Below are 57671 nucleotides of genomic sequence, written 5' to 3'. Positions count from 1 at the left end.
CATGTCACTGATTATATACTTTTTCATATTGATGATATTTTTTATTTTGCTATTTTCAACCTTGCAGATAGTTTTATCACTCTCGGTGTTATTGCCATCCTTATTGAAGAATTGCGTACTTGGATGAAAGCAAGGCGTCATTCCAATAGTACATCTTCTCACTGATATGTTCAGTGCCTTAGAAAACAGAGATTATTGACCATCACAAGTCTGATTACGCATTGATTTCTCTTAATCAATTCTTGTTGCTCGTCATTTCACGTGTTTCTCTTCATGGGACTATAAGATCTTACTTTCTTTTCAACTTTACATTTCTACACTTAGTTAGTGCAAAAGAAATGAACTCAAATAGAATCAATATTTTTTATCCATGTGTCCTACATCACAATTTTTGAGGAGACATTTCACAGCATTCGAAGTTCTGTTTATTTGATTAGAACAATTGCTTTTCGTATGTTTTTTAGTTTTTACAGATATCGATTTTACAGAGCCTTTCTTAAGTGCTTCGTTTAAAAACTCTCCTTTTTTATTTTATATATTGTTTAATAAAAAACATTTTTTCAACTATTTTCAATGGTGTCTTGTTAAAGCAACATATTGATTATAAATATAAATTACCGTTTTTCATATTGAATAAAAGCCCTTACTATTCTAAATCTCTTTTATTTGGAATCTGTTCATGTTGAATCCATTAAAACCATGTCTCTTGCAAGACACAAGCAAGTCAATAATCTTGATTGATTTAATATGAACAGATTTTCAACCAGAGAATCTTGCGATATTCGGAGTATCATTTAGCATTCAAAAAGACAATTTATCATTATACATCAATATATTATAAAAAATCCAATTCAATAGCTCTTATAACCGTGCAAAACAGATGCAATATTGGAGGTTGAAATAGTGTGATGATACTTGCCGCTCTTCTCATAAACGCAAAAATAGTGAATATTTTATAAGGGATTGTATTACATAGTTTTTGTGAAAATAGAAAAAATTTTGAGTGTAGTCTTTTTATCTTGCAAAAATATGGCAAAAAATGGGAATATTTTTTATTAAAATGAACTATTTCCTTACCAATTTGTAAGGTTCCTTCTTCATATAAATCTCTTGTAATTTTTAAATAAATCTCCATAATAAGAGCATATATGCTGGAATTCTGTCAGTGATTCTTAAGGGTTTTTGTATTTGCCCAATTAAGGCTTATACCAAGCTTATCTGTGTAATGACAGAGACACCTTTAAAGCCCTATACCTGACAGAACATATGCTAAAGGATTTTATATTATGGCTAATTTTAAAGATTTACGTTCGGCACCTGCTTCTCATGCCGATGCATCAATTGATCAGGGATTACGCGACTATATGTTGGGTGTCTACAATGCAATGGCCATTGGTTTGCTTATTACAGCTGCTGCCGCTTATGCAATTGTATCATTAGCAACGACAACAGATATGAGCCAAGCAGCAGCTCAAATCAATAGCAGTGTTTATCTAACACCATTTGGAGTAACATTTTATACATCGCCATTCTCTTATATTGTTATGTTTGCACCACTCATAGCAGTCTTATTTCTCAGTTTTAAAATTAATACATTGAGCACAAATGCTGCTCGTAGTCTCTTTTTTGGTTATGCTGCTCTGGTTGGTCTTTCACTGTCTTCAATCGTTTTGCGCTATACGACAGAAAGTGTTGTGCAAACCTTTGTCATTTCCGCCGCAACTTTTGGAGCTCTTTCACTTTATGGATACACAACAAAGCGTGATCTCACAGCAATCGGTTCATTCTTATTCATTGGATTGATCGGCTTGTTGCTTTCCATGATTGTGAACATTTTTCTTGGATCAAGCGCTTTGCAGTTTGCTATCTCTGTGATTGGTGTTTTTATCTTTGCTGGTTTAACAGCCTACGATACCCAGAGCATTAAGTTGATGTATTATGAAGGAGATGAAAGCGATACCAGAGGACGTAAAGTTATTATGGGCGCGCTGAATCTTTATCTTGATTTCATCAATATGTTTGTCTTCTTGCTACAGTTTCTTGGCTCAAACCGTGATTGATTGCAAAAATCATTACTTAATTAAAGAACCTTGTTTCTAAAAGAAACAAGGTTCTTTTGTTTTTAGTGTAAATCTTTACCCTCTGCTTCTTAGAAACTATTCTTTTCGCAAAATGACAAAAATCCCTTATAAGCAAAAATTCCCTTGGTTTACCGGTTTTATCCAACAAAAACTCCATAGCTCCTTTTTAAATACAATTCATAGCCGCTCTCATCATCAATCAAACATTGTCAATCAAAATAGTAATTATGATCTGACCGTTGCTTCCTATAATGTGCATAAATGTGTAGGTGTTGATAAAGTTTTTAATCCTACAAGAATTGTCCGTGTTATTACTGAATTACAAGTTGATATCCTTGCTCTTCAAGAAGCAGATAAACGTTTTGGGGAACGCATCGGTTTGATTAATCTTCAGCTATTAAAAGCTGAAACCGGTTTGATTCCTGTACCTCTTAATACTATGTCACCTCATGGCCATGGTTGGCATGGGAATGCTCTTTTTTTGCGAAAGGGATATGTACGTAATACTTTACAAGTCACTCTTCCTAGTATTGAACCACGTGGGGCTGTAATTGTAGAGTTGGAAATGGCAGCAGGACCTATTCGTATTATTGCGGCTCATTTTGGATTATTACGTTACTCTCGTAAACAACAAACAAAAATGCTCCTTGAAATTTTCCAAAAACGCCCCCTTATGCCTACACTCCTCATAGGAGATTTTAATGAATGGCGAATGGGAAAAGGCTCATCTTTAAATCATTTTTTTCCCTATTTTGATAGCACTTTTGAAGTTGTACCAAGCTTTCCCTCTCGTTTTCCTTTGTTAGCCCTTGATAGAGTTTTTTCTTTTCCCCACCAATTGGTAACAAGTATTGAAAATCATTATTCACCACTTGCACGCATTGCTTCAGATCATTTGCCTATCAAAGCCTATCTTAATCTTTCCAACGCAATCAATATTCTTAAAAATAAATAAAAAAATTAATGTGCCTCATCCCAATTTTGAGCCGTCATAACTTTTACTTCAAGCGGTACAGATAAAGATAGAACCGGTATTGTAGCATTTTCCATAACATTTTTAACAACAGTCATGGTTTTTTTACTTTCTTCTTCTGGTACTTCAAAAATCAGTTCATCATGAACTTGCAGCAACATTTTTGCTGATAGTTTTTCTGCTTTTAAAGCATCTTCCATATGTATCATAGCGCGGCGAATAATATCGGCCGCAGAACCTTGAATTGGAGCATTGATAGCTGCCCGCTCATTAAGAGAACGAATTTTTACATTCTTTGCTTTTATTTCTGGATAATGGATACGACGTCCAAAAATTGTTTCTACATAACCATTTTCACGTGCAAAGATTTTGGTCTTCTCCATATAATCTTTAATTCCTGGAAATCTTTCAAAATACAGTTGAATATAACGACCCGCTTCTTGGCGTGAAATTCCCAATTGATTGGCTAATCCAAAAGCTGAAATACCATAAATAATACCAAAATTAATCGCTTTTGCACGCCGTCGTATATCTGAATGCATTCCTTCTATCGCAACACCAAACATTTGTGATGCCGTTATAGCGTGAATATCATGCCCTTTAGCAAAAGCTTCTTTTAATGCTTTTATATCCGCAATATGTGCAAGAATGCGCAACTCAATCTGACTATAATCAGCAGAAAGTAACACATGTCCTTTGGGAGCAATAAAAGCTGTTCGAATTTTACGTCCTTCAGCAGTTCGCACTGGAATATTTTGCAAATTTGGCTCTGATGATGATAACCGACCAGTTGATGTTATTGCCAAAGAATAATTCGTGTGAACTCGCCCTGTTTTTGAAAAAATATAAGAAGGCAAGGCATCTGTATAGGTAGATTTTAGCTTTGAAAGTTGACGCCACTCAATAATTTTACGCGGTAAAATATGACCTTCAGCAGCCAACTCTTCTAAGGTCTGTGCAGAAGTTGACCATTGTCCACCCTTTGTTTTAGCGCCTCCAGGCAATCCCATTTTGCCAAAAAGGATATCCCCTAATTGCTTTGGCGAAGCAAGATTAAACTTTTCATCAGCTTGTTTGTAAATTTCCTCTTCTAGAATCAAAGCAGCTTGTGCCAACTCTCCTGAAAGACGCAATAAAATCTGCCGATCAATAAGAATCCCCCGTTCTTCCATTCTTGCAAGAACTTCTACAAGAGGTCTATCAAGACGCTCATAAATTTTTGTCATTCCACGAGCAACAAGTTGCGGTTTCAATACTTGCCAAAGACGTAGCTTTATATCAGCATCTTCCGCCGCATAAAGGGTTGCTTGTTTTAAATCTACTTGTGCAAAAGAAGTAATTTTTTTCCCGTTATGCGTTAAATCTTTATAGGCAATTGGTTTATGCTCAAGCCAACGTTCAGACAAATCATCCATATTATGGGTTAACATTCCAGCATCAAAAGCATATGATAAAAGCATGGTGTCGTCAAAAGAGCTTATCATAATGTCGTATTGCTTCATCACCAACCAATCATATTTTATATTATGACCAATTTTTAACACCGCTGAATCTTCTAATATCGGTTTTAAAAGTGCTAAAGCTTTTCGAGCCCCAATCTGTGAAGCAATGCGCCCGCCCCTCAAAAGGTCCTCTTCTCCTTCATCAAAATGTTCAAGAGGTATATAAGCTGCTTTTTCCGGCTGTAATGCGAGTGAAAAACCAACAAGCTTTGCTTGCATCGGATCAAGAGATGTTGTTTTAGTATCAAAAGCGAAAAAACCCTGCTCTTGTGCTTGTGATAACCAGTCTTTTAAAATTTCCTCATCAAGAATTGTTGTATAAGCATCTCTTGTAATTTTTTGAGTCAGCGCTTGATCTTTACGTTCTTGTGCAAAAACTTGTGGAGAATTTTCAGAAAAATTATGAAGGGATGCGCGCTCAGTATTCTTGATATCAGAATCATGCCTGATATCAGAATCATTCCTGGGGCTTAGTTTTTCCCATTCAACATTTATATCAAGTGCGTCAATAACAGCTGCATCGCATGTTGTTGCCTCTGCCACGCGACGCGTTAATGTTGAAAACTCCATCGCTTTCAAAAAAGCAATTAAACGTGGACCATCTTGTGGCTCCAAAATAAAATCATCTAAATCATTATCTATAGGAACATCTGTTTTAAGCCTGACAAGTTCACGAGATATTTTAACTTGTTCTCTATAAGCTTGAATGTTTTCACGTCGTTTTGTTTGTTTAATTTCTGTTACGTTTTGCAATAGAAGATCAAGAGAACCAAATTCATTTAACAACTGAGCTGCAGTTTTTGGACCAATGCCTGGAATACCCGGTACATTATCCGTTGAATCTCCAATTAATGCTTGTAAATCAATCATTTTTTCAGGCGCAACACCCCATTTTTCTATAACTTCTGAGATACCTATATGCTTATCTTTCATTCCATCATACAAAGATACATGCGTATTTACGAGTTGCATAAGATCCTTATCGGAAGAAATAATGGTTGTTTTTGCCCCAACCTTTGTTGCCAACTTTGCATAGGTAGCAATTAAATCATCCGCTTCAAAGCCTTCCTTTTCAATACAAGGCAAATTAAAAGCCTTCGTTGCTTGGCGTATTAGCGCGAATTGAGGAATTAGATCTTCAGGAGGTTCAACGCGATTCGCTTTATATTCAGGATAAATTTGTTTCCGAAAAGTATCAGATGAATAATCAAAAATAACAGCAAAATGTGTTGGAACAACACCCGTAGCTGTATTACGAGCATCACAAAGTAATTTCCATAACATATTGCAAAAACCAGCTACTGCTCCTACAGGAAGTCCATCCTTTTTACGTTTTAAAGGCGGCAAAGCATAATAAGCACGAAAAATATAGCCTGATCCGTCAACCAAAAAAAGATGATCTGTTGCTTTCATGACATTTTTTCTCCATTTCAGCTAAAAAAACAAATTACCCTTATATATTTTTTCACTTTGCCTCTAAAAAGCCATTTTTTCTCTTCATAAGACGTGAAGTCGTTGCACTTTATATTAAGTACCTAGAGCTTTTCTTTGCTGTTACAGGATTAATAGCTTTCATTTTGCTCCTCCTATGATAGCTGAGGTACGATGTAGCGACAGGGTCGTTGTGGTGTTCCCCTCCCCACAACGACCGTTTTTTTTGACATCGATATTCTTTAATTTCAATCGTGACTCTTTTAGATAAAAGATGATGTTATTCATGAATTTTGAAGTTATTCCACAGAGCTTTTTCACCCATTTTGTAGATAAAATCAGCGTGTAACTTTTTTTCTTGCATACTCAATCTTGAAGGTAAAGCCTGCGGGCGAATTTTAACGGCATAAGATGTATCTTTATCGTTCTGGATATGTTCATCAATACCCCTTCTGTTATCAAAACCCAATACACCTTGCTTTCCACCGATGAGCTCAATATAAACATCGGCTAGAATCTCTGCATCAAGCAAAGCACCATGAAGAACACGATGGCTGTTATCAATTCCAAAACGTTTGCATAAAATATCAAGAGAATTAGGACCCATAGGAAATTTACGCCGCGCCATAGCCAATGTATCAAGAATATTATCAACACTGATAAGCGGTTTGTTGACGCGTTTTAATTCTGCATTAATAAAACCAATATCAAAACTCGCATTATGCGCAATCATTGTCGCGTCTTTGATAAATTCCAAAAATTCATCAACAATATCACTAAAACTTTTCTCGTTTTTCAAGCGTTCATTGGTTAATCCGTGAATTGCTACAACTTCATCAGGAATAATAACGCCTTCAGGGTTTAAATAAACATGAAATTGGCGTCCTGTGAGATAACGATCAACCATTTCTACACAACCAATTTCGATTATGCGATCTTTCTCTTTATCTAAACCTGTTGTTTCTGTATCAAAAATAATTTCACGCATAATTTTAATTCTTTAGCAATTTTTTTATCACATCAAAAACCTGTTGACGTGTATTCTCTAAATCTTTCCCTGTATCAATAATAAAATCAGCGCGTTCTCGTTTTTTTTCATCTGGCATTTGTTGAGCGTTGATAAAGGCAAATTTTTTCTCATTCATACCTTGGCGAATCATTACACGTTCTTTTTGTATTTCTGGTGGAGCAGAAACAACAATAACGCTATCCACACGACTTTCACCATTTTTTTCAAACAGAAGTGGAATATCAAGAATAACTAATTTTTTCCCTTGTTCACGCGCTATATCAATAAATTCCCTTTCTTTTTCTTGCACCAAAGGATGAATTATTTTTTCTAATGTTTGTAATTTTTCTTTATCATCAATCAAAATTTCAGAAAGTTTCAAACGGTTAACTTCTCCGTTTTCAACCACACCAGGAAAAATACGCTCTATGAATGACAAAGCTGGCTCACTTTTATAAAGCTGTTGTACTGCTTCATCAGCACTAAAAACAGAAATACCCGCTTGCTTGAAAAAATCAGCAACTGTTGATTTTCCCATAGCAATTGATCCCGTTAATCCTATGATCTTCATTCTCTTTTTTCACTCATATCCTCTAAAATAGCTGTCCGTAACGCTTTTGTTACCTGTGGTCTTATTCCGAACCACTGTTCAAACCCTATAACAGCCTGATGTAGAAGCATCCCAAGTCCATCAACCGTCTTGAGATCACAAGCCTTTGCCTGTTGTAAAAAAGGAGTTATCAATGGTGTATAAATAATATCTGTTACTAATGCCGTTTTTTTTGCTTTATGAAAATCGCAAAAAAAAGAATCACTTTTTTCTTCTGGACTTTTTATGCCAATAGAGGTTGTATTAACAATCAAATCAGCTTGATGAAGTATTTCATGGATTTTATGCCAATCGTAAACTTTAATGATTTTTCCAAAATGCTGAGCTAAATTATCAGCACGTTGTTTTGTACGGTTAATTAAATAAATCTGTTCAAATCCGCGTCTTTTTAAGGCATATATGATAGCGCGTGCGGCACCACCTGCTCCAAAAACAAGAGCTGTTTCCCCTCCCCAATCAGATACAAAATCATCAAGATTAGCGCTAAAACCATAGGCATCACTATTCGTGGCACAAAGCTTATCTCCTTCATACCAAAGTGTATTAACAGCACCAATCATTGTTGCTCTCTCATCTTTATAATCTGCTAAACGAAAAGCTTCCTGTTTATAAGGCAAAGTAACATTTCCTCCACAAAAGCCTATTTTTTGTAAAGACGCAATAAAATGACTGAACTCTTCAGATGTTACTTCTTGTGCAAGATATTCTCCTTGTAAACCATATTGTTTAAGCCAAAAATTGTGAATTCTTGGCGATTTTGAATGATGAATTGGAGAACCAACAACAAAAGCACGCGGATAATTTGTTTTTTTTATTGTTAAGTCAACCATCAATAATTCCTAAGTGGCGCAGTTTTATGAGTAGAGGCAGCAAAGGTAAACCAACAATGGTAAAAAAATCTCCTTCAATTTTTTCAAAGAGATGAATTCCTTCTCCTTCAATTTGATATACTCCCACGCTGTTTAAAACATCTTTTCCTACGCGTGCTAAATAACGTTCAATAAATTCTGATGAGAGTAAACGGACGGACATATGTGCACTAAAAGCTTCAACCCAAATTTTTTGACCATTTTTAAATAAAGCTACCGCACTATGAAGAGAATGGGTTTTTCCTGATAATTCACATAAACGTTGATGTGCTTCTTTAATATTTGTTGCTTTGTGAAAAACTTGACCTTCAAAATCAAGAACTTGATCACAACCAATAACGAAAGCATCAGGAAAACGGTCTGAAACATTTTTTGCTTTTGCGCTCGCAAGAAAACAGCTGAGTTCTTTAGGTGTTTTTTCTTTTGCTTTTTTTTCTACTTCTCTTTCATCAAAAGAAGCTCCTTCAATGGAAAAATTTAAGCCTGCTTTTTTTAATAATTTTGCACGATAAAAACTAAGAGATGCTAATATTAAAGTATCTGCGTTCATGAGAATTTTCTCTCATTTCCTTCACGAAATCGTGATAACAGTTCAAATATTGCAGCAGCAGTTTCTTCAATAGAACGTCTTGTGACATCAATAATAGGCCAACCAAAACGTTCGCAAATGCGTTTTGCATGGATTAATTCTTCAGCTATGTTGATACGATTAGTATAATTATCAAGAGCAAAACCTTCTCCTAAATCTCTATTTTGACGAATATGTGAGATTCTTTCAGCTGAAGCAATTAAACCAATAATTAAAGAATTTTTTACCTCTAAAAGAGATTCTGGCAAATCAATTCCTGGAATAAGAGGAACATTAGCCGTTTTGATTCCGCGATTTGCTAAATAGATGCTTGTTGGTGTTTTAGAGGTTCTTGAAATTCCCACAAGGATCACATCTGCTTCGGATAAGCTACTGGAAGACTGTCCATCATCATGCTCTATTGTAAAATCCAGTGCCTCAATACGGCGAAAATAATCTGCATTAAGATCATGTTGTGCGCTCGCACGTAAATGTGTTGGCATTCCAAGGTAAGACTGAAAAGCATTTAAAACAGGATGCAATATATCAATACAGGGAACTTCTATTTTTTTGCATTTTTTTTGAAGGAGTAGTTTAAGTTCTTCATCAATCATTGTGTAAAGAACAATACCTGGCTCTTGTTGTATTTCATCAAGAGCTTTCTGTAACTGTATTCTATTACGAATCATAGGATAGATATGCTCTGTTGCCTGAATCATTGCATATTGCGATGCTACAGCTCTTCCAACAGAAATTAATGTTTCTCCTGTTGCATCAGAAAGCATGTGTAAATGAAAGAATTTTTTTTCTTTTGTCACAAAAATTTTAACTCCTTGTTAAGACATGTGTATATATCCTCACCGTTTTTTATAAAACTAAAATTTATGAAAAATTCTCCTTTTTTATGCACAAATTAAATGCTTGTGATAATTTAATCCCTCTTATAAAAAAAGAGGGGATAATATCTTTAAGATAGTGATATTTTTATTCTTTTTTCAGTTCCTTTTGTGGATAAAATTGAGGATAAATAATAATCCACACTAAACACAGTTATAAATAAGAATAATCCTTTCTTTAATATAAATTTATTAATATAAATTTCTGTAAAAAATACTTTTGAATAGCATTTCATTAATGCTATAATCCTAACTCACATTTTTGTTATTAAAATAATTAAATACTATTTGGATTTTATATTTTTTCAAGTTTTTCATATAATTACTTAATATTACAGGAACAAATTTCATATAAATGGTACTTGCAGATTAAAAAAATTGAGTGTAGGATATTTTTTCTTAATAATATTTCACTCATAAATTTCCATAAATTATTTAGAACAATCTTCTCCTTAATTACAAAGAGCATATTTCATGCAAAAAATGAAACTACAAGAACTTAAAAGCAAAAATCCCGTTGAGCTTGTTTCTTTTGCTGAAACATTAGAAGTTGAAAATGCCTCCCTTATGCGCAAACAAGAATTAATGTTTGCTATCTTGAAAAAACTTGCTCTACAAGACGTTGAAATTATAGGAGAAGGTGTTGTTGAAGTTTTACAAGACGGATTTGGATTTTTGAGATCTGCTGATGCTAATTATCTTCCTGGTCCTGATGATATTTATCTTTCACCTGCACAAATACAGTCGTTTTCTTTAAAAACAGGCGATACAATTGAAGGTCCCATACGCAGTCCAAAAGAGGGAGAACGTTATTTTGCTCTCCTTAAAATTAATACAATTAATTTCGAAAAACCTGAAAAGATTCGTTATAAAATCCACTTTGATAATCTTACTCCTCTTTATTCAAATGAACGTTTCCAAATGGAAATACAAGATCCTACAGAGAAAGATATGTCATCACGCGTGATTGATTTGATATCTCCATTGGGAAAAGGACAAAGAGGGTTAATTGTAGCTCCTCCTCGGACGGGAAAAACAGTTTTACTTCAAAATATTGCTCATTCTATTACCACTAATCATCCTGAATGTTATCTCATTGTTCTTTTAATTGATGAACGACCAGAAGAAGTTACTGATATGCAGCGTTCAGTAAAAGGAGAAGTGGTTTCTTCTACTTTTGATGAACCTGCAATACGTCACGTACAAGTGGCAGAAATGGTTATTGAAAAAGCCAAACGTCTTGTTGAATATGGGCGTGATGTTGTTATTCTTCTCGATTCTATTACACGTCTTGGGCGTGCATATAATACAGTTGTTCCTTCTTCAGGTAAAGTTTTAACAGGTGGTGTGGATGCAAATGCCCTCCAGCGTCCAAAGCGTTTTTTTGGTGCAGCACGTAATATTGAAGAAGGCGGATCTTTAACCATTATTGCAACGGCTTTGATTGATACAGGAAGTCGTATGGATGAGGTTATTTTTGAAGAATTTAAAGGAACAGGTAATTCGGAAATTGTTCTTGATCGAAAAGTTGCTGATAAACGTATTTTCCCTGCTATGGATATTTTAAAGTCAGGAACGCGTAAGGAAGAACTTCTGGTAGAACGACAAGATTTACACAAAATTTTTGTTCTTCGTCGTATTTTAGCATCTATGAATGTAACAGATGCAATTGAATTTTTGATTGATAAATTAAAGCAAACAAAAAACAATAGTGAATTTTTTGATTCAATGAATACGTAGAGTCATTAAAGTTTTTATTAGGATAAAACCTGTGGATACAATCTTTGCTGTTTCGAGTGGATTGTTACCTTCAGGGGTTGCAGTCATTCGGCTTTCTGGTCCTCATGTTGTGGATATAGTTAAAACGCTTTGTGGTCGTTTACCTAAAGCACGTTTTATGCATTATGGAAATCTTACTGCTCGTGATGGTAGTTTTTTAGATTCTGGTTTAACTGTTTTTTTTCCTGCTCCTCATAGTTTTACGGGGGAAGATTGTGCAGAATTCCATTTACATGGAGGAAAAGCAGTCGTTAATCGTTTTCTCGATGAATTGTCGACATTTTCTGGATGCCGTATTGCAGAAGCAGGTGAATTTTCACGTCGTGCTTTTATGGAAGGAAAATTAGATCTTGTTCAAGCAGAAGGTCTTGCTGATTTAATAGAAGCAGAAACGGAAAGCCAACGGCGTTTAGCTGTTATGGGTACAAGTGGACATTTAACGACGCTTTATCGTGATTGGCGTCATAAGCTTATGAAGGCGCGTGCTTTTATTGAGGCAGAACTTGATTTTGTTGATGAAGCAGATATTCCCAACGCAATATCTGATAAAGTTTGGAAAGATGTTCAGGATCTTTGTACTTCTATTCGGGAATATATTACTGAAGGAGAACGTGCGAGTATTTTACGTGATGGATTAAAAATTGTTATTGCTGGTGCTCCAAATTCTGGAAAATCAAGCATTATGAATCGTCTTTCAGGAAGATCTGTTGCTATTGTAACGGAAGAAGCAGGAACAACCCGTGATGCTTTAGAAATGAGAATTATTCTTGGTGGTTTACCTGTTTTTTTAACCGATACTGCTGGTTTTAGAAAAACAGAAAATAAAATAGAACAGATGGGAATAGAAATTGCTAAACAGCATGTTAGGGAAGCTGATTTGGTTATTTTGGTTTATGATATAAGAAATCCTAAGCAAGTTGATTTACCAGAAACATCGGCTGAAATATGGTGTGTTGGCAATAAGCTTGATCTTTATGAAAAAAATGATCAGCGTTGGTCTATACAATTTTCCGCATTAACTGGTTTAAATTTTGATTATTTTATAAAAGAACTTGAATCATTTTGTCATTATCGTGCTTCTAAAATTGGAAATATTGTTCCAGCACGTAAAAGGCAACTTCAATTATTAAAGCAGGCTGTTAAAGAGATTGAATTTTCTCTTAATTATCATTCTCTTGATCTCAGTTTACGTGCAGAACATCTCCGTTGTGCAAGTGATTTTCTTGGGAAAATTACAGGAGATATTGATGTTGAAGATTTGCTTGATATTATTTTTTCAGAATTTTGTGTTGGTAAATAATGATTCACGTGAAACATTGATTATTTCATAGACAGATTATAAAGATTATGTAATTTATATCCTGTTTCACGTGAAACCTTAGAATATTTTCTACGGAATGAATTAAATGCAATCATATGATGTTGTTATTGTTGGTGGTGGTCATGCTGGCTGTGAAGCGGCTTCAGCTTCAGCACGTGTAGGAGCCAAAACAGCGCTTGTTACACATAAAATATCAGCACTGGGAACAATGTCGTGTAATCCTGCTATTGGTGGACTTGGAAAAGGGCATCTAGTTCGTGAAATAGATGCGTTAGATGGTCTTATGGGAAGAGCAGCAGATGCTGCTGGAATTCAGTTTAGACTACTTAATAGACGTAAAGGACCGGCAGTAAGAGGACCACGAACACAGGCAGATAGACAACTTTATAAAAAAGCAATTCAAAAATTATTAAAAGAACAAGAAAATCTTACTCTTATTGAGGATGAAGTTATTGATCTGGTTGTTAAAGATAATTGTGTATCAGGTGTTATTTTAAAAAAACAAGGAACAATTTTTTCTGGTGCTGTTGTTTTAACAACAGGTACGTTTTTAAATGGCTTTATTCATATTGGTAATAAAACATGGGCTGCTGGTCGTATGGGAGATCAGTCAAGTGTAAAACTTGCTGAACATTTGAAAAAATATCATATAAAACTTGGACGATTAAAAACAGGAACCCCTGCTCGTTTGAGTAAAAAAACAATTGCTTGGGAAGCTCTCCAAAAACAACAAGCAGATGAAAATCCCATACCCTTTTCTCTTTTAACAGAGAAAATTGAACAACCACAAATTGAATGTGCAATAACACGTACAAATGAGAAAACACATCAAATTATTCGCGAGAATATTTATCGCTCTGCTTTATATTCTGGAAATATTGAAGGGTTAGGACCACGTTATTGTCCTTCTGTTGAAGATAAAATTGTTAAATTTGGAGAACGTGATGGACATCAGATCTTTCTGGAACCAGAAGGATTAAATGATGATACTGTTTATCCAAATGGTCTTTCTACTTCTCTTCCTGAAGATGTACAAATTTCTCTATTGAAAACCATTGAAGGATTGGAAAATGCTATAGTTTTGCAACCTGGTTATGCTATTGAATATGATTTTGTTAATCCACAACAATTAACGAGAAACTTAGAATTACGTTCTTTACCGGGTTTGTTCTTAGCAGGCCAAATTAATGGTACAACAGGATATGAAGAAGCAGCAGCACAAGGACTTTTAGCTGGATTAAATGCTGCACGTAAAGTAGGTAAATTAGATGAAATACTTATAAGTCGTTCTACTGCTTATATTGGTGTTATGATTGATGATTTGGTTTCACGTGGTGTTTATGAACCTTATAGGATGTTTACATCACGTGCTGAATTTCGTTTATCTTTACGATCTGATAATGCTGATACGCGTTTAACACCTTTGGCACAAAAATGGGGTATTGTGAGTAAAATACGTTGGGAATGTTATCAGAAAAAACAACAACGGCTTGATCAAGCACGATCAATATGTCAAAATCTTTTTTTAACACCCAATGAAGCTTCTGCTCATGGATTACATGTTAATCATGATGGAATTCGGCGTTCGGCTTATGATTTTCTTGCTTATCCTCATATGACCTTAGAGCGTCTTTCAGATTTTTGGCCACAATTAAAAACAATTGATTCTAAAACAGCAGAATCTTTAGAAATTGAAGCACAATATGCGGTTTATTTAGATAAACAAGCACAAGATATTGCCTCTCTTCAGAGAGATGAGCGTTTAGAAATTCCTTCTTCTCTCGATGTTCAGGCAATTTCAGGTCTTTCAAATGAACTTAAATCAAAAATTCAAGAAGTGTCGCCGCGTTCAATTGCTGATGCACAAAAAATTGATGGCATGACACCCGCCGCGTTATCGCTTATTATTACACATATTCAACGTCAACGACGTGAAAAGGCTAAAACAGCTTAATGAATTTTTCTACAGAAAAAAAATATCAACAATTATTAAATATTGTTCCTTCTGTTTCACGTGAAATGATGGAAAATTTAATTCAGTTTGAGTCTTTAATACTTCAGTGGAATGCACATATTAATTTGATATCTGCTACAACTATACCAGATCTATGGACACGACATATTCTAGATTCAGCACAAATTTTTCCTTTGTATGCTCATTCTTTACATTGGTGTGATTTAGGATCAGGAGGAGGTTTTCCTGCAATTGTGATTGCTATCTTTTTGAAAGAAAAAAAAGCAGGACATATTAATCTTGTTGAAAGTAATGGGAAAAAAGTTGCTTTTTTGCGAACAGTTATTGCTCAACTTAATCTTCCAGCAACGGTTTATCACGCTAGAATTGAAGATATATATCAAAAAATTCCCATATCTGATATTATAACAGCACGGGGATTAGCGCCGCTTGATACTCTTTTACAACTCATTTTTCCTTTATTAACAGAAAAAACAATAGCTCTTTTGCAAAAAGGTCGGGATTACGCTACAGAAATAAAAAATGCCTCTGCCAATTGGCACTTTGATCTGTTAAAACATAAAAGTAAAGTTGATGAAAATTCTGTTATTTTGGAAATTTCTCATATTCGATCATATAGAGGGTAGAGCAAAATGAGCGAAACACGAATTATCGCTATTGCAAACCAAAAGGGTGGAGTCGGAAAAACAACCACAGCAATTAATCTTGCTACAGCTTTAGCGGCTATTGGTGAAAATGTCCTTATTATGGATGTTGATCCACAAGGTAATGCTAGTACAGGTTTAGGGATTGATCGTAATAGCCGTCCTTTATCTTCTTATGATGTTTTGGTTTCGGGCGTTTCAATTACACAGGCGGCTTTAAAAACAGCCGTACCCAATCTTTATATAGTTCCCTCTACACTTGATCTCTTAGGTGTGGAAATGGAAATTTCTTCATCAAAAGATCGCATACAACGCTTACGTAAAGCTCTCTATGATGATCCGGAAATGGAAAAAAAATTCAATTATATTTTAATTGATTGTCCTCCCTCCCTTAATCTTTTAACACTTAATGCTATGGGGGCTGCGGATTCTGTTTTAGTGCCTATGCAGTGTGAATTTTTAGCACTTGAAGGTTTAAGTCAATTACTTGAAACAGTAAAACAAGTGCGATCCGTACTTAATCCATCTTTAGAGATCCAAGGTATTGTTCTAACAATGTATGATGGACGTAATAACCTTTCAAATCAAGTTGTTGAAGATGTACGTTCTTTTATGGGAGATAAAGTTTATCGTACTGTTATTCCACGAAATGTAAGAGTATCAGAAGCGCCTTCTTTTGGCAAACCTGTATTGCTTTATGATCTTAAATGTGCTGGGAGCCAAGCTTATTTGCGTCTAGCATCAGAAATGATTCAACGTGAAAAACAAGCACGTGCTGCTGCTTAAAAATGTAAAATTTTTTGTAAGAAAACTCAAAGAGCAAAATTATGAACGATGATCTATCAAAAAAAAGACTAGGACGTGGATTAGCGGCATTGATTGGAGATATCAATTTAAACAACAATATTGCACGTTCATCAAGCTTTGATAAATTAAATGAATCCGGTAGTCTTTCTGAGCGATTTATTTCTATTGAATCTATTTCATGTAATCCTCACAATCCTCGGCGTCATTTTACTGAAACAGAGCTTGATAATTTGACACAATCAATTCGTCAACACGGTGTGGTTCAACCGGTTATTGTGAGGCCTTTAAGAGATCATCCTCATCGGTTTGAATTGATTGCGGGTGAACGGCGCTGGCGTGCAGCACAACGTGCAAATTTAAGTCAATTACCCGTTATTATTCGTGATGTGGACGATAAAACGGCTTTGGAATTGGCAATTATTGAAAATGTTCAACGTGCAGATCTTAATCCTATCGAAGAAGCAAAGGGATATGAGATGCTTCTAAATGAACATGATTATACGCAAGTAGATTTAGCGCAAGTTATAGGAAAAAGTCGTAGTCATGTTGCAAATACGCTTCGTTTGTTAAAACTTCCAGAAAAAGTACAACAATTCTTAACTGATGGACAACTTTCTGCAGGTCATGCACGTTGTCTTATAACCGTTGATGATCCACAAAATTTAGCTGAGAAAATTATTCGTGAAGGGCTTTCAGTACGTCAAACAGAAATACTTGCATATGAGCAAGCTAATCCTAAAACTAAAAAGCGTACCAATACGGAGAAAGATGCTGAAACAAAATCTTTAGAAAAATTACTTGCAGATGTGATAGGAATGAAAGTTATTATTCGACATGGTAAAAAAGGTGGAGATTTAAAAATACATTACTCTTCATTAGAACAATTAGATGAAATTTGTCGGCGTTTACAAAGTTAATCAATTGTTCTAAAAAGATTTTTTTAACAGTTATCTTTTAAAATTTTTATTATTCTATACATATGCTCTTTAGCAAATTCTATATTTCTTGCAGGTAAAGAGTTTTTTTCATAAGTAGAATTTTCTTCATCAGTAAGTACATACAATGTCGCTTGAAGTGCTAGGTGAGCAACAACAAAATCTTTCGGTGTTATATTATTTTCTTTTAAAATATTTACAAGTTTTGGATTATTAAAAATATAGGAAGCGTATTTTTCAATATTATCATCATAAGTACTGAGATCACTTTTTGTATTTGTTTGTTCTGGTTCTGAAGATAAATTTCTACATTCTGCTTTGATTTTTTCCAGCTTTAAAAGAATATCTTCTGTTAAGGGATAATTTGCAATGAAAGGCGGTATAAAAGAAGGATCATCTATTTCTTGTTTTTTTTCTTGAGCGTATGATACAAAAGGAAAAATGAAGAAAAAACACAATAGAAGTTTAAACATGACGAAAAATTATCCTTTCTTTTTTGAATTTCAATAAATATTTTTCCGTCTGTTATTCTTTATTTTTAGAAAAACATTTGTAAATATAATCGAAATAAAAACAATTATTAGGAATGGTAAAAACACGGTGTTTTTTTAATGCACGTACTTTTTTATTAGATTAATGGGATAATATTTTTTAATGTCTCATAGCTGATTAGTTGCTCAAAATGAGTTTTTCACAGCTATTTAAAAGAATTGTTGCTTTGTAAAAATGTTTTTTAACAAATTCAAGATTGTTTAGAAATATAGTATTTTTCTCAGTAGAATATTCCTTTTCAGGTACAAATATGAGAAGCGCTGATATTTCTTTAAGTGCTGAGGTTCCCGCAGCAAAATCTTTCGGTGTTATATTATTTTCTTTTAAAATATTCACAAGTTTTGGTTTACTAGAAATATAGGTAGTGTAGTTTTCAATACTAGAGTGGATACTAGAATCATAAGTTATAAGATTATTTTTTGTTTCTGGAAGTAAGTTTTTACATTCTTTTTCAATTTTTTCCAGCTTTAAAAGAAAATCTTCTGTTAAGGGATAATTTGCAATGAGAGGTGCTATAAGAGAAGAATTATCTGTTTCCTTTTCCTCTGCCATTGTTTGTTGAATATGTATCACGAAAAGAAAAAGCAGGAACAAACGTAATACGAACTTACGCATGGTTAAAAATTGTCCTTTCTTCTTCGAACTTCAGCAAAAACTTCTTCATCTGTTTTTTCTTCCATTACAAGGTTCTTTCGCAATACACTATCATCCCAGCGGAGAAAGGGATTGGTGGCTTTTTCTTGCCCTAAGGTTACTGGTAAAGTCATAGCGTTTTTTGCACGTAGCAAAAAAACTTCCTCTATTCTTTGGTGGAGTTTTTTATTATGTGGGTCAATTGTTAGTGCGAAAAGAGCGTTATTTTTTGTATATTCGTGTCCACAATAGAGAAGTGTTTCATCAGGAAGTTTACGAAGTTTTTTTAAAGAATTCAGCATTTGTGCTGGTTTTCCTTCGAAAAGACGTCCACAGCCCAATGAAAAAAGTGTATCTCCAGCAAAGAGTAAATTCTTTTCAGGAAAATAGTAAGATAATGCGCCTAGAGTATGACCAGGTGTTGAAAGAGCTAAAAGAAGGAGTGAGCCAAAAGAAAAACTTTCATCAGGTTGAAGTGTTTTATCAAGATGATTGATCTTTTCTTTTTCTGCTTCTGGTCCGATAACCGTAGCGTTGTAAACTTGTTTTAATTCTGATAGGGCTTCTACATGGTCGTGATGATGATGAGTTACAAAAATAGTGTTAAGTGTCCAATTGTGGCGCTTTAAGGCATTGTGAATCGCTTTGCCTTCAGGAGCATCTATTGCAGCTGTCATACCACTTTTTTCATCATGAAGGAGTACACCGAAATTGTCTTCTCGACAAATAAACTGTTCAATCAACATATTTTTTCTCCCGAACAGTGTTTGGCGATGAATCTATAAAATAATCGGTAGTGATGATTTTTTTAAGAATCAGATTTGTCCTCTTCTGTAAAAAGTCCTTTTGAATGTTTTATAATTATAGGCATTTGGGTAAGCATGAAAAGGACTGTTATAGGCATGACGCCAAATACTTTGAAACTTGTCCAGAAATTATCGCTAAAATTACGCCAAATTATTTCATTCAAAATGGCAAGAAAAATGAAAAAAAACGCCCAACGATAGGTAAGTTTTTGCCAACCTAAATCATCAAGTTTTAAGGTAGAATCAAGAGCATAACGTAAAAGTGGTTTTTTAAAAAACATCCCTCCAAAAAGTATAAAAGCAAATAAGCTATTAATGATTGTTGGTTTCATTTTTATGAAAGTTTCATTATGAAGCCAGAGAGTTAGAAAGCCAAAAACTAAAACAAATATTCCTGAAATAAGAGGCATAATAGGAATTTGTCTTGCAAGGATCCATGATAAGCTTAGGGAAATAATAATAGCCACCATAAAAATAGCTGTTGCAGGGAAAATAGGCTTACTAAAATTTTGAAAAAATCCAATGTTTTTTATCAGCCATTCTCCCTTATAATTGGCAAAAAAGAAGGCAACCAATGGACCCATTTCCAAAAGAAACTTAAGTGTTGGTGAGAGAGAAATTTTTTTATTGTTATTCATCTTTTTTTCAGAATTATTGTGTAAATTAAGATTAGATAAAGGCTGTTTCATGCGTGTTTTCCTGCAATAGTTTCGGCAAAGTCAGAAGCAGAAAAGGGTTGAAGGTCTTCAATATCTTCTCCTATACCGATAAAATAAACGGGTAATTTATATTTTGCTGCGATAGCGACAAGAATTCCTCCTCGTGCAGTCCCATCTAGCTTTGTCATAACTAAACCATTAACACCAGCAATATCACTGAAAATGTCCACTTGGTTGAGTGCATTTTGTCCGGTTGTTGCATCAAGAGTTTGAAGGATTGTGTGGGGTGCTTGGGGGGTGTGTTTTTTTAAAACACGAATAATTTTTGCCAACTCATCCATTAATTCAGATTTATTTTGTAAACGCCCTGCTGTATCAATAATTAATACATCACTGTTTGTTTTTTTTGCTTTTTCATAAGCATCAAATGCTAAGCTGGCGGCATCTGCACCCAATTTTGTCGAAATAACAGGAGAATTGGTACGTTCACCCCAAATGTGTAGTTGCTCAATAGCAGCGGCTCGGAAAGTATCACCTGCTGCCAGCATAACTTTTAATCCCCCTTCTGTTAATTTGGCTGAAAGTTTTCCAATAGTTGTCGTTTTTCCAGTGCCATTTACACCTACCAGCAAAATAACATGAGGTTTATGGCTGAGATCAAGTTCTAATGGTATTGCAACAGGTTCCAGAACTTTTTTGACCTCATCAGCTACAATAGTATGAATATCATCTGGGGAGAGGTTTTTTCCGTAACGACTGGAAGCTAAAGTATTTGTGATGCGTGTTGCCGTCTCTACACCTATGTCAGCTTGGATAAGAATATCTTCGAGCTCTTGCAGTGTATCTTCATCAAGTTTTCTTTTAACAAAGAGATCGCCAATTGATCCGCTTAGGCGTTGTGAAGAAAGGGATAGGCCTTTTTTAAGGCGCCCAAACCACGCTGTCTTTTTTTGTTCAACAGAAGGTTCAGATAAAATTTCTTCATTCTTTTTTTCACGGATGTTGTCTGTGACAATAATTTTACCAGAAAAGGGAATTTTATCAGAATGGGATTCTAGAAATGGAGATTTTTCATCATATTTTGTAAGTATTGACTCTGGATTTTTTGTTTGTTCTTCTTTTTCTGTGTTTATAGAGATTTGATTATTTTTTGTCTTTTCATTTTTGTCTTTATTTTCTTCTATTATATCGCTTTTATCAGGAATAGAAATCTGTTGTTCAATTTCTTGCTCTTGAGATTTGTTAAAAGAGAATATTTTTTTTATAAAAGATTTAGTCATAAGAATTCTCCTGCTCAAGCAGCGTTTAATTTTGGAGGGACAGCAATCAATTTATCGCCATCATGATCAACGATAAGGGCTTGAACAATTGTTCCTGCTTTTGCACCTTTAACTTGTACAAGAGTATAATCTTCTGTTCGTCCGATTTCATCTTTTTCAACGAGAATTGTTTGTAGACTGTTTTGTAAATGAGCAAGATGCTTTTGGTAAGCCATATCACCTGCTTTACGCAATTTTTCAGCACGCAGCTTAACTATTTTACGGTTGATTTGTGGCATACGTGCGGCAGGTGTTCCTTCTCTTGGACTAAAGGGGAAGACATGGAGATGGGTTAAATTACAATCTTTGATTAAGGCAAGACTATTTTGAAACATCTCTTCTGTTTCTGTAGGAAAACCAGCAATTAAGTCGGCACCATAAACCATTGTAGAACGTTTGGCACGCAATTCTTGGCAAAATTGAATGGCATGTTCGCGCAGATGACGCCGTTTCATCCGTTTTAAAATCATATTATCACCTGCTTGCAAAGATAAATGCAAATGGGGCATGATTCTTGTTTCATAAGCTAAAAGATTTATGAGTTCTTCGTCTGCTTCAATAGAGTCAATAGATGAGAGGCGTAATCGGGCTAAGTCAGGGACATGATGCAAAATAGCTGAAGTTAATTTTCCTAGAGTAGCTTTTCCAGGAAGATCGTGGCCATAACTTGTAAGGTCAACACCTGTAAGGACCACTTCTTGGATACCCCCACCTATCAGCTTTTTAATTTGTTCTATGACAGCACCCATGGGAACTGAACGAGATGGTCCTCGTCCATAAGGAATAATGCAAAATGTACAGCGGTGATCGCATCCGTTTTGTACCTGTACAAAAGCGCGGGTGCGCTCTTGCATTGCACTGACCATATGTGGAGCAATTTTTTGTACTTCCATAATGTCATTGATATGCACCTTTTCAGAATGATTAATACCAAAATCAGGAAGTTGACGATAAGAATGAGCGTGAAGTTTATCTTCGTTTCCTAAAACAAGATCTACTTCTGTCATTGAGGCAAAATTTTGTGCTTCTGTTTGGGCTGCACACCCTGTTACAATGATACGCGCATGAGGATTTTCACGTCTTGCTTTGCGGATAGCTTGTTTTGCTTGTCGTACGGCTTCGGCAGTGACAGCACAGGTATTAAAGATAATAGCACCATCTTTAAGTTGATCTAGCCCTGAAGAAGTACTTTCTTTGCGAATGATTTCCGATTCGTAGCTATTAAGTCGACAACCAAAAGTTACAATTTCTATTGCCATCAGGAGTGATCCTTTTTGTAACACCCTGTTAAAGGGCTTAAAAAACCACTAAAGTGATATTTAATTGGTCCTGTCATGATAATATGATCGTCTTCTCGGTAAAAAATATTAAGTTTTCCCTTTGGTAAATTTACATCAACATGGCGCTCTGTAAGTCCACGACGATAAGCAGCCACTGCACTTGCACAAGCAGCACTCCCACATGCTTGTGTTAATCCTGCCCCTCGCTCCCATGTACGTAAATTTAGACTTTTCTTTGACGTTATGCAAGCAATGGAAATATTGCACCGTTCGGGAAACAGGGGATCATGTTCAAGTTTTGGCCCATATTTTTCTAATGGAATATGTTGAATATCATTTTCAACAAAAAAGATAGCATGGAGATTGCCAATGGATATGAGACAAGCGTCTTTTAGGGGACCAGCGATAATTTCTACGTGATTGGTATCAACTATTTCACGTGAAACAGGCATCTCTTTTGCATTGAAATTTGGGCATCCCATATCAACAGAAATGAGATTATCGGTTTGGTATTTTCCTTCAATAATTCCAGCGGGAGTTTCTAAATGAAATTTTTCACCAAAATTGTGATCTTTAAGCCATGCGATGACACAGCGGGTACCATTGCCACAAGCTTTAGCCATTGATCCGTCGGCATTCCATATTTCTATGCGGAAGTCGGTTTTTTTCTGGGTTGGTGTGTGGATAGCCATGATTTGATCAAAATGCATTTCAGGATCTGCCGACAAAGCAAGGATTGCTTGTGGTGTAAGAGCGTATGTGCTTTCACGCATATCAACAACAATAATTTGATTTCCAAGACCGTCCATTTTGCTAAATGGCGTTTTCATGAAATTTCTCTATTTCTAATGATTACTTATAAAAAGATATATGACTGAAAATATTATAAATTTCTAGTGTTTAATAAATATAAAATTGGGCACATAAATTATTTCTTTTAAAATAAGTGATTTTAACCTGTTTTTTTTAATTTGTTAATTTATCTTTGTAACTATAACAAATATTCGCTTAATTTTTTTGTGAACTTATTTATTGTCGTGGGAGAGAGTACAGACATGGCGTTTTCAAAAGTTTCGTTTTTCGTTGCACTATCAACTGTAATGTTTTTAGGGGGATGTTCAACAACACGGTTTGATGGTAATGACGATGGTAACGCATTAGAAGTTTTTTATCCATCTCAACAAATGACAATATTAGAAGCGTCTGATCTGTCGTCTACTTCTTCGTCGATATCTGAAGATGCAAACGCTCCGATGTATGAAAAAGGAGATTCTCAGAGCGATGGACGAATGGCTAGTCTCGAATTGCCAAGTAATGCTACTGATTTATTTCCTGCAAGTGTTGCTGGGGTGTGGAATCTTTCTATAGGAGGAAAAGTTTGCCGGATTGCAACTCCACAAACAAAGTTTGGACAAGGGTACCGTGCTGGTCCTTTACACTGTCCAGGAATTGCTTCCCAAGTGAGATCGTGGGCTGTTAAAGGAAAAAGATTATATTTTTATAATAACTCTGGACGTGTTATCCTCGTTCTTTATTCTTCAAATGTTGATCGTTTTGAGGGACGTACACTTGATGATCATCCCGTTATTTTAAGTCGTTAAATCATTTTTGATCGTTTATGACAAACTAAACTAGACGGACAGATTCTTGAAAAGTATTTGTATTTTTCATTGAGATCGGTTTGAAAAAGGTTTTTTGGATGATTCTCGTTTCAACACGTTATAAGGAGCTTGTCGCTAAAGGAGAGGTTTGTTTTGATCCCGCTCAATTAGCTATAACAGAATATTTTGATCATTTATTAAAAAAAATTGCGGAACAAAATATCTCTCATCCTTTGCCTTGGATATTTTGCTCTTTCTTTAACAGAATATTTAAAAGGAAAAAACAAAATATTTCTTGTGTTGTAAAACAAGGAGATGAAACAGGTTTTTTTCAGGGACTGTATATTTATGGTGAAGTAGGACGGGGCAAAACCATGCTGATGGATTTGTTCTTTTCTTGTTTGCCTAAAGGTCATAAAAAGCGTGCCCATTTTAATGATTTTATGGCTGATGTGCATGAGCGTATTAATTTTTATCGTCAAGCATCTGGGTGTGCAAAATTTAAACAAGATAATCCTATTTTAGCTGTTGCTGAGGATCTTGCACGAGAAGCAAAAGTACTTTGTTTTGATGAGTTTAGTGTAACGGATATTGCTGATGCTATGGTATTGGGGCGGCTTATTTCTGCTCTGTTTGATAAAGGAATTTTCTTTATTGCGACTTCAAATGTGGCGCCAGATAACCTTTATTGTAACGGTTTAAATCGTGAGCTCTTTTTGCCTTTTATTCAAGTTTTGAAAGCATATGTTCGTGTTGTTAATCTTGATGCAAAAACAGATTATCGCCTTGAAAAATCAAATCTACAACAGATGTATGTATCGCCGTTGGGGGTTCAAGCAAATGAATATATGGATCAAGCATGGACACTTGTATTGCGAGGACATAAGGAGATGTCTGATGAGCTTTCTATAAAAGGGCGCTTTATTCCTATTCCGCGCTTTGGTGCAGGATGTGCTCGTTTTGATTATGGGGATTTATGTGAAAAGCCTTTGGCCGCGGCTGAATATTTGTTATTAGGGGAGCGTTATCATACGATTTTTATTGATAATGTACCGGTCATGGATGATACATGTCGCAATGAAACAAAACGGTTTATTTTGCTTATTGATATTCTTTATGAGCGCCACATACGGTTGTTTATGTCGGCTGCGGCAGGGATAGGGGCTTTGTATAAAGGGCATGCGCAGATTACGGAAACATTTGAATTTCAAAGAACACAATCACGTCTTTTCGAAATGCAAAGCTACGATTATTTAAAACTTTGGGAAGAACATTTTCTTTTGAAGAAGAAGCATTGATTATACTTTTACCTTTACGTAAACTGTCAAAACAATAACTTTTTGAAATTAAAGAAATATAATAATTCTGTTGTATTTTTTTAAAATTCACTTTATCGATACATCGTGATAATTTTCTAATAGTTGTTTCAGCGGAGGGTTGTTGTTTCTGTAAGGAGATAAATTTGTAAATTTCATTTCTTTACTCCTTTTTATGATATTGTTTGAATATGGTTGAAGTCAAAAATATTCAGTATACGGACGTTGATTGGGTGTGCGCTGAATTATCTAAAAGTTAGGAAAAAATAAAATGGCACGGAAAAAAATAGCTCTCATTGGTTCAGGTATGATTGGTGGTACTTTAGCACATATTATTGGGCTTAAAGAGCTTGCTGATGTGGTCTTATTTGATATTACAGAAGGTGTGCCACAAGGTAAGGCTCTAGATATAGCCGAATCTTCTCCCGTTGATGGTTTTGATATCAGTCTAAAAGGTGCTAATGCTTATGAAGCAATTGAAGGTGCTGATGTTGTTATTGTAACAGCAGGCGTTGCGCGAAAACCTGGTATGAGTCGTGATGAACTTTTGGGCATTAATTTAAAGGTTATGGAACAAGTTGGAGCTGGAATTAAAAAATACGCTTCTTCAGCGTTTGTTATTTGTATTACCAATCCCCTTGATGCGATGGTGTGGGCATTGCAGAAATTTTCAGGTCTCCCTACACATAAAGTGGTTGGTATGGCTGGTGTTCTTGATTCAGCGCGTTTTCGTCATTTCTTATCTGAGGAATTTAAGGTCTCTATTAAAGATGTGACAGCGTTTGTTTTAGGGGGCCACGGTGATACAATGGTTCCTCTCGTGCGTTATTCAACGGTTGGTGGTATTTCTTTGCCTGATCTTATAAAGATGGGCTGGACAACACAGGGAAGAATTGATCAAATTATCCAGCGTACCCGTGATGGCGGTGCAGAAATTGTTGGTTTGTTAAAAACAGGTTCTGCTTATTATGCACCAGCAGCTTCTGCTGTTTCTATGGCTGAGGCCTACCTAAAGGATACTAAGCGTGTTGTGCCTGTTGCAGCTTATCTTTCAGGAGAATATGGGGTTAATGATACCTATGTTGGGGTACCTGTTGTACTTGGTGCAGGTGGTGTTGAACGAGTCATTGAAATTGATCTTGATAAAGAAGAAAGAGGTGCTTTTGATCATTCAGTAAATGCGGTTAAAAAGCTTTGTGAAGCTTGTATTGCTCTTGTACCTAGTCTCAAGTAAATTGAACAAGATTTAATTCATTAAAATAAGTATTTAGAATGTTAAAACTTTAGGATTAATAAGATCCATAAAAGAAAAGGACAAATGCATGAATATCCATGAGTATCAGGCCAAACGTCTGCTTCATGAATATGGAGCACCAATTGCAAATGGTGTCGCTGTTTATTCTGTAGAGCAAGCTGAAAAATGGGCGGAAAAATTGCCCGGACCTCTCTATGTGGTTAAAAGTCAGATACACGCTGGTGGTCGTGGTAAGGGTAAGTTTAAAGAACTTGGTCCTGATGCAAAGGGTGGTGTTCGGCTTGCACAATCTGTTGAAGAAGTTGTTGCAAATGTTCAAGAAATGCTTGGAAAAACTTTGGTAACCAAACAAACTGGTCCAGAGGGTAAGCAGGTCAACCGCCTTTATATTGAAGATGGTGCCGATATTGAACGGGAGCTTTATCTTTCACTTTTGGTTGATCGTAGCGTTGGTCGAATTGCTTTTGTTGTTTCAACAGAAGGTGGAATGGATATTGAAACGGTTGCTGAAGAGACACCAGAAAAAATATTCACGCTTCCCATTGATGCTGTAGAGGGTGTTACTTCTGCTGATTGTGCAAGACTTTGTGATGCGTTGAAACTACAAAGTAGTGCGCGAGAAGATGGTGAAAAGCTTTTTCCGATTCTCTATAAGGCATTTTGTGAAAAAGATATGAGCCTTTTAGAAATCAATCCGCTTATTGTGATGAAAGATGGTCACTTGCGTGTTCTTGATGCGAAAGTTTCTTTTGATAATAATGCTCTGTTTCGTCATCCAGATATTTTAGAATTGCGCGATCTTTCAGAAGAAGATCCAAAGGAAATAGAAGCATCAAAGCATGATCTTGCTTATGTTGCTCTTGAGGGTACGATTGGTTGCATGGTTAATGGTGCTGGGCTTGCTATGGCAACAATGGATATCATTAAGCTTTATGGAGCAGAGCCAGCGAATTTTTTGGATGTTGGTGGTGGAGCATCAAAAGAAAAGGTGACAGCTGCTTTTAAAATTATTACGGCCGATCCAAATGTTAAGGGCATTTTGGTTAACATTTTTGGTGGTATTATGCGTTGTGATGTCATTGCTGAAGGTGTGGTTGCTGCTGTTCGTGAGGTTGGTTTAAAGGTTCCCTTGGTTGTTCGTCTTGAAGGTACTAATGTTGAGCAAGGTAAAGCAATTATCAATGAGAGTGGTTTGAATGTTATTCCTGCTGATGATTTAGATGATGCTGCCCAAAAAATTGTTGCAGCCGTGAAGGGAGCTTAAGCTATGTCAATTCTTGTGAATAAAGAGACAAAAGTTCTAGTTCAAGGGCTTACAGGAAAAACAGGAACGTTTCATACAGAACAGGCGCTTGCTTATCATGGTACGCAAATGGTTGGTGGCGTTAATCCTAAAAAGGGTGGAGAAACATGGGAAGGTTCAAAAGGCGAAACTCTTCCTATTTTCGCTAATGTTGCAGAAGCAAAAGAAAAAACAGGTGCAGATGCTTCCGTTATTTATGTTCCTCCTGCAGGGGCTGCGGCAGCTATTATAGAGGCTATAGAAGCTGAAGTTCGTTTAATTATCTGTATTACGGAAGGTATTCCCGTTATGGATATGGTTAAAGTGAAGGCGCGATTAGAAAACTCAAAGTCTCGTCTTATTGGTCCTAATTGTCCCGGTATTCTTACACCAAATGAATGTAAAATTGGTATTATGCCTGGTTCTATTTTTAGAAAAGGTTCTGTTGGGGTTGTCTCGAGGTCGGGAACTTTAACTTATGAAGCCGTTTTTCAAACGAGTCAGGAAGGTCTCGGACAAACAACTGCTATAGGGATTGGTGGCGATCCTGTTAAGGGCACTGAATTTATTGATGTGTTGGAAATGTTTTTAGCGGATGATGAAACCGAGTCTATTGTTATGATTGGTGAGATTGGTGGTTCTGCTGAAGAAGAAGCAGCACAGTTTTTGCAAGATGAAGCAAGAAAAGGTCGTAAAAAGCCAGTTGTTGGCTTTATTGCTGGCCGTACGGCTCCTCCAGGACGTACAATGGGACATGCTGGTGCTGTTATTTCTGGTGGTAAAGGTGGAGCAGAAGATAAAATTGCGGCAATGGAATCAGCAGGGATTCGTGTATCTTCTTCGCCATCACAGATAGGTAAGACTTTGATGTCAGTTTTGAAAGGCTAAAAGAAAGTTTCACCTGAATAAGAAAAGGTTCTTAGATTCAGGTGAAAAAGCTTGAGTATAAAAAGGTAAAACTTTTTTGAATGTTCGAATCACTGCTTGTTTGTAAGCATTTAAAGATCAAAAAGAGATATAAGGAGACGGAATAAATGTTCCGGAGAAGTATATGGCAAGGCAGGACGAAATAAATAGCCTTTTTGCACAGACATCATTTCTTTATGGTGGGAATGCGGATTATATAGATCAACTTTATGCTCAATATGAAAAAGATCCTACCAGTGTTGATTCACAGTGGCGTGCTTTTTTTGAAGGACTTCATGATAATAAAGAAGATGTTCTTAAAAATGCTGAAGGAGCAACATGGCAGCGTGATCATTGGCCATTAAAAGCAGAGGGTGAATTGATTTCTGCTCTTGATGGTGATTGGTCTTCTCTTGAAAAATATTTTGGCGATAAATTAAAGGAAAAAGCAATAACAGGTGCTGCACAAAAGGGAAAAACTTCCAGTGAACAAGATATTATTCGTGCAACACGTGATTCCGTTCATGCAATTATGATGATTCGTGCGTTTCGAGAACGGGGACATCTTCATGCGCAACTTGACCCTCTTCAATTGGCCGAAAAACAAGAAGATTATAAGGAACTTTCTCCAGAAGCTTATGGTTTTACTCCAGCTGATTACGAGCGTCCCATTTTTATTGATAATGTTTTAGGGTTGGAATATGCAACTATTCCGCAAATGCTTGAGATTCTCAATCGTACCTATTGTTCAACAATCGGTGTGGAATATATGCATGTTTCTGATCCGGTTCAGAAAGTATGGCTTCAAGAACGCATTGAAGGGCGAGATAAAAAAAATTCTTTCACACAACAAGACAAGAAAGCTATTCTGAATAAGCTTATTCAGGCAGAGGGATTCGAACAGTTTTTAGACACTAAATATAAAGGTACAAAGCGTTTTGGACTCGATGGTGGTGAGGCGCTGATTCCCGCTCTTGAACAGATTATCAAATGTGGTAGTGCTTTGGGGGTTAGGGAAGTTATTTTAGGAATGGCACATCGTGGTCGTTTAAATGTTCTTTCACAAGTTCTTGCCAAACCGCATAGGGCTATTTTTCATGAATTCAAAGGGGGATCTTACAAGCCTGATGATGTGGAGGGATCCGGTGATGTCAAATATCATTTGGGAACTACCGCTGATCTGGACTTTGATGGTAAAAAAGTTCATTTATCGCTGTTAGCCAATCCATCTCATCTTGAGATTGTTGATCCGGTTGTCATGGGAAAAGCACGTGCTAAACAAGATCAACTTATGGGACCTGCGCATACTGATTTACTCCCATTAAGTGAGCGTTCAAAAGTGATGCCATTGCTTATTCATGGTGATGCCGCTTTTGCAGGACAAGGCGTTATCCAAGAAACTTTTGGTCTTTCAGGTCTTAAAGGTTATCGTGTTGCAGGCTCACTTCATGTTATTATCAATAACCAGATTGGTTTTACAACATCTCCACGTTTTTCACGTTCTTCGCCTTATCCATCAGATGTCGCAAAAATGATTGATGCACCAATTTTCCATGTGAATGGTGATGATCCTGAGGCGGTTGTTTTTGTTGCCAAAATAGCAACAGAGTTTCGCCAAATTTTCCATAAACCAGTGGTTATTGATATGTTTTGTTATCGCCGTTATGGGCATAATGAAGGTGATGAACCTTCCTTTACGCAGCCGCTTATGTATAAAGCAATTCGTAATCATAAAACAACACTTCAACTTTATAGTGACCAATTGGTAGCAGAAGGAATGATTTCTTCAGAAGAGATTGAGCAACAAAAAAAATTATGGCGCGATAAGCTTGAAGGTGAACTTGAAGCGAGTGCTTCTTATAAGCCTAATAAGGCTGATTGGCTTGATGGAAGCTGGACGGGACTCAAAGCTTTTAGTAGTTCTGATGAGCAGCATTCTAGAGCAACCGGTGTTGAAGTAAAAACTTTAAAGGAAATTGGTCAGAAAATTGTTGAAATTCCGGCGAATTTTCACGTTCACAAAACCATTCAACGTTTTTTAAATAATCGTGCTAAAATTTTTGAAACCGGTGAGGGTGTTGACTGGGCAACCGCTGAAGCTTTAGCTTTTGGTTCACTTTGTTTGGAAGGTGCACCGGTTCGTCTTTCCGGTGAAGATGTTGAACGGGGAACTTTTTCACAACGTCATTCAGTTCTTTATGACCAAGAAAATGAGGCGCGTTATATTCCTTTGAATCATTTACAAAAGGGGCAAGCGCTTTATGACGTTGTTAATTCTATGCTTTCTGAAGAAGCTGTTCTTGGTTTTGAATATGGATATTCTCTTGCTGAACCACGAGGATTAACACTTTGGGAAGCACAATTTGGTGATTTCTCTAATGGTGCACAGGTCATTTTTGATCAATTTATTTCATCCGCAGAGCGTAAGTGGCTTCGTATGTCTGGTCTTGTGTGTTTATTGCCTCATGGTTTTGAAGGGCAAGGGCCGGAGCATTCTTCTGCACGTTTAGAACGGTTTCTTCAACTTTGTGCGGAAGATAATATGCAGGTTGCTAATTGTACAACCCCTGCAAATTATTTTCATATTTTGCGTCGACAAATTAAGCGTGATTTCCGGAAGCCATTGATTTTGATGACACCGAAATCACTTTTACGTCATAAGAGAGCTGTTTCTTTTCTCAATGAAATGGGGCCAGAAACAAGTTTTTGTCGTGTGTTGCTTGATGATGCAGAATGTCTCAGAGATTCTGTCATTAAGTTGCAAAAAGATAATAAGATTCGCCGTGTCGTTCTTTGTACTGGTAAGGTTTATTACGACCTTTATGAAGAACGTGAAAAAAGGGGTATTGATGATGTTTACCTCCTTCGTGTTGAACAGCTTTATCCTTTCCCTGCAAAAGTTTTGGTGAATGTATTATCGCGCTTTTTGCAGGCGGAAGTTTTTTGGTGCCAAGAGGAACCAAAAAACATGGGGGCTTGGTCATTTATTGAGCCTTATTTGGAATGGGTTTTGACGCATATTAATGCGCAATATTCACGTGCTCGTTATGCAGGACGTCCTGCGAGTGCGTCACCGGCCTCTGGGTTAATGGTGAAACACCTTGAACAACTGGCTGCGTTTCTTAAAGACGCGTTAGGTTCTTAATTTATTACTACTCTGATGTATGGAAAAATATTATGACTACTGAAATTCGTGTTCCTACTTTGGGCGAATCGGTTACCGAAGCAACGGTTGGCAAATGGTTTAAAAAACTTGGCGAAGCTGTCGCTATGGATGAGCCTTTGGTTGAATTAGAAACTGATAAGGTAACCGTTGAAGTTCCTTCTCCTGTTGCTGGGAAATTATCTGAAATCATTGCAAAAGAAGGCGATACGGTTGAAGTAAATGCTCTTTTAGGAGTGGTGAAAGCTGGAGAAGCTGGTATCTCCCAATCACTTTCACCTTCTGCTACACTTGTTCCAGCGGCTTCATCTGAATCGAAGAAGCCTGCTTTGAGCAGTGCAATGCCTCCTTCTCCTTCAGCAGCAAAATTGATGGCTGAAAATAATGTTGCAAAAAGCGATATTTCAGGTTCTGGAAAACGTGGACAAATTCTTAAAGAAGATGTTCTTGGTGGATTAAAACAAAGTACAAATGCTCCTACACCCTCTTCTTCTGCGACGAGTTCTTCGGCACCTCCTGTCCAAGAAACACGTGAAGAGCGGGTTCGTATGACGAAATTGCGTCAAACAATTGCTCGCCGTCTTAAAGATGCACAAAATGTAGCAGCAATGTTAACCACATTTAATGAGGTTGATATGTCAGCGGTGATGGATTTGCGCAAGCGTTATAAGGATCTTTTTGAAAAGAAACATGGTGTTAAGCTTGGTTTTATGGGTTTTTTTACCAAGGCTGTTTGTCATGCATTAAAAGAACTTCCTGCTGTTAATGCAGAGATTGATGGGACAGATATTGTTTACAAAAACTATGTCAATGTTGGAATTGCTGTTGGAACGGATAAAGGGCTTGTTGTTCCAGTGGTGCGAGATGCAGATCAAATGTCATTGGCAGAGATTGAAAAAGAGATTGGTCGTTTGGGGCGTCTTGCGCGTGATGGAAAATTAGCCGTTTCTGATATGCAGGGCGGAACTTTTACCATTACCAATGGTGGTGTGTATGGATCGTTGATGTCAACACCGATTTTGAATGCACCACAATCTGGTATTTTGGGAATGCATGCGATTAAAGAGCGAGCAATGGTTGTTGAGGGTCAAGTTGTGATCCGCCCCATGATGTATTTAGCGCTTTCTTATGATCACCGTATTGTGGATGGGCAAGAAGCTGTGACTTTCCTTGTGCGTGTTAAGGAAAGCTTAGAAGATCCGGAACGCCTTGTTCTTGATTTGTAAAATACAGTTTTCAGGATGAAAGGAGAAACGGATGTCTTATGATGTGGCTGTGATCGGAGCGGGTCCAGGTGGTTATGTAGCAGCAATAAAAGCGGCGCAACTGGGACTTAAAGTAGCAATTATTGAAAAGCGTACAACATTAGGAGGAACATGTCTCAACGTTGGTTGTATTCCTTCTAAAGCGTTGCTGCATGCTTCAGAAGTGTTTTCTGAAACCCAGCATGGTTTTGAAACGCTTGGTATTTCTATTGGTAAATCTAAGCTTAATCTTGAACAAATGATGGTTCATAAGAAAGCTGTGGTGACAGCCAATACGAGTGGTGTTTCTTTTTTGATGAAAAAAAATAAAGTTGATACTTTTTTTGGGACAGCCAAAATTTTGAGTGCGGGTCATGTGGAAGTTGTTGCCAGAGATGGTAATAAACAAACAATTGAGACAAAAAATATTATTATTGCTACCGGTTCAGAGAGTTCAGGCATTCCAGGGGTGAATGTTGAAATTGATGAAAAGACTATTGTTTCTTCTACGGGAGCTCTTTCACTTGAAAAAGTACCAACGCATATGATTGTAGTAGGTGCTGGTGTCATTGGTTCAGAACTTGGATCAGTTTGGAGCCGTTTAGGTGCTAAGGTGACCATTATTGAGTATCTTAATAAAGTTTTGGGCTCAATGGATGGTGAAGTTTCACGGCAATTTCAGAAATTAATGGAAAAACAGGGGATTGAATATAAAACGGGTGCAAAGGTAACAGCTGTTACACAATCTGGCTCAACTGCTCAGGTGAGCTTTGAATCTGTCAAAGGTGGTGAATCTGAAACTTTAGAGGCTGATGTTGTGCTTATTGCTACTGGACGTTCTCCTTATACAGAGGGGCTTGGATTACAAGAGGCTGGTGTTCAGTTAGATGAACGCGGATTTATTGCAATTGATGCTCATTGGCAGACGAATGTTCCAGGAATTTATGCGATTGGTGATGTCGTAAAAGGACCAATGCTAGCACATAAAGCAGAGGAAGAAGGCGTTGCTGTGGCAGAAATTTTGGCAGGTCAAAAAGGGCATGTTAATTTTGATGTTATTCCTAGTGTTGTTTATACACAGCCGGAAATTGCGAGTGTAGGAAGGACAGAAGAAGAGCTAAAAACTGCTGGTATTGAATATAATGTTGGCAAATTTCCTTTTATGGCCAATGGTCGTGCACGTGCAATGCAAAAGAGTGATGGGTTCGTTAAAATCCTTTCTGATAAAAAAACAGATCGGGTATTAGGGGGGCATATTCTTGGATTTGGTGCTGGTGAAATGATCCATGAAATTGCAGTTTTAATGGAATTTGGAGGTTCATCAGAAGATCTGGGACGTTGTTGCCATGCACATCCTACCTTATCAGAAGCCGTGCGTGAGGCAGCTTTGGCAACATTTGCTAAACCACTTCATATTTAAAAAGCTTTTAAAAAGTAAATTTTAAAAGGCACATGAGGCAGAAAATATTTGTGAAGCATGCAACAACATTTTAAAACTTTAAAAAAGAATATAACCAATTGTATTGAAATGTTCCATTTGTTGTATGCTTTTCGATAATTACTGTTTTAGATATCTGTTGTGCAGTTTTGATTGATTATTCTGTTGTGCACTATCGTTTAGAGCGGTGGTGTTTAGTCTATGTAAAGTTTTATATATGGGGTAGTTTTTATACTGTTATAAAATATTTAAGATAGGATTCTGAGCCTATCTGGGTGCTTTGTGTTAAGAAGACATCTCTCAAAATGCTCAAATCTACTTCGCGAGGGTGTTCGTGAATGGTATAGCTGTAAAAGTTCCTCTTGAAATATATGAAATTCATTCAAACTGTTATAAGACCTATTGTGCACCATCATCTTTATGTTTAGTAAAAGTACACGCTGGCATTATAATACACTTTTTCAGTTCTTAATATTGCTAAAGCTCTTTATTATTTGAGAATTTTCATTCTGTTCTTTTATCATTTTACCTCACACGCTCGTTTTGTTTGTGATGTGCAGACAAAAGATTTTAATTACTTCAATGTGAGAGAGTTTGTGATTAAGAGAATTTTACAGTATTCAGCGTTATGAATCAAGTTGAAAATGATGATTTATTGTTATAAATCAAATCGTTATATATGAAGAGGGAAGTCAAAAGGAATTCACTCAAAGAAATTGAATTGTTTAATGATTGGTGTAGGTTAAGGATCTTTGTCATTTAAGATGAAGAGGCGAGGAATTGAATATTCTACAAAATACCGCTCTTCTTTAAAAGAGCGGTATTTTTATATCTTTTGTTTATGACACTATCTTTTTGATGATAATGACAAGTTATACAGTGTGATTAAATTAGTTTTTTCTTCTCTGTTTTTCTTGATCATTGCTCGCTATGTCTTAAAAAGATGCTATGTCTCTTCTTTAGGGTTGTTAAGAAATCGTAATGTTGCCAAAATATAACGAATAGCTAAAATTTTTTTGAAAACCATAATTACACGAGAATATTAAGTTTGTTTTCATTGGGCAGTTTTGTGATAACTTAAAAAATCAAGCATATACTTTCTATAGGTATTAAAATTGTAATTTTTTATCCTCTTGTTGTTCTCTTATAAAAGTGGGAAGCCCCATATGATCAAGATATTTAAGGAAAGGGTGGGGTGGTAATTCTTCCACATTGACCATAGTTTTAACATCCCATTCACCTGTGGCAATAAGAAGAGCTGTTGCCGCTGCTGGTACGCCAGCCGTATAGGAAATGCCTTGTGCCCCAGTTTCATGAAAAGCTTGTTTGTGATCGGCTATATTATAGATAAAAATTTCTCGCAGGTGTCCATCTTTTTCGCCTTTAATAAGATCTCCGATACAGGTTTTTCCTGTGTAGTCTGGGGCGAGAGAGGAAGGGTCGGGTAAGACGGCCTTTACGACTTTCAAGGGCACGACTTCTTGTCCTTCTGCTGTCTTAATGGGCTGTTCAGATAAGAGACCAAGATTTTTTAGAACCGTAAAAACAGTGATATAACGATCACCAAATCCCATCCAGAAACGGACATTCTCTACATCAAGATTTTTGGAAAGTGAATGAATTTCATCATGTCCTGTCATATAGGCTTTTTGTTTTCCCACAACGGGAAGATCCCATTCATGGCTGATTTCAAACATTTTATTGGAAGTCCATTTTTTATTTTGCCATGACCATACTTGTCCTGTAAATTCACGGAAGTTAATTTCTGGATCAAAATTTGTAGCAAACCAACGTCCATGATTTCCGGCATTAATATCAATAATATCAATATCTGTGATTTTATCAAAATAATCATCGCGCGCTAATGCTGCATAAGCATTCACTACACCTGGGTCAAAACCTGCTCCTAAAATAGCGGTTATACCAGCTTTTTCACATTCTGGACGCCGAGGCCATTCATAATTGCCATACCAAGGAGGTGTTTCACAAATTTTCAATGGGTCTTCATGAATTGCGGTATCGATATAAGCGCATTTGGTTTCAATACAAGCTGAAAGAACAGACATATTAAGAAAGGCAGAACCAACATTAATGACAATTTCGCATTTGGTCTTTTGGATGAGCTTTATAGTTTCTTCTACATTCATGGCATTGAGCGAATGGCTTTTGAGAACACCTTGCTCTTTCATTGTGTTTTTTTCTTTAATAGAAGCAATGATGGCTTCACATTTTTTGAGTGTTCGTGACGCAATATGAATTTCACCAAGAATATCATTGTTTTGAGCACATTTGTGTGCAACAACTTGTGCAACACCTCCAGCACCAATAATGAGAACATTTTTTTTCATTGTAGGTCCATCTCCCTTTTTAATACTGTTGTATGACGTTTTTTATGGTTTATCTTTATGAAAGGCTTTCCTGATAGTCGCTATAGCTGAATTGGCGTTGAAGTGTTAATGTACCATCGCACTCTTTGAGAACAATAGCAGGCATTGTAACGCCATTAAACCAGTTTTTCTTGACCATTGTATAACCTGCTGCATCCTGAAAAGACAGTCTATCGCCTATTTTAAGAGGTTTTTGAAATTGAAATGTTCCAAAAATATCGCCGGCAAGACAAGATTTTCCACAAATCATAATTTCGTGTGGTCCTTGATTAGGTTCTAATTTAGCATTTTCACGATAAATGAGAAGATCAAGCATATGTGCTTCAATTGAGCTATCAACGATGGCTAGATTCTTTTCATTATACAATGTGTCAAGAACACTGACTTCTAATGTGGTGCTTTTGGTAATAGCAGCTTCTCCTGGTTCTAGAAAAAGAGTGACACCATGAGTTTTAGAAAATTGTTTTAAGCGTTTTGCGAAAGCTTCTAGAGGATAATTTTCAGCCGTAAAATGGATTCCACCGCCAAGGCTTATCCAGTCAACAGCAGAAAAAAGTTCTGCAAATTTTTCTTCCATATACCCAAGCATTTGGTTAAAAAGATTAAAGTCAGCATTTTCACAATTGTTATGGATCATCAATCCGTTGATAAGTGGCAGAATTTCTTTGATAGCGCTTTGGTTTGTTTCTCCTAAGCGGCTAAAAGGGCGTGAGGGGTTGGCAAGATCAAAATTTGATGCGCTCATTCCTGGGTTTAACCTTAAACCTCTTTGAATGGTTTTTGTTGCATCAGAAAAGCGTTGAAGCTGTTGGATGGAATTAAAGATGATTTTATCTGCATAACCACAGGCTTCATCAATTTCATCATCTGCCCAAGCCACTGAATAAGCATGGGTTTCTTTGCCAAATTTTTCTCTTCCTAAACGTAGTTCATAAAGGGATGATGATGTGGTTCCATCCATGAACTCAGACATTAAATCAAAAACACTCCATGTGGCAAAACATTTTAAAGCAAGTAAAATTTTAGCTCCGGACATTTCCCGTAAATGAGAAATTGTTTGCATGTTTTTGATGAGTTTCGATTTGTCTATAAGATAATAGGGGGTTTTTATCATCATTTATTCATTCTTTTTTGAAGGATCTTATTGCCAAGATCAACGTTTAGTACAAAGAGTAACAGAATGTCTCAAGAAAAAAGAATCTTAAGAAAAGAATCTGTTTCTGTCTAGCAAGAGAAAGGCTTTCTGTAATTACTGTTGTTTATTATGTTGAGTTTTTTGTTATGAGTATGAAAAAAAAATTATATTATGCTTTAGCTTTTGTATTTGTTAGCATTTTTTTCATTATAACAACCACTCTTGTTAATTGGGGGCAAAATAGAAGTGACGCTAAAGCCAAACTGGTTACTCATACTTCTGTCCAAGATAGTTCGGTGCCTCTGATTTTTACGGGGCGTAGAGAACTTAATGGTTTCAAAGGTTATCGTCATTATCGGCGTGGTTATCGTAAATACAGTGATAATTGGTGGTATCCTGAAGTGGCATTTGTTACATCACCGCACTTAAGCACAAAAGGCGCATCATTAAAAGTTGTACCAGATGCTAAAAAAGTGTTTTTAACGTCTTCTTCGGAAAAATTAGAAAAAAAAGAGCCATGGATGCTTAAACAACATATTGAATCTTGCCGTGCGCGTTATCGCTCTTATAATAAAAATGATAATAGTTTTCAGCCTTTTCATGGGGGGCGTAGGCAGTGTTTATCACGCTTTTTTAAAGGATAGAAATTAAATAAAATTTTAATTGCTTCTTGTCGTGGGCGTTATTGTTCTTACAATAAAGAGAAGACTTGTGTGGTGCGCAGTATTTTCATGCAAGCATTGTTTTTTTTAAAATTTAAATGCTTTTAAGTTTTATTAAATCTTATTATCATTAAGTGTGGAATGGGGGGGTGAGAATATAAGTTTTTGTTTTGTCGATGACAAAATATTAAGGTAAAATGGAGTTTAAAGAATGACAACACGGGAAGCAATGTTGGTATTGCTCGTTTTGCTTCCTTTTGGTGGAAGTGCTGTCATTGGCTTTTTTCGTTCGACAGCAAAAAATAATGAAGCGTGGTTTGCTGGGGTCGTCGCACTTTTCTGTCTTATTTTTACAATAATGCTTTATCCGGAAGTTCGCGGAAACCACATAGTGCGTTTAGATATTTCTTGGCTTCCAGAATGGGGAAGCGATTTGATTCTCCGCATAGATGGTTTGTCCTGGCTTTTTTGCTTGCTTATTACAGGGATTGGGCTGCTTGTTGTCATTTATTCACGTTATTACATAGATCCAGCGGATTCTGTACCGCGTTTTTTTTCCTTTTTTTTGGCCTTTATGGGATCAATGATAGGAATAGTTTTATCAGGTAATCTCGTCTTTTTGGTTGTTTTCTGGGAACTTACCAGTATTTTTTCTTTTTTGCTGATCGGCTATTGGTACCATAATGCAAGTGCGCGTGAGGGTGCGCGTATGGCTCTAACGATCACAGGTTTTGGCGGCTTTGCTCTTTTTATTGGAGTTTTATTGATTGGGTATACTGTTGGCAGTTTTGATTTGGATAAGGTGCTACAGTCTGGAGATATGATCCGGTCAAGTTCTCTTTATAGTCCTATCCTTATTTGTATTTTATTGGGAGGGTTAACAAAAAGCGCGCAATTTCCCTTTCATTTTTGGCTACCTAACGCGATGGCTGCTCCAACTCCCGTATCGGCTTATTTGCATTCGGCAACAATGGTAAAAGCGGGATTGTTTTTGCTTGTTCGTTTATGGCCTGTGCTCTCTGGAACAGAATCTTGGTTTTGGCTGGTTGGCTTTTCAGGACTCTCAACTCTTCTTCTAGGTGCCTATTTTTCCATGTTTCAGCAAGACTTGAAAGGACTGCTTGCTTACTCGACTATTAGTCATCTTGGATTAATTACAACACTTTTAAGTCTTGGTAGTCCACTTGCATGTGTTGCGGCGATCTTTCATATGGCCAATCATGCTACTTTTAAAGCTTCTTTATTTATGGCTGCTGGCATTATTGATCACGAGACGGGAACACGTGATATGCGTAAACTGTCAGGGCTTTATCGTTCTATGCCTATCACAGCAACTCTTGCTTTAGTTGCGAGTGCAGCGATGGCTGGGGTTCCTTTGTTGAATGGTTTTTTATCGAAAGAGATGTTTTTTGCTGAAGCTGTTGAAACGCATATGGAATCATGGCTCGATTGGATTGCGCCTTATGTGGCAACGCTAGCTAGTCTGTTTAGTGTGACCTATTCTATACGCTTTATTCATGGCGTTTTTTTAGGACCAAAGCCTGACAATTTACCCAAGACTCCCCATGAACCACCGCATTTCATGCGTTTACCAATGGAGCTTTTGGTGTTTATTTGTTTAGCGGTTGGTATTTTTCCTAATTTAACAATAGGACCTATTTTAGATAATGCGGTCGTGTCTGTTTTAGGACCAATGACAATTCCTTATAGTTTGGCTGTTTGGCATGGGTTTAACACTCCATTAGTGATGAGCTTTGTTGCATTATTAGGGGGCGGATTGCTCTATGCTGTTGGGCATCGTTATTTTTTATCCTGTGATGATGGGGCTCCTTTTTTCCGTCACTTAAAAGGACCGCGTATTTTTGAACGCATTCTCGTAATTATTTCTTGGAAATGGGCCCGTGCGGTGGAGTCTGCTTTGTCAACACGCCGTTTGCAGATCCAATTGCATTGGATTTTTTGGGTCTGTTTTGCCTTTGTTGGTCTTTTACTTTGGTGCGATGGTTTCATTCCAGTGGGGACATTACCGCTTTTTCCACTTGATATTCCTTTTCTCGCTCTTTGGCTGGTTGGCGGATTATGTGCGCTTTTAGTTGCTTGGCGAGCAAAGTTTCATCGTCTTGCTTCACTTATGCTTTTAGGGGGAGCTGGTTTGATGACTTGTGCAACCTTTTTATGGCTTTCTGCTCCTGATTTAGCAATAACACAATTGGTTGTTGAGGTTGTTACAGTCGTTTTATTATTGCTTGGTTTACGGTGGTTGCCTAAACGTTTGCATGACCCTGGGCCAGCTGCTGTTCATTTTTGGGTTCGCTTGCGTCGTTTCCGTGATTTCATCATATCCCTTGTAGGAGGTGCTGGTGTAGCATGGCTTTCTTTTGCAGTGATGACACGTCCCCAAGGTACAACGATTTCTGATTTTTTTCTAACGCATGCTTACTCAGATGCTGGTGGTCGCAATGTTGTGAATGTGTTATTGGTTGATTTCCGTGGTTTTGATACCATGGGAGAAATTGTGGTTTTGGGTGTTGTTTCCCTTACTGTTTTTGCACTCTTACGACGTTTTCGTCCTGCGCCTGAGAGTATTGATGCGCCTTTTCAACAACGTATCCAGAAAGCCTTTGATATAGCACAGCCTAATCGAAATGTGGGAGATACAGTATTGAATTATTTAGCTGTTCCTGCTGTTATTATGGGTTGGCTCTTTCCGATTATTATCGCTTTTGCTATTTATTTATTCATGCGAGGGCATGATCTGCCAGGAGGTGGATTTGTCGGTGGTATTACTTTGGCTATAGGATTTATTTTACAATATCTTGCACGCGATATTCGGTGGGTGGAAACGCATTTGAGAGTTTTACCTTTGCGTTGGATAGGCTTTGGTTTATTATTGTCAGTCGTAACGGGGATGAGCTCTTGGTTTTTTGGATATCCTTTTTTAACATCCTTTTTTCGATATATTCATCTTCCGTTAATTGGGAAAGTTCCCATGGCATCTGCTTTTTTGTTTGATTTTGGTGTGCTTTCTCTTGTGTTAGGAGCAACTGTTCTCATTTTAATTGCACTTGCACACCAGTCAATTCGGAGTTACCGAATCGGTAAGAAACCTATTTTAAAAGAGAAGGAAAATTAATGGAAATTGTTCTTTCTTTGGGTATCGGTGTTTTTGTCGGATCAGGTATTTGGCTTGTTTTGCGTCCACGTACTTTTCAAGTCATTCTTGGTTTGTCCTTGATCTCCTATGGTGTTAATCTTTTTATATTTTCAATGAGTAGACCGCGTAGTAATGCTGCTCCAATTGTTGATCCTACCACTGTTATTAATCCAGCTAATTATGTCGATCCTCTTCCACAAGCCTTGGTTTTAACTGCGATTGTGATTGGTTTTGCAACAACAGCTTTATTTTTAGTTATCTTGTTGGTTTCACGTGGTTTAACGGGTTCTGATCACGTTGATGGACGTGAGGTGCAATAATGGAAATAGGAGTGCATCATCTCCTTATTTTGCCTATTCTTTTGCCGTTAATCACTGGAGCACTTCTTCTTTTTTATGATGAACGTCGTGCAAGACTTAAATCATTCATCAGTCTTTCTTCTGCGGGACTGTTGGTCGTTACTGCCATTTTATTGATTATACGTACTCTTGAAATAGCACCGGCTTGCGATGTTTATCGACTTGGTAATTGGCCGTCTTCTTTTGGAATTGTTTTAGTCCTTGATCGCTTAAGCGCTATGATGCTTTTACTTTCCAGCTTGTTGGTGACTAGCGTGTTGGTTTTTGCGCGGGCTCATTGGTACAAAGCTGGTTCTCATTTTCAGTCACTAATGCAATTTTTTATGGTGGGGATAAATGGTGCTTTTTTGACTGGCGATTTATTTAATTTATTTGTGTTTTTTGAAGTTATGTTAACGGCTTCCTATGGGCTTGCTTTGCATGGTTCTGGTCAGACGCGCGTGCGTGCAGGGTTGCATTATGTTGTGGTTAATCTTGTTGCTTCATTATTTTTTTTAGTTGGTATAGCGCTCATTTATGGAGTCGTTGGTACTCTTAATATGGCCGATTTGGCTGTTAAAATAAAATATATATCTTCTACAGATATTGTTTTGTTCGAAATAGGTGTTGCACTTTTAGGTATTGCTTTTTTGCTTAAAGCGGGTATGTGGCCGCTTAATTTTTGGTTGGTGCCAACTTACAGTGCAGCAGCAGCGCCTGTTGGAGCTTCTTTTGCACTTTTGAGCAAGGTTGGTATTTATATTATTTTACGTTTAACGTTGCTATGGTTTGGTCCTGAAAGTGAATATTTTAACCATTTTGGTCATACAGTTTTGTTTTATGGTGGGCTTGCCACTATGATTATTGGTTTTATTGGAGTATTGGCGAGCCAAGTTTTGGTGCGTTTGGCAGCTTATAGCGTTCTTGTCTCTTCTGGCACATTGTTGGCTGCGATCGGGATAGGCAATGCAGCACTGACAGCAGGCGCACTTTTTTATATTGTTTCTTCAACTTTAGCACTGGGAGCTTTTTTTCTTTTGGTAGAGTTGGTAGAACGCTGTCAAGATGTGGCTGCTAATGTTCTTGCTGTCACAATGGAGGTGTATGGTGACGATGAAGAGGAGGAAGAAGATGAAGTTGGCATCTATTTTCCAGTAACCTTGGCAATTCTTGGAGCTTGTTTTGGTATCTGTGCCATTTTGATTATTGGATTGCCGCCTTTTTCTGGTTTTGTTGCTAAATTTATGATGTTCATGGCAATTTTAAACCACAGTAGAGAGGATTTTTCTGCTTCTCTTCCGGTTTACCAAGATTGGCTTTTTGTAGTTTTTGTCACTCTCTCTGGTTTTGCGGCTTTGATTGCATTGACACGAACGGGTATCCGAACTTTTTGGGTTTCTCTTGAAGGGCGTATTCCTCGTGTGCAAGTGATAGAATTTGCGCCTATTGCCGTTCTCCTTGCTTTGTGTTTTCTTATAACAATTGTAGCCAGTCCTGTTAGTCATTATATGTCTGAAACTGCTAAGACTTTGTATGAACCTCAAAACTATATTGGGAGCGTTTTAACGGATTTTTCTCTCGAAAATAGGGAGATAAGTAAATGAATCGTTTTTGTCCTTCCCCTTTTTTCAGTGGTGTCATTGTCCTTATGTGGCTTATTTTAAATGGTTTTAGTTTAGGGCAATTGCTTTTAGGGATTTTAACCGCTTTGTTTTGTGGTTGGATGATACGGCTTCTGGAGCCGGAGAAGGTTGTTATTAAAAGCTGGAGTGCGGTTTTTCGTCTCGTTTTTCGAGTATTTATAGATTCTATATTCTCAAATGTTTCGGTGGCTTGGTTTGTTTTAACAAAAAGGTCTCGAGAGCAGAAATCTGGTTTTATTGTAGTACCTCTTCTGCTTCATAATCGCACTGCTTTGGCTATTTTAGCATGCATCCTTTCGGCAACCCCTGGAACTGCTTGGGTTGCCTATAATAGTAAAAAGGGTGAACTTTTGCTTCATGTCTTAAATTTAAAAAATGGATATGATTACAAACAGTTGATCAAACAACGGTATGAGCAATTGCTTTTGGAGATTTTTTTATGAGTATGGTGATTCTTTATTGGGGGCTTTTCTTTTCACAGTTTTTTTTAAGTTTAGCGGTGATTTTCGCGCTGTTTCGGTTGATTCGTGGTCCACGGGCGCAGGATAGAATTGTTGGTTTGGATGCCCTTTATATAACCACTATTCTTTTGTTTCTTACATTCGATATTCGTTCAGGAACAACCACTTATTTTGTCGCAGCTCTCATTATTGGATTGTTAGGATCTGTCTCAAGCATCGCTTTGGCGAAATTTCTTATGCGGGGGGAGATTATTGAATGAAAGATGATATATCGCTTGTGGTTGCTATTGCTATCACAGTTTTCTTAATATTAGGGTCTGGATTGACATTGATCGCAACGATAGGTTTGGTGCGTTTTTCCAATTTTTATAAGCGTTTGCATATGCTTTCAGTATGTACGAGTTGGGGCGTTGGTAGTATTCTTATTTCTTCATTTCTTTATTCAATATTTGTGGACCATTATTTTGTTTTTCATGAAGTGTTGCTGATGTTTTTTTTGTTTTTAACAGCACCGGTAGCTTCTATGTTGCTTTCACATACGGCAGCTTATCGACATCATTCAGAAAAACAATCAGAAAAACCGCTGGCTCTTTTATTACACCAAACGGAGGAAAAGCTACCCACATCAGAAGGAACATCACGAGATGAGAGCCAGCGCGGTTCTTGAAATGTAAGAATCTTCCTTATTCTGTGCTTTTTTCTTCTACACAGTGGATGGGCTTTTCTTCTTTTGGATCATTAATAAGATCGTAAAATATGGCTTCATTTTTAGTTATCCACCAAATGTATTGTCCACCCACATATTTTCCTCCAGAAGCGGCAATTACATTAGAACCAACGATGCGCTTACCGTTCCATTTTAAATCAACAAGCGCAATATTGCCAGCATTATAATAAGTTGCTTCAACATACTCTTTGCTTGTTCCCATATCGCATTGATAGGAGACGGTCTCTGTTGTTGGTTCTGGATTATCTGGTACTTCAATGACTAAAGAACTTGCTAATGCATTAATTGAACCGAGGAGGAGCACACTTAAAGTAATGAAAAATTGTTTAGTAAAAGAAATTTTTTTCATAATATTTCCCGTGTTATTTAAAATAATAATGTTGACTCATCTTTACAGAGGATAGGTTTTTTTTCTTCTGGATCCTGAGCAAGGTCATAAAGCGTGACTTCTTTGTTCTTCTCCCACCAGATGTACTGAGCTCCTGCAAATTTTGCTCCTGTTGCCGCGATGACATTAGCAGCAATGACACGATCACCGTTCCATTTGAAATCAACCAACGAAATATTGTCAGCATTAAGATAGACTGCCTCTACGCGCTCTTTACCTGTTTCAGTTTCACACTGATAGGTAATGGTCTCTGTTTTGGGCTCTGGATTGTCTGGTACTTCAATGATTAAAGAACCAGCTAAGCTATTGTTTGAGCTGAAGAGTGATAAACTTAAAGCGGTGAAAAATCCTAAAATGTGCAAAGTTTTTTTCATGATGCTTCCCTATATTCCTAATATTGTGCACAAAGAATAATTTGACTGATACGATGGTGTCTACGGCAGGATTCGAACCTGCGACCCCAGGATTCATACCACTTCGATTTTCACCGCCAGCCTTATCGGCTGTTTGTGGTCTGGACTGTCTCTTCACCTTGAAGCTTTTGCTCTTTAGGTGCTGCCCGTTCAGTCTCTACACCTTTCTCTCATTTGAAAAGAGACTTGGCTCGGGATTGGCATATAGTCGCCCATGAAGCTTTCCCCGAATTTGAGCAGATTCACTTTGAGGATTTCTCCTCAAAGTGCCCAATTTCTTTAGGAATCCTGTGCTCTATCCTACTGAGCTACGCAGACATCATCATATTTAATCTTTAATAGAAGTATAAAAACGAATCAATTATATTCAATATGAATTAACGAATTTCTGTTAATTTTTGTTCCAAAAAGGATAAAACTGCATCTGGTGAAACATTTTTTGCAATAAATGATTGGCCAAGTCCGCGTGTTAATATGAAAGTCAAATTGTTTTGCGAAACTTTTTTATCTTGGGCAATGAGAGTCATTAAAGTTTCAGCATCTGGTAGAGACCCTGGGATATCCTTTAATTGTGTAGGCAATCCTATAGATTTGAAGTGCGCTTCAATGCGTTGTGTAAGCGTGGGGCTTATTAAATTTAATTGAGCAGAGAATTGATGAGCTAGAATTATCCCAATTGCTACACTTTCGCCATGGATTAAACGGTTGGAGTCATAAGCGGTTGCTGTTTCAAGCATGTGTCCAAATGTATGGCCGAGATTTAAGAGTGCGCGCTCTCCCGTTTCGTACTCATCACGTGCTACAATGGCAGCTTTAAATTGGCATGAGCGAACAATGGCCTCTGTTCGCATAGGGCCATTAGAGAAAATTTTCTGCCCATTTTTTTCAAGCCACTCAAAAAAGTCAGGTTGGTTAATGAGACCGTATTTTACTATTTCTGCGTAGCCAGCGCGAAATTCACGCGGTGGCAGGGTATCAAGAAGACACGTGTCAGCAATAACGCATTGTGGTTGATAAAAGGCACCAATAAGATTTTTGCCATATTGGCTATTGATTCCCGTTTTTCCACCAACAGAAGAATCAATTTGTGCAAGAAGCGTTGTGGGCATTTGAATGAAGTTCATGCCACGGCGGATTATACTTGCCGCAAATCCTGCTAGATCACCAATGACACCACCGCCAAAAGCAATAACACAGTCGCCTCTTTCTAAGCGTGCAGCAAGAATTTGATCGATAACAACTTGCAGGGTTGAAAATGATTTTGATTGTTCTCCCGCTTCTACAATAATAGGGACAGTATGAATTTTATTTTTTGTTAATTCTGCTTGCAATATCTCCAAATGAAGGGAAGCAACATTTGTATCTGTAACAAGTGCCAAGCGCGTTTGATGAGGATCTTTTTTATTAAGAGCATGTTTAATTTGTGAAGCAGCTTGTGTAATCAGACCCGGACCAATGATGATATCGTAACAGTGTTTGTCCAGTTTAACAGTGACGGTTTTGGTTTGCATGCTGGTTATCCCTATTGTTAATTTCTGTGTATAGGTAGTGCTGTACGGATCGTATAACATTTTGTGCTACGGTATGACGGCTTTCTTTATGACTGTTAATTGTTAAGTTTGCCTTTGCATAGATAGGATAACGCTGTTCCATGAGTTTTTGCATGGTTTCTTTAGGATTGGCTGTTTGAAGCAGGGGACGTGTTGGGTGCTTTGAGACACGTTGCATGAGGATATCAAGATCGACTTTTAGCCATATGGATATACCATTTTGGTGAATGGCTTTTCGGATATTTTCATTTATGTAGGCACCACCACCTGTTGCTAAAACAAGGGGACTTTTTTTCATGAGGTTTAGAATAACACGCTGTTCAAGAGCACGAAATTCGGATTCACCATAAATTTCAAAGAGTTCCGTGATTGTCATTTGTGCAGCTTTTTCAATTTCTTGGTCAGAATCATAAAAAGGTAAACGAAGCATGGTGGCGACGCGTTTTCCGATCACTGATTTGCCTGCCCCCATAAGACCAACAAGGACAAGTGCTCTTTTATCAAGGGACGATAAGAGCTGATTCTTTATTTGTGTTATGGGGACGCGTTTTTGTCGATTGCTTTTCATAACTTTATTTCGGCATTTATCCATCTTAAAGTCAATTCCTGTTAATCTTTGTGAGGCATAATACGAGATAGAATATTTTTGGGTAGGTTATTGTCTTATGCCAACATTGACTAGATTTTTGATGATTCTTTTCATTTTGCTTTCTGTTCTTTTCATTATAATGGGTGCTCTTGTGGTTTGGGTTGAACCAGTAACTGTGGATATGTACATTGATGTTCCCTTGAATTCATGGAATCTTTCTACGGAAGCGAATCAATGAAATGAAAAGTGGTGCTGTGATAGATCATTTTCTTGAGATGATGAGTGCGGAGAGAGGGGCTTCGTCTCATACGCTTGCGGCTTATCAGCATGATTTGCAGTGGGCACAAGACGAATTGTCTTCACACTCTGTTTCGCTTTTTTCAGCACAAAAAGAAGATTTAATTACTCTTTTGTCACTTATGCATACTTTTGGTTTTGCGGCATCGTCGCAAGCGCGCCGTTTATCAACTTTGCGTCAGTTTTATCAATTCCTTTATGCTGAAGGGTTGAGAGCAGATGATCCCTCTCATGATATTGATGCACCTCGTCAGAGGCGTCCTTTGCCCAAAATCATGAGTGAAGATGCAGTGATAAAATTGCTTGATTTTGCGGAGTTAGAAGTCAACCAAGCAGACTATGGGTCCAAAGGTTATTTCCGTGCACTGCGTCTTCAGCTATTGATTGAAATGCTTTATGCAACAGGGTTACGTATTAGTGAGTTGGTGAGTCTGCCGGTTCAGTCTGTTCGAAGGAATGAATACAGCGTTTTGGTTCGTGGTAAGGGCAAAAAAGAACGAATGGTGCTGTTATCAAAAAAAGCATGCCAAGTTCTTTCACAGTGGTTAAATTTGCGTGATCAGGGAAAGGACGCTACGAGTTCTTATCTTTTTCCTGCGCATTCCGAGACAGGATATATTGCTCGTCAAGTCGTTGCACGAGAGTTGAAAAATCTCGCTAGAAGAGCAGGGATAGGAAGTGATAGCTTTTCTCCCCATATGTTGCGTCATGCTTTTGCTAGTCATCTTTTGCAAAATGGTGCTGATTTGCGTGCCGTTCAACATTTGTTAGGTCATTCTGATATTGCTACCACTCAGATTTATACCCATGTGTTGGAAGAGGGACTTTATCGTTTAGTCAATGAGCATCATCCACTTGCCGATGAGCAAAAGGCTCGTTAAAGAAAAGGTGATGTTTTTGAAAAAGACTTTATAAAGCAAATTATAAGTGTATAAGTGACACTGAATGAGTTGACACAAATGTATAATTATCTTGATTTTGAAAAACCAGTTGCTGATCTTGATGGGAAAATTCTTGAATTAAAAAAAATTTCTCAGGAAAAAGGCAGTCTTGATATGAGTGACGAGATTGCTCGTCTTGAAACGCGTTCCCAAACAGCGTTGCGCGATATTTATAAAAAATTATCGCCGTGGCAAAAAACACAAGTCGCTCGTCATCCGGATCGTCCCCATTTTATGGACTATTCTAAACGCCTATTGAGTGACGTTACGCCTTTGGCCGGAGATCGCAAGTTTGCTGAAGATGAGGCTATTCAAGCGGGGTTTGCACGCTTTAAAGGTGAGGCCGTTGCTTATATCGGTCAAGAGAAAGGTCACGATACGCAAACACGTTTGCGCTATAATTTTGGTTCTGCGCGTCCAGAAGGCTATCGTAAAGCTGTACGTATTATGGAAATGGCTGACCGCTTTGGTTTGCCACTCCTCACTTTTATTGATACAGCAGGTGCTTATCCTGGGGTAAGCGCTGAAGAACGTGGGCAAGCGGAAGCAATTGCTCAATCAACAGCTACAACTTTGCGTTTGAAAGTTCCTGTGGTTTCCGTTGTTATTGGAGAAGGCGGTTCTGGAGGGGCGATAGCAATCGCGGCTGCCAACAAAGTTTATATGTTGGAGCACGCAATTTACTCTGTTATTTCACCAGAAGGAGCAGCTTCTATCTTATGGCGTGATCCAGCTCGTGCAAAAGATGCTGCAATGAATATGCGTATTACCGCTCAAGATTTGTATCGCTTAAAGATTATTGATGGCATTATTTCGGAACCTTTAGGGGGAGCGCATCGTGGCAAAGAGATTGTCATTGATGCAACGGGTGATGTTATTTCAGAAGCTTTAAAAGCTATGGCTGGAAAAGATGGTCAAGTGCTTAAACAAGAGCGAAGGGAAAAATACCTTCAAATTGGTCGATCTCTAACATAGGTTATTTTTTGTGAGGGGTGTTGGATTGGAGTTTTATTCGATGACATTTAGCAGATTCCTTGCTGTGTGTGTGTTGTTTGTAATGGGACTATTGACAGCATGTGAAGGAAGATTACCAGCCTCTATTCGCGCTAAAGTTGAGCAGCCGTTGCCGCAAGAAATCAAAAATAGAATGGTTCTGTATGATATAGATCCCTATGCACCGATTATGATGCGGTTTTTTAAGGAAGAAAATCTTGCTGAAGTTTGGAAGCAATCTCGTTCAGGACCTTTTATCTTGGTTGCTCGCTATGGCATTTGCAAATGGTCTGGTAAGCTTGGACCTAAATATAAAGAAGGGGATCTTCAGACACCAGAGGGTTTTTATACTATTAGCGCAAACCAAATGAATCCTTATTCAAAATATTATCTCTCTTTTAATATAGGATTTCCTAACCTTTATGATCAGGAAAATGGTCGCACAGGAAGCAATCTTATGGTGCATGGTTCTTGCTTTTCCGCAGGTTGTTATTCTATGAGTGATAAGAACATGGCTCAGATTTATGCGTTTGCACGGGATGCTTTTAAAGGAGGACAAAGAGAGTTTCAGTTGCAGGCTTTTCCTTTCCGCATGACCAAGGATAATATGTCACGTCATAGCAAGAATCCTCATTATCAATTCTGGGTTATGCTTAAGAAAGGTTATGATTTTTTTGAAAAAAATCGTCAACCTCCAACTGTTGAGGTTTATGGAAAACGTTACGTTTTTAATCGCGATATTGATAAAAATTCAGTTTCTCTAATGCAGTGAGTGTTATTGTATCCTACAGCACCGTAAACACTATCACTTAATAATGGTGATACAGGATATGCAAAAACTTTGCACATAAGGTGTTTAAGTGAGTAGTCAATATTTTAAAGCGCAGAGTTTTTTCATAGAGCTTTATGTAAGTAAATCATATGAAGTGGGAAGCCAAGAGGAATTTTCTCAAAGAAGTTGGATTGTTTGCACATCGTTACTGGTATCAATCTTCGTTTTTAGTGAAGAGTAAGTTAACATGAAATGTACCTCTCTTTTTATTTCTTTCAAAGAGTTTTATTCTTTTATGCTGTAAAATATTGTCTTGTCGTGCTGTTATATAAGATACATTCACATATTTTAAAATGCGATATTGCCTCTGTCTGATTTTGGTTTTTTTCTTAACAGGGATTTTGATTTCAATTAGCTTGAGTAAACATAGAGTTGAGCAGAATATTTTAGAACCAAGAATTTGGCCAATCGGTCTGTGAAATGAATCATATGAAGTGGTTTGCAGATGAAGCGCATTTAGAGAGAAAACAATCTGTTTGCAGATTGATGGGTATTAAATTTTTTATCATAACAATTTGATTTATAATGATAATTTAGTGTTATTCAAGTTAAATTAGAACCCTGAATACCGTAAGATTCTCTCATTTCAAAGCCGTTCCATGTTGAATAAATTAAAACCATTTTCTTGCACGTTACAAGCGGGGATAACCGCGTGGGTGAAACTGTGCAAGAAAGACTAAAATGCTTTTTACAAACCGTCTCAAGTACCAAGGGCTTGTTTCAACATTGGGAATTAGCAAAGTGTGTAATGGTGCCGGTTTGCTTCTTTAAAAGCATAAAGATGGTGGTGCCAATGAATTTAATATTATATCATTGAAGGGGAGAAAAAATTAAAATTTTATTCCTGGAATGACCAGAGGATTTTCTAAGAGAGCTGTTTTGTCTGCAGTATCTATTGCTGGTTTATTAAAAAAAGCATTGAGGAGCTTTTGTATTGCGTCTTTTTCAACACCATCGGCAATGATGACAAAACGTGTTTGTTTTATTCCTTTTGGCCATGCCGGCAATCTTATGGGAGGATGAAAAAATGTTTGTACGCCATGTAATACAAGTGGGCGATAAGGGTCATCACGCAATGCGATAATTGCTTTAATACGTAATAATTTTGTACCATAACGCTCTTGTAGGAGATCTAAAAAAGCTTCAATTGTGGCGTAATCAACAGGACCCTCACAGTTTAGTGAAAAGGTACGAATGGTTTTATGGGGGGTATGATCATGTGGGGTAGTCGTAAGATTTTGTTTAAGTTTTGTATTTTCTACTTTTTCATCCCATAATGTGTTATTTATTAATAGATTTGAACAGAAATCTTTAGAATGGGCGTCAATGATTTGTGCTGTAGGATTCATTGTTTTAAGTGTGCTAAGGAGTGCATCTGAAAGCGTTTGTGGGTCTCTAAGATCTGTTTTGGTGAGAATGATTTTATCAGCAAATATTAATTGTTTATATATTTCAGGATAGCGCTTACATATGGAAAGTGGACTTAATGTATCAAATGTTGCAAGAACAGCATTTATGGACAATGTTTGAATAAACAATGGGTGGCTTAAAAGTATTTGTAAAATAGGGGCGGGATCAGCCATCCCTGTGGTTTCAATGATAATATGATGGAGTTGTTTGATCTGTCCTGTCTGAACGCGATTTATTAAATCAATTAATGTGTCGATGAGATCACTGCGTAAATTACAGCATAAGCAACCATTGGCAAGCTCAATAATTCCTTCTGTCGTTTTTTCAACCAGAAGGTGGTCAATACTGATTTCGCCGAATTCATTGATGATAACAGCACATTCTGTTAGAAGAGGGTCTTGTAGCATACGGTTGAGCAAAGTTGTTTTGCCAGAGCCTAAAAAACCCGTAATAAGCGTGAGAGGGATGCGCTTTATTTTCATGTTAATCATCAATCATAGTTTTGTTTTTAAAAAATATATCTCAGTATGTCTAAGCAATTTATAATGATGTCCGTGAGGGATATAATGGTTAATCCCCCATGAAATCCATTGTACCACTATCTTTACGCTTATAAAGGTAGGTGCACGTGGGTATATTATACACTTTTAGCGTCAATGTTATGATAATTTTTGGTTCTTGAAAGGACTTATAGGAAGGATTTTTATTCCTTGTTTTAATTATTTTATCTACATGTTCATCCACCTTGTGGCGCGCAAGAGACTGGTTTTATTGATTCAACAAATACAGATTTGAAATGAGAGAATCTTACAATACTTGTGGTTTTGACATAAGGTACAAAATAATTAATTATCATTATAAATCAAAGTATTATAATTAATTGTAGATTATGATTTATGGCTTTTTATAGAATGGTTTGCGTGCCTTTTATACGGAATATAGGGTTTTCTTAGTGGTTTTACTGTCATTTTAGGTGTTTGTGGCGTACGAATGAGGTGTACTGATAAAGGATGAGAAAAAGAAGGTGGAGCAGTGATAAAAGGTGAGGTGAGAATAATATTTCCTTGATCATCATATGAATTTGCATGCATTTTTATGGCTTCAGGTGTGCATGTTTGTTGTCTCATATTGTTGGCTTGTGTTATGTTGCTCCCATAAGGTTTTAATGTTGCTAGTGTTAATTGGGGGCTTCCTTGGTGCAAAAATCCTATTTCAAGAAGTTGTGCAGCTTTTTCTTCTCTTTCACTTATGTTGTTAGCACCTAGAATGACAGCAATAATTGTACGTTTATTGCGGGTGGCTGAGGCAACAAGATTAAAACCAGAGGCACAAATAAAGCCTGTTTTCATACCGTCTATCCCATAAAAACGGCCAATGAGGTTGTTTGAGTTATGTTGGATTTTTCGATTATTACCAAAATCAATGGCTGGAATAGAAAAATAATGAGCATATTGTGGAAATTCTCGACGTATTTGAACGGCTAAAAGAGCAATATCGCGTGCCGTGGAGTAGTTTTGAGGATCTGGTAAACCACTTGCGTTCGCAAAATGGGTGCCAAACATGCCTAAACGTTTAGCTTCGCTATTCATTTTACGTACAAAATCTTTCTGTGAACCCGCAACAGCTTCACTCATGGCAATGGCTAAATCATTGGTAGATTTAACCATGGTGATACTTAAGGCTGTATCAAGTGTGAGTACAGAACCAGCTTTATAGCCTGAACGATATGAGGGAGCTTTTGCGGCGTATTCGCTGATGGTGATATGTTTGTTTGGTGAAACTTCCCCTCGGCTCATGGCACGAAAAATAACATAAGCGGTCATTAATTTTGTCAAGGAAGCAGGATACCAACGCTCAAAAGCTTGATTATGTTTTAAGATTCGCCTCGTTGTAACATCAACAGAAATAAAAGGCTGCGCTAGAGCAACAGCGCTGGATAAACTCAAAATCACAGAAAAAAATAAATTATAGAAGAGACGTCGCATTAATTTAAATCTAGTTCCCTCTTATTCGTTATTTAGAATTGTTTTAATGTAGCACACAAAGTATTTAAGTCTAGGATAGGAAGGAAAGATGGTTAATTGCTGTATCCGTTGTGTCTGTGGGATAAAAACCAATTCTCATTTTATTTTCCCCTTGAATTTGGTTTGATGACTTAAGTATTTCAAGAAATACTTTTTAAATAATGAAGATTGTACAAGATTTCAGGTTCTTGGAGGGATTGAATTTCTCAGAAAGGAATGAATCTGCATAATCATGCATTTTTCTTGCTCTCCTGTTAGGATGGCCCTTGGCACTTGAGACGGTTCGTAAAAAGCATTTTAATCTTTTCTTGTATCGTTTTATTCACACAGATATCCCCGCTTGTAATGTGTAAGAAAATGATTCTAATTGATTCAACCTAGAATAGATTTGAAATGAGAAAATCTTACGGTATTCAGGGTTCTCATTCAAGTTGAATAACGCTAAAACATCCTTATAAATCAATGAGATGTATGTTATTTAAATGATTTTAAAGAGAGGAAGAATTCTTTTTCAAAAAAATTTACACATTGATCATTTCTTATCATGTACAAGTGTTTTACAATTTTAAAGTAGAAAGTTTGAAGTATCTTTCTTATATTTTTTTCCCTATACTCCGCTCAATATACAAAGTTATGCATTATTCTTATCAATCAGTGCATTGTTTCATGTTGATTTAGTTTTTGAAGTTTCTGAACAGCGTATGGTGGCATAGGAGGAGGGGTAGGGTCTTGAGCTGCTAAGAGAAGCAGTTCATCACACGCTTTTTCAGTTTTTTGGACAAGTTGATCTAGAAAATCACGTTTGCTTAAACCAGCCTCTATCGGGGGAAGAATACGGACACGAATTGTTCCGGGATAGCGGCGAAAATTATTGCGTGGCCAATATAAACCCGCATTATGTGCAATAGGAACAACTTGAAGTCCTAATTCATTATAGAGCGCGACAATTCCTGACTTATAATCTGGTTCTTGACCGGGTTGTCGGCGTGTTCCTTCGGGAAAAATCAAGATTTGGCGCCCTTGTTTTACTTTCTCTTTTGCTTTTTGTATAATCATTTTTAAGGCTTTGATGGGTGTTGTGCGGTTAATGGGGATAATTTGCGTTTTTGCCATATACCAGCCAAACAATGGAATCCACATCAATTCACGTTTTAAAATGAGAGTGGGATCATCAAAATAAGGAACAAGACTGAAAGTTTCCCAAGCCGATTGATGCTTTGGAGCAATGATATAGGGTCCTTTGGGAAGATTTTCTAAACCTTCAATCTCATAACTTGTGCCTGCGATGTATTTTTGCAAAAAGAGTGTAACGCGCGCCCATGTTTTAGGGACAATCCATGCCTTTTTGCGGGGCATTAAAAAATAAACGGGAGCGTAAAGAATCATTTGTATGAAAGTTGTTGTATAAAAAGCGAACGTAAAAAGAATAGAACGAAGGATAAGCACTACATTTTCCATTTTATATCTATAAGAAGACTTCATATATAATATAATTCACATGAGAAAACATCTTCTTTATGTTTTTTCAAGCATCTATTTTTTCGGTAACTCATTTTCCGATATTTAAAAACAGAAGGAAAGAGGTTAATGGAATTACAAAAAGATAAACTTTTTATTCCACGGATTTTATCTATTGCGGGAACAGATCCTTCTGGTGGCGCTGGAATGCAGGCCGATTTGAAGGTTTTTTCAGCTATGAAAACTTATGGTATGAGTGTGGTTACAGCTGTTGTTGCACAAAATACTCAGGGTGTGCGTTCTTTTCAGGCATTAGATGCTTCTTTTGTTGCAGATCAAATTGATTCTGTTTTTGAGGATATCCATGTTGATGCCGTTAAAATTGGTATGGTTGCAAATGCTCAGATTGCACAGGTTATTGCAGAACGTCTTGCTTATCATAAAGCGCGTTTCATTGTTTTTGATCCGGTTATGGTTGCAAAAAGTGGTGATGTTCTTTTAAAGTCTGATGCAATTGAAATTATGCGTGATGTTCTTGTGCCGATGTCAACTTTGATCACGCCAAATTTGCCTGAAGCTGCACTGTTATTGGGGCGTGAAGTGCAATGGTCTTTAGAGACTATGTATCAATATGCTCCACGACTCTTGGCGCTAGGGTGTCATGCAGTTTTGTTAAAAGGGGGACATTTGAATACGCTGACCAAAAATAGTACAGAAAATTACGATTGTTCTAGTCCAGATCTTTATTGTGATTGTGAAAACCTTTTTATACTTGAAGCTTCTCGTCTTTCAACCACTCATGATCATGGGACAGGGTGTACCATTTCTGCTGCCATTGCAGCTCTGTTACCTACTCAACCTTTGGATTGCGCTGTTAAACAAGCAAAAGATTATTTGCATGGCGCTTTAACTGCCTCAGATGCTTTAAAAGTAGGGAAAGGGCGAGGGCCGCTTCATCATTTTTATGCATTATGGAAAGATTAATACAACGGTTGATAGTGAAAAATCTTCACTCTATGAATTTGTTTCGTCATTATATGATGTTTTGGACTTATGACTGATAAATGTTAGCGTATTGTAGCTTAACAGTTATTTGGTATTAAGAAGGATAAGAAAAAATGTTATAATTTGCTTCTTTTATATATTTTTTACGATTAATCTATCCTGTTTTAGAGGCAATTTTGAGTATAAAAAAGAGAGCAAGGAATTGTAAAATCAGGATTTGATAGCAAAAAGAGTAGAGGGAAAGACCTTTTACAAGGCGATATTAAAGCTAGCGGATCCACTATATTCGCTGTTTCTTATATTGGTGGCAAAACAGCCATTCAACCGATTGCACAATTTGCGGGGGCTTCTCCTGTAAATTCATCTGCGAGAGAGCAAAGAGACAAAGACCGTTCCCCCATCACACACAA

General features: G+C 37.0%; 50 protein-coding genes (1 of these 50 running past the window's edge). 28 read left to right on the top strand and 22 right to left on the bottom strand.

Going from position 1 to position 57671, the window contains the following annotated elements:
* The 3 genes from lspA to ACFINK_RS01690 all read left to right on the top strand — a co-directional run.
* On the top strand, window positions 1-165 hold the final stretch of the coding sequence (lspA, locus tag ACFINK_RS01700; protein ID WP_375611348.1) for a signal peptidase II. It extends 339 nt beyond the left edge of the window; 165 of the gene's 504 nt are visible here — the last part of the coding sequence; the start codon falls outside the window, past its left edge; its stop codon occupies window positions 163-165.
* Window positions 166-1286: 1121 nt separating this feature from the next.
* A complete protein-coding gene (locus tag ACFINK_RS01695) occupies window positions 1287-2060 on the top strand; it encodes a Bax inhibitor-1/YccA family protein (protein WP_375611347.1) in 774 nt (257 codons plus the stop codon).
* A 112-nt stretch (window positions 2061-2172) separates the two neighbouring features.
* Complete coding sequence (locus ACFINK_RS01690; RefSeq protein ID WP_375638145.1) at window positions 2173-3036, top strand: endonuclease/exonuclease/phosphatase family protein; 864 nt, start codon at window positions 2173-2175, stop codon at window positions 3034-3036.
* A 5-nt stretch (window positions 3037-3041) separates the two neighbouring features.
* Here ACFINK_RS01690 and polA read toward each other — a convergent pair whose 3' ends face one another.
* The 6 genes from polA to ACFINK_RS01660 form a co-directional block, all read right to left on the bottom strand.
* Window positions 3042-5969: a DNA polymerase I gene (gene polA, locus ACFINK_RS01685; protein ID WP_375638144.1), complete on the bottom strand. Its 2928-nt coding sequence runs from the start codon at window positions 5967-5969 to the stop codon at window positions 3042-3044.
* A 298-nt stretch (window positions 5970-6267) separates the two neighbouring features.
* A complete protein-coding gene (gene dnaQ, locus ACFINK_RS01680) occupies window positions 6268-6975 on the bottom strand; it encodes a DNA polymerase III subunit epsilon (protein ID WP_375629128.1) in 708 nt (235 codons plus the stop codon).
* A gap of 4 nt (window positions 6976-6979) precedes the next feature.
* Window positions 6980-7567 carry a dephospho-CoA kinase gene (coaE, locus tag ACFINK_RS01675; protein WP_375612770.1) on the bottom strand — a complete coding sequence of 196 codons (588 nt, stop codon included), beginning with the start codon at window positions 7565-7567 and terminating at the stop codon, window positions 6980-6982.
* Window positions 7564-8436 carry a shikimate dehydrogenase gene (locus tag ACFINK_RS01670; protein WP_375629126.1) on the bottom strand — a complete coding sequence of 291 codons (873 nt, stop codon included), beginning with the start codon at window positions 8434-8436 and terminating at the stop codon, window positions 7564-7566. The genes coaE and ACFINK_RS01670 overlap by 4 nt, the downstream gene beginning before the upstream one ends.
* Window positions 8429-9025 (bottom strand): Maf family nucleotide pyrophosphatase, encoded by a 597-nt coding sequence (locus ACFINK_RS01665; protein WP_375611343.1) that lies wholly within the window; start codon window positions 9023-9025, stop codon window positions 8429-8431. Before ACFINK_RS01665 ends, ACFINK_RS01670 begins: the two co-directional genes overlap by 8 nt.
* The gene (locus ACFINK_RS01660; protein ID WP_375612767.1) at window positions 9022-9861 is read right to left on the bottom strand and encodes a pyruvate, water dikinase regulatory protein; all 840 of its coding nucleotides are present in this window, start codon (window positions 9859-9861) and stop codon (window positions 9022-9024) included. Before ACFINK_RS01660 ends, ACFINK_RS01665 begins: the two co-directional genes overlap by 4 nt.
* Before the next feature lie 552 nt (window positions 9862-10413).
* On the opposite strand from ACFINK_RS01660, the gene rho reads away from it, so the two are divergent.
* From rho to ACFINK_RS01630, 6 genes are all read left to right on the top strand, one after another.
* A complete protein-coding gene (rho, locus tag ACFINK_RS01655) occupies window positions 10414-11679 on the top strand; it encodes a transcription termination factor Rho (protein ID WP_015857121.1) in 1266 nt (421 codons plus the stop codon).
* Between the two features lie 31 nt (window positions 11680-11710).
* Complete coding sequence (gene mnmE / locus ACFINK_RS01650; RefSeq protein WP_375638143.1) at window positions 11711-13018, top strand: tRNA uridine-5-carboxymethylaminomethyl(34) synthesis GTPase MnmE; 1308 nt, start codon at window positions 11711-11713, stop codon at window positions 13016-13018.
* A gap of 106 nt (window positions 13019-13124) precedes the next feature.
* The gene (gene mnmG / locus ACFINK_RS01645; protein ID WP_375638142.1) at window positions 13125-14993 is read left to right on the top strand and encodes a tRNA uridine-5-carboxymethylaminomethyl(34) synthesis enzyme MnmG; all 1869 of its coding nucleotides are present in this window, start codon (window positions 13125-13127) and stop codon (window positions 14991-14993) included.
* Complete coding sequence (gene rsmG, locus ACFINK_RS01640) at window positions 14993-15640, top strand: 16S rRNA (guanine(527)-N(7))-methyltransferase RsmG (protein WP_375638141.1); 648 nt, start codon at window positions 14993-14995, stop codon at window positions 15638-15640. The genes mnmG and rsmG overlap by 1 nt, the downstream gene beginning before the upstream one ends.
* 6 nt (window positions 15641-15646) lie before the next feature.
* Window positions 15647-16444 carry a ParA family protein gene (locus tag ACFINK_RS01635; protein WP_273790170.1) on the top strand — a complete coding sequence of 266 codons (798 nt, stop codon included), beginning with the start codon at window positions 15647-15649 and terminating at the stop codon, window positions 16442-16444.
* A 41-nt stretch (window positions 16445-16485) separates the two neighbouring features.
* Window positions 16486-17382 carry a ParB/RepB/Spo0J family partition protein gene (locus tag ACFINK_RS01630; protein ID WP_375612765.1) on the top strand — a complete coding sequence of 299 codons (897 nt, stop codon included), beginning with the start codon at window positions 16486-16488 and terminating at the stop codon, window positions 17380-17382.
* A gap of 23 nt (window positions 17383-17405) precedes the next feature.
* On the opposite strand, the gene ACFINK_RS01625 is transcribed toward ACFINK_RS01630, so the two are convergent.
* The 7 genes from ACFINK_RS01625 to dapF all read right to left on the bottom strand — a co-directional run bounded on the left by ACFINK_RS01625 (window position 17406) and on the right by dapF (window position 23479).
* Window positions 17406-17873, bottom strand: coding sequence for a hypothetical protein (locus ACFINK_RS01625; protein ID WP_375611337.1), 468 nt, complete (start codon window positions 17871-17873; stop codon window positions 17406-17408).
* A 196-nt stretch (window positions 17874-18069) separates the two neighbouring features.
* On the bottom strand, window positions 18070-18567 hold the full coding sequence (locus ACFINK_RS01620) for a hypothetical protein (RefSeq protein ID WP_375638140.1): 498 nt from the start codon (window positions 18565-18567) through the stop codon (window positions 18070-18072).
* A gap of 2 nt (window positions 18568-18569) precedes the next feature.
* Window positions 18570-19331, bottom strand: a complete 762-nt coding sequence (gene gloB, locus ACFINK_RS01615) for a hydroxyacylglutathione hydrolase (protein WP_375628534.1) — start codon at window positions 19329-19331, stop codon at window positions 18570-18572.
* Between the two features lie 62 nt (window positions 19332-19393).
* Window positions 19394-20080: a septation protein A gene (locus ACFINK_RS01610; protein WP_375620900.1), complete on the bottom strand. Its 687-nt coding sequence runs from the start codon at window positions 20078-20080 to the stop codon at window positions 19394-19396.
* Window positions 20077-21330: a signal recognition particle-docking protein FtsY gene (gene ftsY, locus ACFINK_RS01605; RefSeq protein ID WP_375638139.1), complete on the bottom strand. Its 1254-nt coding sequence runs from the start codon at window positions 21328-21330 to the stop codon at window positions 20077-20079. The genes ACFINK_RS01610 and ftsY overlap by 4 nt, the downstream gene beginning before the upstream one ends.
* Window positions 21331-21344: 14 nt before the next feature.
* On the bottom strand, window positions 21345-22628 hold the full coding sequence (mtaB, locus tag ACFINK_RS01600) for a tRNA (N(6)-L-threonylcarbamoyladenosine(37)-C(2))-methylthiotransferase MtaB (RefSeq protein ID WP_375612759.1): 1284 nt from the start codon (window positions 22626-22628) through the stop codon (window positions 21345-21347).
* Window positions 22628-23479 (bottom strand): diaminopimelate epimerase, encoded by an 852-nt coding sequence (gene dapF / locus ACFINK_RS01595; RefSeq protein ID WP_375628539.1) that lies wholly within the window; start codon window positions 23477-23479, stop codon window positions 22628-22630. The genes mtaB and dapF overlap by 1 nt, the downstream gene beginning before the upstream one ends.
* Window positions 23480-23704: 225 nt before the next feature.
* Between dapF and ACFINK_RS01590 the strand changes: the two genes are divergently transcribed.
* From ACFINK_RS01590 to lpdA, 8 genes are all read left to right on the top strand, one after another.
* Window positions 23705-24250 carry an AprI/Inh family metalloprotease inhibitor gene (locus ACFINK_RS01590; protein WP_375638138.1) on the top strand — a complete coding sequence of 182 codons (546 nt, stop codon included), beginning with the start codon at window positions 23705-23707 and terminating at the stop codon, window positions 24248-24250.
* Between the two features lie 98 nt (window positions 24251-24348).
* Window positions 24349-25548: a cell division protein ZapE gene (zapE, locus tag ACFINK_RS01585; RefSeq protein ID WP_375638137.1), complete on the top strand. Its 1200-nt coding sequence runs from the start codon at window positions 24349-24351 to the stop codon at window positions 25546-25548.
* Window positions 25549-25837: 289 nt separating this feature from the next.
* Window positions 25838-26800: a malate dehydrogenase gene (mdh, locus tag ACFINK_RS01580; protein WP_375628541.1), complete on the top strand. Its 963-nt coding sequence runs from the start codon at window positions 25838-25840 to the stop codon at window positions 26798-26800.
* An 88-nt stretch (window positions 26801-26888) separates the two neighbouring features.
* Complete coding sequence (gene sucC / locus ACFINK_RS01575; protein WP_375612755.1) at window positions 26889-28085, top strand: ADP-forming succinate--CoA ligase subunit beta; 1197 nt, start codon at window positions 26889-26891, stop codon at window positions 28083-28085.
* A 3-nt stretch (window positions 28086-28088) separates the two neighbouring features.
* Window positions 28089-28991 carry a succinate--CoA ligase subunit alpha gene (gene sucD, locus ACFINK_RS01570; RefSeq protein WP_375612754.1) on the top strand — a complete coding sequence of 301 codons (903 nt, stop codon included), beginning with the start codon at window positions 28089-28091 and terminating at the stop codon, window positions 28989-28991.
* A 163-nt stretch (window positions 28992-29154) separates the two neighbouring features.
* Window positions 29155-32154 (top strand): 2-oxoglutarate dehydrogenase E1 component, encoded by a 3000-nt coding sequence (locus ACFINK_RS01565; RefSeq protein ID WP_375628545.1) that lies wholly within the window; start codon window positions 29155-29157, stop codon window positions 32152-32154.
* 32 nt (window positions 32155-32186) lie between these two features.
* Window positions 32187-33398 (top strand): 2-oxoglutarate dehydrogenase complex dihydrolipoyllysine-residue succinyltransferase, encoded by a 1212-nt coding sequence (gene odhB, locus ACFINK_RS01560; protein ID WP_375628547.1) that lies wholly within the window; start codon window positions 32187-32189, stop codon window positions 33396-33398.
* Between the two features lie 31 nt (window positions 33399-33429).
* A complete protein-coding gene (gene lpdA, locus ACFINK_RS01555; RefSeq protein WP_375611323.1) occupies window positions 33430-34836 on the top strand; it encodes a dihydrolipoyl dehydrogenase in 1407 nt (468 codons plus the stop codon).
* Between the two features lie 1127 nt (window positions 34837-35963).
* Here the strand turns inward: lpdA and ACFINK_RS01550 are convergent.
* Both ACFINK_RS01550 and ACFINK_RS01545 read right to left on the bottom strand, forming a co-directional pair.
* A complete protein-coding gene (locus ACFINK_RS01550) occupies window positions 35964-37202 on the bottom strand; it encodes a saccharopine dehydrogenase family protein (RefSeq protein WP_375628551.1) in 1239 nt (412 codons plus the stop codon).
* Between the two features lie 55 nt (window positions 37203-37257).
* Window positions 37258-38355: a carboxynorspermidine decarboxylase gene (locus ACFINK_RS01545; protein WP_375612883.1), complete on the bottom strand. Its 1098-nt coding sequence runs from the start codon at window positions 38353-38355 to the stop codon at window positions 37258-37260.
* A 167-nt stretch (window positions 38356-38522) separates the two neighbouring features.
* Here ACFINK_RS01545 and ACFINK_RS01540 point away from each other — a divergent pair, with 167 nt between their 5' ends.
* The 7 genes from ACFINK_RS01540 (at window position 38523) to mnhG (ending at window position 45301) form a co-directional block, all read left to right on the top strand.
* Complete coding sequence (locus ACFINK_RS01540) at window positions 38523-39020, top strand: BA14K family protein (protein ID WP_375632101.1); 498 nt, start codon at window positions 38523-38525, stop codon at window positions 39018-39020.
* Window positions 39021-39249: 229 nt separating this feature from the next.
* Window positions 39250-42171: a monovalent cation/H+ antiporter subunit A gene (locus ACFINK_RS01535; RefSeq protein ID WP_375638136.1), complete on the top strand. Its 2922-nt coding sequence runs from the start codon at window positions 39250-39252 to the stop codon at window positions 42169-42171.
* Window positions 42171-42512 (top strand): Na+/H+ antiporter subunit C, encoded by a 342-nt coding sequence (locus ACFINK_RS01530; RefSeq protein WP_273790150.1) that lies wholly within the window; start codon window positions 42171-42173, stop codon window positions 42510-42512. Before ACFINK_RS01535 ends, ACFINK_RS01530 begins: the two co-directional genes overlap by 1 nt.
* Complete coding sequence (locus tag ACFINK_RS01525; protein ID WP_375611319.1) at window positions 42512-44134, top strand: monovalent cation/H+ antiporter subunit D; 1623 nt, start codon at window positions 42512-42514, stop codon at window positions 44132-44134. The genes ACFINK_RS01530 and ACFINK_RS01525 overlap by 1 nt, the downstream gene beginning before the upstream one ends.
* Window positions 44131-44616, top strand: coding sequence for a Na+/H+ antiporter subunit E (locus ACFINK_RS01520; RefSeq protein WP_375612748.1), 486 nt, complete (start codon window positions 44131-44133; stop codon window positions 44614-44616). Before ACFINK_RS01525 ends, ACFINK_RS01520 begins: the two co-directional genes overlap by 4 nt.
* A complete protein-coding gene (locus tag ACFINK_RS01515) occupies window positions 44613-44894 on the top strand; it encodes a K+/H+ antiporter subunit F (protein ID WP_375606068.1) in 282 nt (93 codons plus the stop codon). The genes ACFINK_RS01520 and ACFINK_RS01515 overlap by 4 nt, the downstream gene beginning before the upstream one ends.
* Complete coding sequence (gene mnhG, locus ACFINK_RS01510; protein WP_375611317.1) at window positions 44891-45301, top strand: monovalent cation/H(+) antiporter subunit G; 411 nt, start codon at window positions 44891-44893, stop codon at window positions 45299-45301. Before ACFINK_RS01515 ends, mnhG begins: the two co-directional genes overlap by 4 nt.
* A 16-nt stretch (window positions 45302-45317) precedes the next feature.
* Here the strand turns inward: mnhG and ACFINK_RS01505 are convergent, their stop codons facing one another.
* The 4 genes from ACFINK_RS01505 to ACFINK_RS01490 form a co-directional block, all read right to left on the bottom strand.
* Complete coding sequence (locus ACFINK_RS01505; RefSeq protein WP_375629080.1) at window positions 45318-45710, bottom strand: MliC family protein; 393 nt, start codon at window positions 45708-45710, stop codon at window positions 45318-45320.
* Between the two features lie 17 nt (window positions 45711-45727).
* Window positions 45728-46123 carry an MliC family protein gene (locus ACFINK_RS01500; protein WP_375638135.1) on the bottom strand — a complete coding sequence of 132 codons (396 nt, stop codon included), beginning with the start codon at window positions 46121-46123 and terminating at the stop codon, window positions 45728-45730.
* 416 nt (window positions 46124-46539) lie between these two features.
* The gene (gene aroB, locus ACFINK_RS01495; RefSeq protein WP_375638134.1) at window positions 46540-47673 is read right to left on the bottom strand and encodes a 3-dehydroquinate synthase; all 1134 of its coding nucleotides are present in this window, start codon (window positions 47671-47673) and stop codon (window positions 46540-46542) included.
* The gene (locus ACFINK_RS01490; protein ID WP_375606223.1) at window positions 47648-48280 is read right to left on the bottom strand and encodes a shikimate kinase; all 633 of its coding nucleotides are present in this window, start codon (window positions 48278-48280) and stop codon (window positions 47648-47650) included. The genes aroB and ACFINK_RS01490 overlap by 26 nt, the downstream gene beginning before the upstream one ends.
* A 260-nt stretch (window positions 48281-48540) precedes the next feature.
* On the opposite strand from ACFINK_RS01490, the gene ACFINK_RS01485 reads away from it, so the two are divergent.
* From ACFINK_RS01485 to ACFINK_RS01475, 3 genes are all read left to right on the top strand, one after another.
* On the top strand, window positions 48541-49479 hold the full coding sequence (locus ACFINK_RS01485; protein WP_375638133.1) for a site-specific tyrosine recombinase XerD: 939 nt from the start codon (window positions 48541-48543) through the stop codon (window positions 49477-49479).
* A 78-nt stretch (window positions 49480-49557) separates the two neighbouring features.
* On the top strand, window positions 49558-50514 hold the full coding sequence (locus tag ACFINK_RS01480; protein WP_375611312.1) for an acetyl-CoA carboxylase carboxyltransferase subunit alpha: 957 nt from the start codon (window positions 49558-49560) through the stop codon (window positions 50512-50514).
* 40 nt (window positions 50515-50554) lie between these two features.
* Complete coding sequence (locus ACFINK_RS01475; protein WP_375628563.1) at window positions 50555-51304, top strand: L,D-transpeptidase family protein; 750 nt, start codon at window positions 50555-50557, stop codon at window positions 51302-51304.
* Window positions 51305-52194: 890 nt separating this feature from the next.
* Here ACFINK_RS01475 and ACFINK_RS01470 read toward each other — a convergent pair.
* The 3 genes from ACFINK_RS01470 to ACFINK_RS01460 form a co-directional block, all read right to left on the bottom strand.
* The gene (locus tag ACFINK_RS01470; protein ID WP_375611310.1) at window positions 52195-53256 is read right to left on the bottom strand and encodes a CobW family GTP-binding protein; all 1062 of its coding nucleotides are present in this window, start codon (window positions 53254-53256) and stop codon (window positions 52195-52197) included.
* A 405-nt stretch (window positions 53257-53661) separates the two neighbouring features.
* Window positions 53662-54759, bottom strand: coding sequence for a D-alanyl-D-alanine carboxypeptidase family protein (locus ACFINK_RS01465; RefSeq protein ID WP_375611309.1), 1098 nt, complete (start codon window positions 54757-54759; stop codon window positions 53662-53664).
* 690 nt (window positions 54760-55449) lie between these two features.
* Window positions 55450-56256, bottom strand: a complete 807-nt coding sequence (locus tag ACFINK_RS01460) for a lysophospholipid acyltransferase family protein (RefSeq protein ID WP_375628565.1) — start codon at window positions 56254-56256, stop codon at window positions 55450-55452.
* Between the two features lie 129 nt (window positions 56257-56385).
* Between ACFINK_RS01460 and thiD the strand changes: the two genes are divergently transcribed.
* On the top strand, window positions 56386-57240 hold the full coding sequence (thiD, locus tag ACFINK_RS01455; protein WP_375638132.1) for a bifunctional hydroxymethylpyrimidine kinase/phosphomethylpyrimidine kinase: 855 nt from the start codon (window positions 56386-56388) through the stop codon (window positions 57238-57240).
* Window positions 57241-57671 lie beyond the last annotated feature (431 nt).

It is taken from the genome of Bartonella sp. AA16NXGY (genome assembly GCF_042197325.1).
Taxonomy (GTDB): domain Bacteria; phylum Pseudomonadota; class Alphaproteobacteria; order Rhizobiales; family Rhizobiaceae; genus Bartonella.
Note: the sequence above shows the minus strand (reverse complement) of the source record. Positions and strands in the feature narration are given on the sequence as shown.

Bases quoted from the DNA above. Each gene is read 5' to 3' on its own strand.
- ACFINK_RS01695 (WP_375611347.1), top strand. From the start codon at position 1,287: ATGGCTAATTTTAAAGATTTACGTTCGGCACCTGCTTCTCATGCCGAT.
- ACFINK_RS01690 (WP_375638145.1), top strand. From the start codon at position 2,173: ATGACAAAAATCCCTTATAAGCAAAAATTCCCTTGGTTTACCGGTTTT.
- polA (WP_375638144.1), bottom strand. From the start codon at position 5,969: ATGAAAGCAACAGATCATCTTTTTTTGGTTGACGGATCAGGCTATATT.
- dnaQ (WP_375629128.1), bottom strand. From the start codon at position 6,975: ATGCGTGAAATTATTTTTGATACAGAAACAACAGGTTTAGATAAAGAG.
- coaE (WP_375612770.1), bottom strand. From the start codon at position 7,567: ATGAAGATCATAGGATTAACGGGATCAATTGCTATGGGAAAATCAACA.
- ACFINK_RS01670 (WP_375629126.1), bottom strand. From the start codon at position 8,436: ATGGTTGACTTAACAATAAAAAAAACAAATTATCCGCGTGCTTTTGTT.
- ACFINK_RS01665 (WP_375611343.1), bottom strand. From the start codon at position 9,025: ATGAACGCAGATACTTTAATATTAGCATCTCTTAGTTTTTATCGTGCA.
- rho (WP_015857121.1), top strand. From the start codon at position 10,414: ATGCAAAAAATGAAACTACAAGAACTTAAAAGCAAAAATCCCGTTGAG.
- mnmG (WP_375638142.1), top strand. From the start codon at position 13,125: ATGCAATCATATGATGTTGTTATTGTTGGTGGTGGTCATGCTGGCTGT.
- rsmG (WP_375638141.1), top strand. From the start codon at position 14,993: ATGAATTTTTCTACAGAAAAAAAATATCAACAATTATTAAATATTGTT.
- ACFINK_RS01635 (WP_273790170.1), top strand. From the start codon at position 15,647: ATGAGCGAAACACGAATTATCGCTATTGCAAACCAAAAGGGTGGAGTC.
- ACFINK_RS01630 (WP_375612765.1), top strand. From the start codon at position 16,486: ATGAACGATGATCTATCAAAAAAAAGACTAGGACGTGGATTAGCGGCA.
- ACFINK_RS01625 (WP_375611337.1), bottom strand. From the start codon at position 17,873: ATGTTTAAACTTCTATTGTGTTTTTTCTTCATTTTTCCTTTTGTATCA.
- ACFINK_RS01620 (WP_375638140.1), bottom strand. From the start codon at position 18,567: ATGCGTAAGTTCGTATTACGTTTGTTCCTGCTTTTTCTTTTCGTGATA.
- gloB (WP_375628534.1), bottom strand. From the start codon at position 19,331: ATGTTGATTGAACAGTTTATTTGTCGAGAAGACAATTTCGGTGTACTC.
- ACFINK_RS01610 (WP_375620900.1), bottom strand. From the start codon at position 20,080: ATGAAACAGCCTTTATCTAATCTTAATTTACACAATAATTCTGAAAAA.
- ftsY (WP_375638139.1), bottom strand. From the start codon at position 21,330: ATGACTAAATCTTTTATAAAAAAAATATTCTCTTTTAACAAATCTCAA.
- mtaB (WP_375612759.1), bottom strand. From the start codon at position 22,628: ATGGCAATAGAAATTGTAACTTTTGGTTGTCGACTTAATAGCTACGAA.
- dapF (WP_375628539.1), bottom strand. From the start codon at position 23,479: ATGAAAACGCCATTTAGCAAAATGGACGGTCTTGGAAATCAAATTATT.
- ACFINK_RS01590 (WP_375638138.1), top strand. From the start codon at position 23,705: ATGGCGTTTTCAAAAGTTTCGTTTTTCGTTGCACTATCAACTGTAATG.
- zapE (WP_375638137.1), top strand. From the start codon at position 24,349: ATGATTCTCGTTTCAACACGTTATAAGGAGCTTGTCGCTAAAGGAGAG.
- mdh (WP_375628541.1), top strand. From the start codon at position 25,838: ATGGCACGGAAAAAAATAGCTCTCATTGGTTCAGGTATGATTGGTGGT.
- sucC (WP_375612755.1), top strand. From the start codon at position 26,889: ATGAATATCCATGAGTATCAGGCCAAACGTCTGCTTCATGAATATGGA.
- sucD (WP_375612754.1), top strand. From the start codon at position 28,089: ATGTCAATTCTTGTGAATAAAGAGACAAAAGTTCTAGTTCAAGGGCTT.
- ACFINK_RS01565 (WP_375628545.1), top strand. From the start codon at position 29,155: ATGGCAAGGCAGGACGAAATAAATAGCCTTTTTGCACAGACATCATTT.
- odhB (WP_375628547.1), top strand. From the start codon at position 32,187: ATGACTACTGAAATTCGTGTTCCTACTTTGGGCGAATCGGTTACCGAA.
- lpdA (WP_375611323.1), top strand. From the start codon at position 33,430: ATGTCTTATGATGTGGCTGTGATCGGAGCGGGTCCAGGTGGTTATGTA.
- ACFINK_RS01550 (WP_375628551.1), bottom strand. From the start codon at position 37,202: ATGAAAAAAAATGTTCTCATTATTGGTGCTGGAGGTGTTGCACAAGTT.
- ACFINK_RS01545 (WP_375612883.1), bottom strand. From the start codon at position 38,355: ATGATAAAAACCCCCTATTATCTTATAGACAAATCGAAACTCATCAAA.
- ACFINK_RS01540 (WP_375632101.1), top strand. From the start codon at position 38,523: ATGAGTATGAAAAAAAAATTATATTATGCTTTAGCTTTTGTATTTGTT.
- ACFINK_RS01535 (WP_375638136.1), top strand. From the start codon at position 39,250: ATGACAACACGGGAAGCAATGTTGGTATTGCTCGTTTTGCTTCCTTTT.
- ACFINK_RS01530 (WP_273790150.1), top strand. From the start codon at position 42,171: ATGGAAATTGTTCTTTCTTTGGGTATCGGTGTTTTTGTCGGATCAGGT.
- ACFINK_RS01525 (WP_375611319.1), top strand. From the start codon at position 42,512: ATGGAAATAGGAGTGCATCATCTCCTTATTTTGCCTATTCTTTTGCCG.
- ACFINK_RS01520 (WP_375612748.1), top strand. From the start codon at position 44,131: ATGAATCGTTTTTGTCCTTCCCCTTTTTTCAGTGGTGTCATTGTCCTT.
- ACFINK_RS01515 (WP_375606068.1), top strand. From the start codon at position 44,613: ATGAGTATGGTGATTCTTTATTGGGGGCTTTTCTTTTCACAGTTTTTT.
- mnhG (WP_375611317.1), top strand. From the start codon at position 44,891: ATGAAAGATGATATATCGCTTGTGGTTGCTATTGCTATCACAGTTTTC.
- ACFINK_RS01505 (WP_375629080.1), bottom strand. From the start codon at position 45,710: ATGAAAAAAATTTCTTTTACTAAACAATTTTTCATTACTTTAAGTGTG.
- ACFINK_RS01500 (WP_375638135.1), bottom strand. From the start codon at position 46,123: ATGAAAAAAACTTTGCACATTTTAGGATTTTTCACCGCTTTAAGTTTA.
- aroB (WP_375638134.1), bottom strand. From the start codon at position 47,673: ATGCAAACCAAAACCGTCACTGTTAAACTGGACAAACACTGTTACGAT.
- ACFINK_RS01490 (WP_375606223.1), bottom strand. From the start codon at position 48,280: ATGAAAAGCAATCGACAAAAACGCGTCCCCATAACACAAATAAAGAAT.
- ACFINK_RS01485 (WP_375638133.1), top strand. From the start codon at position 48,541: ATGAAAAGTGGTGCTGTGATAGATCATTTTCTTGAGATGATGAGTGCG.
- ACFINK_RS01480 (WP_375611312.1), top strand. From the start codon at position 49,558: ATGTATAATTATCTTGATTTTGAAAAACCAGTTGCTGATCTTGATGGG.
- ACFINK_RS01475 (WP_375628563.1), top strand. From the start codon at position 50,555: ATGACATTTAGCAGATTCCTTGCTGTGTGTGTGTTGTTTGTAATGGGA.
- ACFINK_RS01470 (WP_375611310.1), bottom strand. From the start codon at position 53,256: ATGAAAATAAAGCGCATCCCTCTCACGCTTATTACGGGTTTTTTAGGC.
- ACFINK_RS01465 (WP_375611309.1), bottom strand. From the start codon at position 54,759: ATGCGACGTCTCTTCTATAATTTATTTTTTTCTGTGATTTTGAGTTTA.
- ACFINK_RS01460 (WP_375628565.1), bottom strand. From the start codon at position 56,256: ATGGAAAATGTAGTGCTTATCCTTCGTTCTATTCTTTTTACGTTCGCT.
- thiD (WP_375638132.1), top strand. From the start codon at position 56,386: ATGGAATTACAAAAAGATAAACTTTTTATTCCACGGATTTTATCTATT.